Consider the following 57,671-nt stretch of genomic DNA (forward strand, 5'->3'; position numbering starts at 1 on the left):
TCAGCAGCTGCGAGAAGCCTAAAAAGCATGCAAGCAACAAAGAGCCCACATTGTCGCGGGCTCTTCTTTTATTTCATTTGACTGCTAAGTCGTACTACTCATGAAAATCGAGTCCCGATCTGACTTCTTTCACATACCCTGCCCGAATGACGAAATCTCCGAAGTGTTCGCCTTCCTCACGTTCCTTCGCATACCGATTTAAAATGGGCCGTAGTTCATTCAGTATTTCTGCTTCTCCGATGTTTTCACGATACAGCTTGTTCAATCGATTGCCGGAGAAACCGCCGCCCAAATACATGTTGTATTTACCGACAGCCTTCCCAATAAAAGAGATTTCTGCAAGTGCAGGTCTTGCGCATCCATTTGGGCACCCTGTCATGCGAATGACGATCTCCTCATCGCGCAAACCCGCCTCATCCAAGATCAGCTCGATCTCATCCAGCAGTGTAGGCAAATAACGCTCTGCCTCAGCCATCGCGAGTCCGCAAGTCGGCAACGAAACACAAGCCATGGAGTTTCTCCGGAGTGCAGAATAGGAAGCTCCATCGGTGAGCCCGTATGCTTGAATGATCTGTTCAATTTCTGGCTTCCTTTCACTGGTGACATTCCCGATGAGGAGATTTTGATTAGGCGTCAGGCGGAAGTCCCCTGTATGCACCTTGGCAATCTCTCGCAGGCCGGACTTCAGGAGATAGTTGTCCTCGTCTTTTACACGGCCATTCTGAATGAAAAGGGTAAAATGCCAGTTATCGTCGCTCCCTTTTACCCAACCGTAGCGATCGCCATTATGCTCGAAGTGATAAGGTCGTACCTGCTCCAACTTCCAGCCCAGTCGCTGCTCCAGTTCATGGATAAACCACTCGATACCGCGGTCGTCGATCGTATATTTGAAACGAGCATGCTTCCGCACCGCACGATCTCCATAGTCTCTCTGGATCATGACCGTTTTCTCGGCGACTTCCAGTACCTGTTCCGGTGTAACGAAGCCGATCACCCGTGCCACCTGCGGATACGTCTTCGGATCACCGTGGGTCATTCCCATTCCGCCCCCGACCGCTACGTTGAAGCCCAGCAGTCGCCCTTCCTCATGAATGGCGATAAAGCCCAAATCCTGCGAAAAAACGTCAACATCGTTGGCAGGTGGTACGGCGATGCCGATTTTAAACTTGCGCGGCAAATAGACAGGCCCATAGATCGGTTCTTGCTCTACCCCATCTCGACTGTCGACGACCTTTTCTTCATCTAGCCAGATTTCATGATAGGCGCGGGTCCGGGGGTCCAGATGATTGCTTATTTTTTTGGCCCATTCGTACACCTCTTGATGAACTTCCGACTGGTACGGGTTCGGGTTGCACATGACGTTGCGGTTGACGTCCCCACAAGCAGCTAGTGTACTAAGCAAGGCTTCGTTTACTTCTTGAATCACCTGCTTCATGTTCCACTTAATCACGCCATGCAATTGAAAAGACTGACGAGTCGTCAGGCGAATCGTTCCATTCGCAAACTGCTGGGCGATATCGTCCATCATCAGCCATTGCTCTGGTGTGACAACGCCGCCAGCGGCACGCACGCGCACCATGAATTGATAGGCCGGCTCCAGCTTCTGTTTACTACGTTCGTTGCGAAGATCCCGATCATCCTGCATGTAGCTGCCATGAAATTTCATCAGGCGGTTATCATCCTCAGGGATAGACCCCGAAATCCTGTCTTCCAGCGTTTCCGCCAGACTTCCCCGCAAATAATCGCTTTTGCGTTTAATGTCCTCTACATCGCTGTGAGGAGCACTATTTGGCGAAAGCAAATGGTTTTCTGACATGGTTCCTATCTCCCCTCTCATTCTTTCTCGAAAATCAGTAGACATCTCGCTGATAGCGTTTTTCCTGCTGCATCCGTTTCAAGTACGCAACGGCCTCCTCTGAATCAAGTCCACCCTCTTGTTGGAGAATGGTGACCAGAGCTGCGTGAACGTCATGCGCCATCCTTTTCTCATCTCCGCATACGTATACGTGCGCTCCATCCTGTAGCCATTGGTAAAGCTCCCTACTCTTCTCAAGCATCCGGTGCTGAACATACACTTTTTCGCTCGTATCCCGAGAGAACGCGACATCCATATGCGTCAGTACGCCCTGTTTGAGCCAACGCTGCCATTCGAGCTGATAGAGGAAATCTGTGGAGAAATGCTGGTCGCCAAAGAAAAGCCATGTCTTGCCCGTCGCCCCAAGCTCCTCCCGTTCTCCCAAAAACGCTCGGAATGGAGCGACACCCGTTCCGGGACCAATCATGATCAGCGGGGTGTCCGGGTTGGCTGGAAGCTTAAAGTTGGGGTTATGCTGCACAAATACTGGCAGCGTATCTCCCGCCTCTAAACGATCCGCGATATAGCTCGAACAAACACCGTACCGATCTCGACCATGAGCCTGATAGTGAACATTGCGAATGGTCAGATGAACCTCGTCTGGGTAGGACTTCAAACTGCTTGAGATCGAATAGAGACGAGGCGGCAGCTTTCTAAGGATGGAGACAAATTCTTTGGAAGACACGCCCTTCAAATCGTAGTCCTCCACCAGGTCCAGCAAATCCCGATTTCGAACATAATCGCGAAGCTTTTGCTCCTGTCCTTCCGCAAGCAGTTCCCGCAACCCGTTTCCTGATGATAGCTTTCCGGCTTGTTCCAAGAGAGGCTTAGTGAGAACCGTGATTTCAAAATGACTGGACAAGGCTTCTTCCAACGTGCGCTCTTCCCCGCTTTTATGAATGGGAACGAGTTCTTCCGGCTTCCAGCCCATCGCGTCTATCAACTCTCGGACAAGGTCAGGATGATTTCTAGGATAGATCCCCAAACAGTCACCCGGTTCATACTCGAGACTGGAACCCTCAAGGGAGATTTCCAGATGGCGAGTTTCCTTATCTGATCCCCGTCCGTTCAGATTCAAGTTCTCCAAGACCACCGCCTGAAAGGGATTCGACCGTGAATATTCGGTCTGTGACCCTGACCCGATCACTGCACTGCCCGCGATTGCGCTTGCAGCAGCAACTTGATTCGCTGTAGTTTCACTGAGGGAAGCCAGAACCTGATTCATCCATTCGGACGCATGCTCGTCGTAATCCACATCGCAATCGACCCGGGGAGTAAGACGCTTACCGCCTAGCTCTTCCAACCGCTTGTCGAACTCCTTGCCAGTTTGGCAGAACCATTCATAAGAGGTATCGCCCAATGCCAGCACGGAAAAACGCAGGCCCTCCAATTGCGGTGCTCTTTTGCTGTGTAAGAATTCATGAAAGGAAATGGCGTTGTCCGGTGGTTCACCATCCCCGTGCGTGCTTACCACAACAAGCAGGTTTTCAACCTTTTTCAACGCATTCGTCTTGAAGTCGCTCATAGCTGAAAGGGTTACGTGGAAGCCGTGCTCCTGAAGCTTTCCGGTCAGCACCTTGGCAAGCTTTTGGCTGTTCCCGGACTGAGACCCGAAAAGCACTGTCACCTCTTTGGAAATGACTGCTCCATTCGCAGCTGAAGTGGCTTGAAAGCCAGCGGCCAGCGGTGCTTCCACTTTGTGAAGAGCTGCAAGATATCCGCTCAGCCAAACCTTTTGCACCTCCGAAAGCGTGGGCAGCAACTGATTTAGGAGCTCTACTTGTTCCTGACTAAAAGGACTGTCTGTCACCTTAAGTACCAACGCTATGCACCTCACACGAGAAAAAATTAATTCCGAGTAATCTTATATGATTATTTACTTTAAGCTACCACAGTGAGTAGAACCCGAGCAATCGGAATTCGTTATTGTCACCATAAGTTTTACTAATCGTTGGAAAACAACAAAGAACCCCGATCCTACGATAAGGAATCGGGGTATTTTTCACTCAAATTCTTGCTATTCAACTTGTTGCGTACATGAAAAGTTACCTTTGTCCCTGTACCTTGCGTACTTTCGATATGAAGCCCTGTTCCGAAGTGCCGTTTTAACCGCTGATCGGTATTGATCAATCCAACTCCTGACCTGCTATCTGCTTTTCTTTCTAACAGTCGTTGTATTTGATCTTCGTCCATTCCGATCCCATCGTCTTCAACGGTTATTTCCACATGCGTTTCCTGAACAGAAATCCGAATCGTAATTTCCCCCCCACGAATGCGGTTCATCACACCATGTTTGATCGCATTTTCAACGAGAGGCTGGATCGTAAGAAAGGGGATTTTTACATCCTCACAGTCATCTATCTCCCAAACAACTTGCAGTCTTTCTTCAAACCGAACCTTTTCAATATACAAGTAAGAGCGCACCAGACCTAGCTCCGTTTCGATCGGAACAAGCCCGTCCATATCTTCAAATTTGAATTTATTCCTCAAAAAATTGCTAAACTCGTAAAGCAAATCGCGCATCTTATCCAAATTAATGTCACTTAAAGCTGTTACTGCGCTCAACGCATTAAATAAAAAATGAGGCTGGATTTGCGCTTGCAGCCATGCAGCTTCTAATCGCAGTTGTTCCCGGACGGATTGTTTAATCGTAGTGAGCGCTTCGATCCGCGATTTTATTTCCATTCCCTCGATTGGTTTGGTCACGTAATCGTTTGCTCCCGCTAAAAAACCACTTTGAATATCTTTAGGTTGGCTTCTTGCGGTAAGGAGCAAAACAGGGAGCTCCGTGAGTGTAAACCGCTCGCGGATCATTCTTGTCAGCTCATAACCGGACATCTGCGGCATCATAATATCGGAGATGACCAGATCCCATTCCCCTGTGTCCAATATAGCTAATGCTTCCTTCCCACTGGTCACCATTGTTACCTCATATTCGTCTGGAGGTAGTATGGCTTCCAGCACCTGAAGGTTAACAGGGTCATCATCCACAATTAACAGGCGCGGACGATCGCGATTTACTTCCAATAAAGTTGTTGGTTTCGTAGCCCAAGAGCTCTCCGCTTTTTCCTGAATCGGCATAGGTTGTACGACTGACGGTTCGAATGACCGAGAAACAGCTACCTCTTCCTCTGCTTCCATATGTGCCAGCTGTAACGAAAAGGTAAATGTCGAGCCTTCTCCTAAAACGGAGGACACATCCAACGTACCTCCATGGAGCTCAACCAGCTGCTTGCTTATACTCAGACCTAACCCAAAGCCACCTTCAATCATGGTCTCGCTCGTGCTGGCTTGCTCATACGGGTGGAACAGGCGCTTTTTCATGTCCTCGTCCATTCCGATTCCTGTATCATGAATCTCAATAAAAGCTCTTCCGTCCTTGGCAAACGCTTGAATGGAAACGATCCCTTCATTCGTATATTTCACAGCATTGTGAAGTAAATTGAAAACGATTTGAATCATCCGGTTCTCATCCGCATGTACAGGCGGAAAATCTTCAGGGATTTCATTTGCGATTTTTACAGACTTCACTTCTGCGTTAAATTGCAGCATATCAAGTACCCCAGTCACGATGGGCTGAATCCATATGGCTTTTTTCTGTAAGCGCGGGTTGCCTTCCTGTAAACTCATCACATCAATCAAATCATTTAATATCAAGGTCAGCCGTCTTCCTACAGATAAAACCGTTTCAAGCTCTTTGATACTCCTTTCCTGCAACAAATGTCGCTCCCGATTTAAAACAGATTGTGACATGTTCAGAATGCTATGGAGTGGATTTTTAAATTCATGTGAAGTGTTCGCCAGAAATTGATCCTTATGGTCATTCATTCTTTGCAAGGTTGCAGCAATTTCTTTTGTATTGGCATGCATGATGAAATAACCCTTAAACCATACCGTGGCTAAGCACCCCATCGAAATAATCAGATCAAATGGATAGTAGACAAGACTCATACCGCTTTCCCGCCAGATTAACGACCAAATAAAATGGTGAAGCAACGCAAGAAATGAAAAAGGCAGTAAAAGATTGCCCTTGATGTCTTTGATCAATTTCCTAAGGATGGTTATCAACGTGATCACTGCAGCAATACCGGCCACCAGAAAATAAACTGGAAATAACATCGTCACCTGATCAGGGTCTAAAAACAACGTAATGCCAGCAGTCCCAAGATTGATCACCCTGTATACAGGATACATCCTGCTCCAATAAGGAAGTTCGCGATGATTCATACACTCCAACAAAGCATAGGCCCCAATAACGAGGGCGAAATTCGTTAATCGAAAATCCCACTCAATGCCGATGTAAAATAATTGGTGGAACAGCTTCTCATCATTGCTTAACACGCTAGTAAGCGCTATACATAATGTCAGCAAAGAAAAATACAGCAGATTCTTTTTCTTATCTCCCAGTAAAAACAAAATAAACGCATAAGCAGAATGTAGGAGAAATATCATGGCTGCCAGAAGCTGTGTAGAAACGGAGACTTTTATTTCCTTTGCAATGGCTTCTTCTGAACCAAATTTAATGGATCGAACAATGCCGCTGCTTCGACCATCCACATAATTTGCCGCCTGAATGACGATGTCAATTACGCCGTTTTCGTCTGCCGTAAAGGTTGAAGAATAAGGCAGATTTTTCGCAATATATTCATCCTCCGACTCCCCCACCTGCCCGGATTTTGCAAGCAAACGACCGTTTACGTATAATTCCGATGCCGTGCGCACGCTGGGTACACGAATGCTATAATTCAGGTCCTTTTCTGGATTTACATACAGCCGCAAGCGATATGAAGCAAATCCATAGGGAGTTGACTTGTCTGTATGCAAAGCTTCATTCCATCTTCCTGGAACCTGAATAAGCGATGGCCCCTTCTCGTTTACACCTTGTTGCCGTCTGCCATCCATCAGCCATTGATAGGGGTAAAACTCCCACTCCCCATCTAGTAAGAGAGTGTCGCCACCTTCTGCATTCCAATCACGCAAATCGAATTGCCCATTCTTAATGTCCGCTTGTTGATCACGAAACGATTCCATCCACAAAATCCGCGCACCGGATAGGATGATGAGTAATAACCCGAGTAATAGTAGGATATGGCTCTTTTTTATTTGGTATTTGGGTGAATGATTTGCCAAGAAGTATTCCTCTCCTAGTCAGTTTCTTCTCTGACATTCAAATAGAACCTTTCCATAATTTAGCATACGGATTATGACAGAGAAATACAGTTTCCATAGAAAAAGCTACGTTTATCTGAAAGACAACGTAGCTTCTCAATAGAAGTTATCACTCTATGTAGTGGCTATCAGGAATTCTTCTCCGCTTGGCAACGAAAGACCATCGCTGCGGCCGGTAAAGTAGCGCTGGTTAAGTTCTGCCGAGGATACATGCTGGACTTTTCGGAAACCAGCTTCGCTGGCCAGTGACAGCATCTCCGGCGGTGTGAAAAAGCTGATGAAAGGCGTGCCGCTTGACCGCGCTCCCTTTTCTGCCTCTTCAACTTCGGGACGTTTCTTTGTTTCTGTAAAGGTAAAGGGGAGCAAAAACGTCATAGCTAGCGTGGAGCCTGGAGCAAGCGTCGCTACTTGGCGCAGCGTAGCCATAATCGCATCCTTTGTAAGGTACTGGGTGACGCCAGTGGATGCTACCACCGCTGGTCGGCTAGCATCAAAGCCAGAGTCCTTTAGTTGCTCCCACCAGGACGAGCCTGCCTCGAAGTCAACGGGTACGAGTCGTAACCACTCGGGGATGCCAAAGCCCAGCTCGTTCAAGCGTTGCTTCTTCCAACCCTGCGTGTCTGGCTGATCTACCTCGAAAATCCGCATCTGAGAGGCGGTTTCCGGTCGGCGCTGAGCAAAGCTGTCGAGGCCAGCGCCAAGGATAACGTACTGGGTGACCCCTTGTCCAAGCTGTTCGGTGACCAAATCCTCAATAAAGCGAGCACGAGCCACGATAGATGCTCGAAATCCGCTGGTGCTCTTTGGGTCCATGTCGGGACGTTGGCGCCAGTCGCCTTCCGGGGCCACCAGTCGCAGACCGATCTCGTCTTCTAGCACATGCGGTGGAGAATCGATCTGTGCGTGCAATGCCCGCCACAACGCGACCCGCACCGCCGTGTGGTCTGGCACCGTAGTTTGCTTATCATGCATGACTGCTCTCTCTCCTATCGATTCGTTTCCTTCTCGTTTTCGATACAAAATGACTTCATTTTTAATATGCTCCCATTTAATAGGACAATCCTGACAAATAGCAATTCAATACTTCCAGACCACTCTCCTCCCTAGACTTAGCTTCACCTAGTCTCAGTTGCATCGATGAAAGGTATTGTCCGCACCATCACCTTCACAGGAATGCAAAAAGGCCATTCCCCCGGCCGTTTGGCCGATGGGGAATAACCTTCTTAGATAAAAACCTATTCTTCACAACCAACTGTACCTGCAGGAGGAATTGCAATTTGTTGTGTAGCAGCAATTAATAGCTGTTGTGTTTGTAACACTTTTACAGTAAGGTCTAGGACAATTTTTTCAGTCAGGCTATTAAACGTTCCCTCAGGTGTTGCTATAACCGGTGAAAAATCAAGTTCATAGAAGTTAGCAGCTACCAACTCACCAAATGGTTGTTCGTTGTATTTCACAAGATTTTGGAAGAAATTTTTATCCAAACGTGGAACTTGGCCATCCGTCTCATTAAGGAAAAATGCTTTACTCGCCTCAGAGATACCAATAATTGGCCTTGTTAAAAATGTTGTGATGTCAGCAAATCCTGTAAAAGGAACATCCGCAATTGTATCTAGAAGTGCTCCAGTACATGCAGCAGAAGCATATTCAATATTTTTGCGAATGAATCCTCCTACAAATAACTTGGCTCTTGTAACATTGAAAAAGTCTGTAGTACCAATACGCGTAAATGCGACAGGAACAAGTTTAACCTGATTCAGAAATACATTTTTTACCACTCTCTTAATCTCAGTTGCTGGTGGGTTAAGTGGAATATTTGCTTCTACAACGATCTGAAGTGTTGGCTCTACAAGTACAACTGGAACTTTAATGGTTGGTACAGCTGCTTGAGAAATGATCGTGGTTGGTTCGACGGTTAATGGAATTTGTTCTGTCGAAACCACTGGACATGCGGGGGTCACTTGCTCTGGTTTGATGACGCTCATAATTGGAAATCAACTCCAATTTCAAATTTGAGTGTTTTAAACTCACTATCACTATATTCCGCATTCCTTTTTTAGTAAGGGCAATTCTCTTAGATAACATAACCATTTTACATGAGTAGGTGTTTGATTACGTTATCACTTAAATTTTAGCATCATCATAATTTATTCTAACTGATTGAACTTGTAGTATGTGAACAACTAATTCTAATGCTATTTTTTGACGTAATTGGTGATAATTCATTACTGACTCTTTTTGAATTGTAGTACCATTTGTTTTGTCAGCGACAGAATACTCGATATTTTGATGTATATATCCCTCCAGGAATAAATTCCCCTCGGGCCTTTCTTGTTTTTTCCTCTAATCATGGATGAAATTGAGTAGGAACTAATCTGCACTCTTTAAGGATTACCTCATTTGAGATTCCTTTAATACCCAGCATCTCTTCTTCAAACATAATATCCTCATCTAGAGGTATTTTGATCTATACCGCCAAAAATGGGGGTTGGTAAAAAGCGAGCTCTTTTGGCGCATGCCGCAAATCCTCTTCTTCTTTAAGTACGGCTAAGCTCTCCTCACCTCTGGTTTATGTAAGACAGCCGTTTTTTGATATTTTTGCAGGTTCAGCTTCTCAACGATTGTTTTCGACACGATGGATCTTCCCCTTTGATTTCATCGTACGACTCGGAGCCAAGCCTGCCTTACTTTATTCCTGTAAGCAATTCTCTCGCAGAATTCCTCTTAATGTGTAATTTTCTGGTAAAACGCCCCGAAATTACTCGATTAATCTTTTTTTACGAGTCATACTTCCATTCATTATTCGACATTTTTCGATTATTTCTTATCACGAAATAACTTTATATAAATACAAATTCATTTAGTTCTTTTAAAATTTTTTTCTCATTTACAACACTTTTGTCGAGCTTGCGTGCTGCATAAAAAACCTTACTGAGATCCCACCAAGGGCTTATTACTCGTTCCCTAATCAACCCCCTCCGTATTTGGAATTAAATCTCTAGATCCATTCCATAAATTATCGATGGTATATTTTTTCAGCAAACTAATGTTTTATTCAGAATTTTAAGATATATCGAAAAATGTTGAAAATGTTGCGTTGAGTTTTATCGAAATATTTGCTTTAATCATTTTGGAATAACTGGGTATATTTTCCTCTACCCATTACTCTTTGTGCTCCACATTGTCAGCTTTATCACTCATCTAAAACTATTAAAAATTGGGGGAACCGGAAATGAACAAAGACATGTTTGATTTGGATGTACAAGTAAACGCAGTAGGCTCTAATGGCGCTGAACCTAACACAGTAAGAACTACATTGTGTTGGGTTACCAGAGTAACTTGCAAAAGCACTTGCACTTGCGTATGTACGGCTATGTGTACACCAGGTTGCCCATTCTCCGACGAGAAATAGGATAACGTCCAACTAAAAACCAATGTGGAGCACAAATCTTCTGGGGCAGTAGCCCCAGCTATATGGATAGTAAATGCGTGGTGCAAGACGTTTCTACCACCAGCATTTACTATCCTTTCCCCATTTACAAAAGGAGGGATCTAAGGTGGAACGTCAGTCAAAAGTGAAAAAACACGCAAAGAAAGAATCCCGATCCTTTTTTCGAACGATGGATTTTTTCATGCTTCGAACGCCATTGTTGCCTATACATATGTTTTTAGAGTTATGTCATTCCGATTGGAAACTGGAAAATCTCGATCCAAGAAAACAAGCCATCATTCGAGAGTGCCTTGCCGTTGCCAGTCCTTCGTTGCTTGAATCGCTAAGCAAACTGGAGCAGTCTGACCGTGAGCAGCTTGAGCAAGTTTCAAGGAGCTTGCTCCGATATGGAATCCGAATGAGTACGCGTTCGACGCCATTTGGACTATTTTCCGGAATAGCCTACGGATATTTTGATTCAAACACCAATCTCCTTGTAAACAAAATGGAGCAGCATACAAAACGGAGCCGCCCCGACATGGAATGGCTCCTGAAAATCATTCAATCTCTGGAAGAGAATCTAGATGTGGTCAAGCAGCTTCGCATCCAGGCAAACACAATGTCTGAGGTCGTGGGTAATCGGTTGTCACTACCGTATATTACGCGATACGGTCAGAATCACAATGGCTACCAAATAGAAAATTCCTCGATTGCGATGAATGATTTGATTGCTCTCGTTTTACAAAATGCAAGAGAACCGATCCTGTTTATGGAATTATTGCAAATCATTAAACAATCGTACCCCGATACGGAAGACAGCCGAATTGAATCCTTTTTGTTTCAGCTGATCAAGAATGAGTTTCTGTTCACAAGCCTTCGCCCGCGTCTCACTCATTCATCGCCGTTTGATCATCTGCTGGCGGTATTGGATCGAGTTGAAGGTATAGATGAACTGTACCAGCAACTGCTGTCGATCAGGCAGGAAATCATCGCTTATGACCAGCTGAAAATTGGCGAAGGAGAAACACATTTGCTCTCCATGCTCTCCAAAATGAAATCGGTAGAGTCATCGTCGTCACAGTTGCAGGTAGATTTATCATTGTCAACTGAGCAGGTGACGCTTCCGAAATCGATTGCCAAGGATCTGAGCAAAGCAGCAGAACTGCTGTGGAGACTATCACCCACTCATGTTGGATGGCCCCATTTGGCGGAATATAAGGACTCTTTTATTGAACGATACGGTTTTGAACGAGAAGTTCCCTTACTTGATTTACTAGATGAAAACAGGGGGTTAGGTGCTCCTGCCACCTATGAAAATCCCATGAGCAAAAGAAACTATACCCCCTCTAGCCATGACAAGATAAATGAGAAAATACTATTACAATTGTTGTCCCACTCGCTTTTGACAGGATGCAAGGAAATAGAATTGACAGACGATCTGATCGAAAAGCTGGAGCCGGTATCACCTAAATGGGAGCATGTCCCGCTTTCGATGGAATTGTATGCCTCCCTGTTTGCCCCTTCACCAGAAGCCATGGATAACGGTGATTTCACTATTCATATTGGTGGGAATACCGGATCTACGCTGGCCGGAAAATCTTTTGGACGATTCACTGACATGCTTGGAGAGTCGTTCGAAGAAAAACTGGAGCAGATCAATCAGGAACACCAGAAGGCATACCCGGACAGTATATTTGCTGAAGTTGTTTACTTTCCACGGCACGGAAGAATCACCAATGTCGTTCTCTCAAAGAGCAAACGGAAATACGAGATTTTGATCGGAGCCCCCTCTACCGAACATCACTCCTTAAACATTCCCTTGTCTGATTTGGTTGTAGGGGCTACATCGGATTCCTTTTATTTAAAGTCTCGATCAATGAATAAGGAAGTCATTCCTGTTACCGGCCATATGCTTAACTACGTAGGCTCCGTTCCCAATGTATATCGTTTTCTGTGCGAATTAGGGATGGCAAAGCAGCGAAATTGGATGCCTTTCAGCTGGGGCAGCTTTCGTCACGCTCCTGTCCTGCCTCGTCTGCGTTACGGAAAGATTATACTGGTACCAGCTACATGGAATGTAGATCCAGCATTATTGTCTGTTTCCAAAAAAGACAGAAAAGAAGACTGGATGGAAGCCGTTCAAATCTGGAAACGTCAATACCAAGTTCCAGATTACGTGTATATCACCGACCATGACAACAAAATGCTGCTCGATCTAAAAAGTGAAAGACATCTCACTGAGTTGATCCGGGAGCTTCAAAAGCTGAAATCTGGTGAGGCTCTCGTTCTGACAGAAGTAGGTGCTGAACTAAAGGACTGTGTAGTTGAAGGGGAAGACGGTGCCTTTCATATGGAGTGTGTCTTCCCACTTGTAAAAAATACTCCCGTCGAAGCATCTGTAACCGAATCGGTTTCTGTGGTCACAGGGGTACAGCCCCGTCGCGCATTTATTTCTGATCAAGAACGATTGAAAATGCCAGGTAGTGATTGGCTATTCTACAAGCTTTACTGTGACGAAACCAGGATGGATGAGTTCATTGCCTTTCCACTTCAGATTTTATGCGAAGCGATGCTCACAAAAGGGGCTTGTCAAAAGGTATTCTTCATGAGGTACACCGATCCGAAGCCTCATATCCGTCTGCGTTTTCAAGCGACATCCATCGAAGGGCTGCAATCTATTTTCTCAGAAATGTATCCATGGACATATGAAATGCAAAAGCAAGGCTATCTGTCCAAAACAACTATCGATACTTATGACCCTGAAATTGAACGATATGGTGGACCTCAATTGATTCCCCTGGCAGAAGAGCTATTTTTCATGGACAGTATGGTTGTGGCTCAATGGCTACAACTGCATCGTACAAAGCAGATGAATATACCATTGGAGAAGGTTGCAGTAATCAGCATCATCGACCTTTTGCATCAATTCTTGCATACGATCGACGAAAAGCTAAATTTCCTGAACAGAATCGTTTCGTATAAAGCCTACCTCGATGATTTCCGCACAGACAGAGAGTTCTACCTGAAAGCGGGACGCTATACGAATGATTGGCAAGAGCTGAAGCTGTTAGAGGGTGGTTCCGTTCTCCACCAGCTTTTCCAAGTCAGATCAGAGGCGATCAACAACTTTTCCACGGTCATGCATTCACTGAAAGCCCAATCGGAGCTGTATAATTCGCAGGAGCAAATCATAGGCAGCATCATCCATCTGCATATAAATAGGCTGCTTGGAGTAGATCGGGAACAGGAAAGGAAAGTGATGACCTTGGCCCGCCATACTCTGCACAACTTGCGATATTTCCTGTTGCAAGAGGAAAGTCACACAAAGGAGACTGCGCATGCTTTCTAATACAAAGAGCTGGCAACCAATTCATAACGTTACGCTGATTAACAATATTGAGTACGTCGTAAAGCAGGTAGCCCGTAAGCTTCAATTTCCTCACGAGGTCCTGGGCGAACCTGTTCCCGGTACAGACTCGCTTGCCTCTGGTGCATTGGGCATCGTCCTCTTTTATGCGGAATTGGATCGACTGTACCCCGATGAGCAATGGGATGTCGTCGCACATAACTATTTGGTACATGTACAAGCCGTGATTAACGCAGATATGTTTGATTCGTTTTCCCTGTGGAGTGGTTTATCCGCAGCACCTGTGGTCGCCTCCATTCTTGCCCGTGATCGAGGGAGATACCAAAATTTCATCGAAAAACTGCATATTCTCATACAGCCTGCGATTGATGAGTTCATTGACCAAGCTCGAGGGCGAATCGGGAACAATTTATTCATGTCTGATTACGATATAATAGAAGGATTAGCTGGTATCGGTCGATATCTTCTTTTCTTTAAAGAGCAGCCGGCATGTAAAGAAAACCTTAACAAAGTATTGTCATATATTATACAATTAACTAAAAATATCCAATTAGCTGACGAGAGTGTTCCAGGCTGGCATATCAGGAGCGAGAATCAGTTTTTGGAATTTGAAAAAAAGAGATACCCAAATGGCAACTTTAATCTCGGAATTTCCCACGGGATTGCTGGTCCGTTTGCCTTGCTCTCTCTTGCTTTATTAGAAGGAGTAGAGGTGGAGGGACAACGAGATGCCCTTCGCAAGCTATGTTCCTATTATGAGAAGTGGAAAACGGAAGACGAGCATGGGCCAATTTGGCCGGAGAGAATCAGTTTTGAAGAAGAAATATGCGGACAGATGCAGAACCATTTTGCCTATAATCCATCATGGTGCTACGGGGAACCAAGCATAGCACGAGTATTGTGGCTGGCTGGTGATGCATTGAGCGACACTGAGATCCAGTCTTTGGCTCAACAAACTTATCTCTCACTTGTCCAGCGACCAGTGGAATCGCTCGGTTTCGAATCCCCGACGTTTTGTCATGGCTATGCTGGTACACTTTGGATGCTACAACGAATGATGATGGACACGGGCCCTGATGCTTTTGAAGCATACCGCGATAAACTGGTAAACCAGATTCTGAGCGATTTCAACGATAATCATACTTACGGATTTCAAGACGTTGAGCATGGACAATTTCGGGACCTGCCAGGATTGTTGGTCGGTGCAGCAGGAGTAGCACTTGTCTTACTAAGCTGCCTGAGTATGGATGAACCCGAATGGGACTGCATTTTTTTGCTTAAATAGCTGAGGCAGGGGAGACTACATGTACGGACCAACAGAGGATTTGTTTACCCTAAAAACTGTCATCCAGTCTTTTCGAAACTGGCCGAAAATTTTTCGCCTTTTCTGGACTGTACAAAAAGGATATTTTATAACCATTGTCATTCTGAATATACTCCAAGGGCTGTTTCCTGTTGGTATGCTGTATGTTACCCAGGAACTTGTTAACGCTGTTTCTAGTGGAGTAAGCCAAGAAGGGGATACTGTCTTAATCAGCTTCCTTTTCTTCATTTCCTTCATTTTAGTAAAACAACTCGTTACCCTCATTCAGAATTATGTCGAAGGATTGTTTCAATCCCTGCTATCAAATCGCCTCCGTGAAATGGTGTTGGAAAAAGCAAATTCGATGGGGTTAGCTGATTTTGAAAATGCAGACGTGCAAGATCAGCTAAAACGTGCACAACAAGAAACTAGCTACCGTCCCTATCAGATTTTTGAGCTGGTTCTTAGTATTGTATCCAGTGTTATTTCCCTAGTATCTACTTCGCTGTTTCTCATCTTTTGGAAGTGGTGGGTTGTTTTCATTCTGGTTTTGTTTCCTCTTATCTCCTTCTATTCCTATTTGCGATTAAGTCAACAGGAGTTCTATATTCGTTGGAGCAGAGCTGAAAGAGAAAGAAGAGGCTGGTACATCAGTCACTTATTAACCCACGATCGAGCATTTAAGGAAGTACAAATTTATAAACTTGGCTCCTATCTCATCACACAATTTCGAGATATGATCACGCAGTTTTTTTATGAAGACAAAAAGATCGCCACAACTCGTTTGAAGACCTCACTTGTTTTCGAAAGCTTGACGATTGCGATGATTGGTTTTATGAGCTTTATCGCTATAAAAGCAGCTTTTCTAAAAGAGATTCTGCTAGGTAATTTGGTTAGTTATATTCAGGGGATTACATTAACCCAAACGACATCGCAGTCGTTGATGCATTCCCTGATCGGACTGTCTCAGCACAATATGTTTGTGGAACAGTTGTTCCTCTTTTTGGAAAGGGATTCATCTGATCCTGTCAAACTACAGAAAGTGGCTATCACTACTCCTCAAGAAAACGCCCCTTTTATTCTTGAAAGTATCGAGTTCGTCAATGTTTCATTTACATACCCGGAAACAGGACGACCCGTTCTTCAAAACCTCTCTTTCAGAATAAGAAAAGGAGAGTCGCTAGCGATTGTAGGGGAGAATGGGTCCGGCAAAACGACATTAGTCAAACTGCTTACCTTGTTATATAAGGATTATGAAGGACAAATACTGATAAATGGAACCGACTTGAACGCTTTTGATTTGGAGCAGATTCGAGCAAAAATCGGGGTCGTCTTTCAAGATTTTATGCAATATGAGATGCCTATTCGTAATAATGTCGGGTTCGGTGATCTTTCTCTTCTTCGCCATGATGAAAAGCTCTATCACGCACTTGAAAAATCAGGCATGCGAAGTTTGGCAGAAGGTCTTGAACAAGGCTTGGATACTCAATTGGGAAAATGGTTCACAGAAGGTCTTCAGTTATCGGGTGGACAGTGGCAACGTATTGCCATTGCTAGAGCTTTCTTCCGAAATGCAGACCTCTATATTCTCGACGAACCAAGTGCAGCACTGGACCCTGTGGCAGAAAAAGAAGTATTTGATGCATTTAACCTGTTGACCAAGGAGCGAATGGGAATTTTTATTTCTCACCGTTACTCATCCGCTCAGTATGCTGATCGAATCATGGTGCTGGATCAAGGGAGAATCGTTGAATTTGGCACCCACTCCGAATTGATCCGTTTACAACAAAAGTATGCGAGCTTGTATAATCTGCAAGCCTCACCCTTTGTTTCCCAAAGTTGACACACACTTTGCTAAAAAGGAGCGGACGACTTTGACTTTTCTTACGGCGCTAATGAGCAGCCTTGCTCACATTGGAGCGATTCATATCGCACTCATCATCTTGATTGTGATTGGGATATGGAAATGGGTTAGCAAGAAGAAGAAGAATGATGATTCTGGGGAAAGTTAACGTAAGCTTGAGAAGCTTTTCTCCATCTGATATTCGCTTGATCTTTAAAAAGAACACATGGTAAAGCTCCAAACCTAGATCATTTTTATTCCTTGTTAGAAGCCGATGGTGTAGGATAAATTGCACGATAGGCTGACGGTTCGGTGCCGAGGCACTGTGAAACGTCAGCCTTTTTGAATTTATTTTGCCTCCTCAGGCATTGTTCGAATCATAAACTATAAGCTTCTTAAATAGTCTTTCGTCCCTGTTAATTCTGACCATCTGGCTGAGAGAAACTTCGCATAGTTTAAAGGCGCGATTCCATAAGTCCCTAAAGAATGACCATCATTAATCTCTACCAGCTTCATATTCCCATCTCGATCAATTCCAAAATCTAAACCATACGCAGCTGGTGCATCAATATAATCCTTAACCGCACTTTTTATAATAGGTAGATCTAATTTTGAATCCCAAACACCCTTGTACTGCCTAATATCTAGTATTTCTCCATATCGAATAAAGCAACGCCATTCCGTCACAAAATCAACGATTTCCGAACACCAAATCTTCGTATCCTCATCCTGTTCAATCAATCCGATAAAATCTTTATATTCTTTTACCACTTTTCCAGCAAATTTTTTTGTTATGTCTTTCGGTTTTACAAAAACATTCCAATCCTGTTTATTTTCAAAAAGCTGTTGGATCGTTGAAGTCCATATTTTCCTGCCAAAATAACTAGATAAAGAATCTGGGTAATCTATCTCTCCTTGGCTTCTTTCTATCCCCAATATTTCAAGACGTTTTCTCACGTTGCCAATACCGCCAACTACTATGTCTTCTGGATTCTTTTCTTTTATTTCATGAATATCATGGAACTTAATGATCTCCCATCCTAATGAAGTGAAACCTTCAAAAGCAATAAATGCATTTACATTGTAGAATTCTCCACTTTTGTTTGCCTGAATATACGCTCTCATTCATATCGCTCCTTCCTTTCTATATTCGATCATTATTTCCTTACCCCCTAAGCCTCTTTCACGCTCTCACCATACTACTCTATCGTTTCATAACGACTATTCTCCATCGCCTGCTTGAGCCATCCATCGATTCGATCCTTAGGCAGCAGGATGTTTCCTCCATAAGCATTATTCGTATGAAAGTCCCAATCTCCATATACGACCATATGGTACTGACTATCTATTCGTTTTACGAGTCCCCATACGCCGATATTCCCCTGCGAACCAGCACTGATAAATAGCCAGTTCTCATAGTTGAATATGTAAGGATCTCCGAACATCTCAAAACCTTCTAAATAACCTGTGCTCCCATCTTTTTCCGGAAACCTCTCGTTGTAATCCTTAATCATCGATACATCTAAAATCTTTACGCACAGCCAAGCTGTAAACTCATTCCGCTCAATGACACGTTCAATGGAACACTGTACAAAAGAAGATTGTTCAATCTCTTCCGGATGAGACTCCCAGCCATTAAAACTGGAGAGTACCGGCGTGTACATGATCCAAAAGGGTTCTCCCATCCTCATATGGAAAGGATGGGAGACCTTCACCGTTCTAACCTGACCTCGCTCAGGCGGGCGATTAGAACGCAGCCAATGTCGCTCATCCAACAGGGGAACTTCGTTTTCAAAATCTGACCATTCCATAATGTCATTTTCGAAGCCAGCAATATCAAACAGCTCACTTTCCATCCTAATGCGCTCTGATACGCCTTTGCATACTCCGCACGCTAAGGCAACGAGCTCTTGTTCCATTTACTTCATCCCCATCCTTTCATCTTACCAATCCTGTCTCTATGAAATAGCGCTGCTTCATGCTAAACGAGACTCGTCTATCAGATCTTTTAACTGTTCATCAGTCCCCGTGTTTTCGATGGGTGTATATACCCTCATCACGAGGTCACCACTTTCAGGTACGGCAAAAGAATGGTAACGAAAACTCAACAGACCAGCTTTCGGATGATGGATCACTTTTTCCCCTTTCGAAGTCCCGGATACATCATGTCTTCGCCACCACACTCTAAACTCCTCACTCTGTTCACACAATTTGTCAACGAATTCCCGATACCACGAATCATTCATGTACAAGGCGTATCGGCTTCTAAAATGTGCCAACAGCATCGTAGCGACGTTTTCCCAATTCACAATGCGAGCCTCGGTATCCTTCATCATGAAGACTCTCCAAAGTATATTTCTCTCGATCTCTGCTATCTGATTAAAGTCTCCGCAAAGCGTACTTGTCGTTTTGTTCCACGCCGTTACGTTCCAGTGTCTATCGATGACATAGGCAGGGTAGCTTCCCATCCTGTCGAGAATTTGTTGCAAGGCTGGGGAATTTGATTCGTCTACTGTGACGTATGGAACTACAGAACTATTTGCCAATACAAACAAATGATTGCGCTCGTCATGGCTGAGTTGGAGCGTCCGCACCAAGCTCTCCAGCACTTGTTCCGACACCTGAATATCCCTTCCCTGCTCCAGTGCCGTGTACCATGGCAAAGAAATCCCTGACAGAGTCGCCACTTCTTCCCGTCTAAGACCAGGCGTACGACGACGTGCAGTTTCAACAGGTAATCCCGCCTCTTGCGGGGAAAGACGTGAACGGCGGGTCCGGAGAAAGTCAGCTAGCTCCCTTCGTCTTCTTTCATCATTCATACGATCATACACCTCTATATCCTACTAGGATTTATACTACTTTTCCGAATCGTACTGTAAATACAGAGCTGTTTGTCATTTTATGAAGCTGATTATAATCGACTCATCACCTACAGAGAAGGAGGACGATCTTATGGGAAATCTGGAACTTTGCAGTAGTTTGAAAGGCAAGCGTGTTATCCTGCTCGGAGGAACTTCTGGAATGGGATTTGCGACAGCGGAAGCCGCTGCGCGGGAAGGGGCCTATGTTGTTGTAGTATCCAGTCGAAAAGAGAGAGTGGACGATGCTGTCTCGCGTCTCCCCCAAGGTACGGAAGGATATGTGGTTGATCTATCCAATGAGGAGCAGATTCGCGTATTTTTCAGCCGTATTGGTGAATTCGATCACTTGGTTTTCACCGCTGGAGAGCCATTTCAGCCCGAAAATCTCAACACGGTTGACATGGAAAAGGCACGCCAATTCTTTACCATCAGGTACTGGGGTGCAGTTATGGCAGCGAAATATGGCTCAGAGAAAATCAGGCATAATGGTTCCATGATTTTTGTTTCCGGCACCGCTTCAGTTCGTCCTCCAAAGGGATTGACGATCGCAGCCAGCATTTGTGGTGCTATCGAGTCTCTGACAAGGGCGCTAGCCGTCGAACTGAGTCCGCTTCGTGTCAACGCTATCCGTTTCGGATTCATGCGTACTGAGTTATGGGACAGTATTCCTGAAGAAGAACGAAACACCATGTACGAGACTGTCGGGAAATCCCTCCCCGTTGGCCGAGTGGGCGAACCCGAGGATGCGGCCGAAGCGTTTCTCTATTTAATGCGTGAGAAATACTCCACCGGTCAGGTCATCGTCGTAGATGGTGGTTCTACGCTGGTATGACAACGAATCCAATCAGCTTTCATCGGGAAATGCCCTCATAATCGAGGGCATTTTCCATGTCGGTCATCCCACTTTTCCCGGGTCCAATTATTCGCTTCTCAAAATGTGCTCGATTCGCTTTTCCGGCACGACCCAAATCGCGGCAACGAGTACGTAAAAGAAGCCGGATACCCATGGACCCACATACGCGGTCAATATCGCGAGCAAATAGAGAACGGGAGATATTTTCACCTTCCAGTCTCTGCCCATTGACTTTACGAATGCAGAATCTCCAGAATGCTGTCTAATGATTGCGAGCTGAAGCATTCTGTAAGAAATCGCTGCAAGCAGAAGAATAATCCCGTACAATGCCATCGGAGTGGGCGCAAACTGGCTTTCCCCCATCCACGCGGTCGTGAAAGGAATAAGGGATAGCCAGAAGAGTAATTTCAAATTCAGCCACATAAGCCTCCCGTTCATTGTGCGAACCATGTGCAGCAGATGATGATGGTTGTTCCAGTAGATGCCGACATAAACGAAACTGAAGATATAACTAAGAACTTTTGGGCCTAGTTCGATTAACGAATGCCAGTCGTGGCCTTCTGGTACTTTGAATTCTAGTACCATAATTGTAATGATAATTGCCAGCACGCCATCGCTAAACGCTTCCATACGGTTTGCTCTCATTTGGTGACCACCTATTTCCCGCTTCAAGCGTTGAATTGATCGAATAGATATCCATAGTTTATTCTAGCTTTTCTTCCTACTGTCAAGCACATATTCTGGGAACCAGAACATTTACATATTATGTATCTCTTTTGCCAAAATATATCTATTGATGTAAGATTGTAGAATAAACGTATAAGTGAGAAATTTGTCGATGGAGGTAATAGAATGTCATTTTCTGGCACATTTACAAATTGGCTTAAAAACACACAAGCATCCTTACGAGACCAGGTAAAGAAGTTTCAGAATCGTGACTTCATGGATGCAGTTGTTGCCGGATGTGCATTGGTTGCGGCCGCTGATGGACACATTGAATCCTCTGAAAAGCAAAAGATGGCCTCTTATATCAATCGAAGTGAAGAATTGAAAGTTTTTGATATGAACGATGTAATTAGCCGCTTCAACCATTTCGTCAGTGGATTTGAATTTGACCACGGCGTCGGGAAGATGGAAGCACTCAAGGCAATCGGCAAAATAAAAAATAATCCGGAAGCAGCACGAGTTCTTATCAGCGTCTGTTGCGCAATCGGTGCCGCTGACGGTGACTTTGATGAAAAAGAGAAAATAGTCGTTCGGGAAATCTGCCAGACCGTTAATTTGAATCCAGGCGATTTCCAGTTGTAACAAGCGAGATTGCCTCGGGCCAAGGGGCAGTCTTGTTTTTTATCAATGGCGAGTTGGGATGAAGAGGGGAGCCGTTTCTTTTATGAGGCATTTTGATTACTTGCTCGAGGACGAAAAAGAAGAATTATTCAGTGTGCACCCCCTTCCGATCAATCGAAACACCGAGAAGGAAGTGCTAGCCCACGCGTTGGGAGCTACACTCTACATGCCCGCCATACGAACCACCATCTCTCATGATGTCATGACGCAAAAGCACGAGGGCTTGGTCTCCATGGTCATCTGCCTGGAAGACGCTATCGGCGATCATGAGGTTACTGAGGCAGAGCAATCGCTGATTCGGCAGGTCCGTGATATTTCCAGCCGTCTACGAAACGGCTTGATCCAGCAGGACGATATACCGATCATGTTCGTGCGTGTCCGGGATGTCCACCAAATGAACCGGCTTGTGGAAGAACTGCAAGAAGATTTGATCAGCCTGACTGGGTTTGTGTTCCCGAAGTTTACAAGCCGCAACGCTGAGGAGTATCTGGAAGCGCTGCAATCGTGCAACCGATACGTTCCTTTCCCTGTGTACGGCATGCCGATTCTGGAGTCCGCCGACATTATTTACAGAGAATCCCGAACAGCCGAGCTGCTGTCGATCAAAAAAATTTTGGACAAATACCGGCACCTCGTCCTGAACGTGCGCATGGGAGCAACTGATTTTTCCAGCCTGTTCGGATTGCGCCGTGGACCGGATGTGTCTATTTATGAGATTTCCACGATTCGCGATTGCATTGGCGACATTGTAAACATGTTCACACGACAGGGCAGTGAATACGTCGTATCTGGTCCAGTCTGGGAGTATTTCGGCAACGGTGAAAGGTTGCTAAAACCACAGCTCCGCCAGTCTCCGTTTGAACAAAAGCTGGGCGGCGCATCAGGGCGCAGACTTCGCCAGCAATTGTTGAATCAGTGGCAAGATGGGCTGATCAAAGAAGTCTTGCTGGACAAGGAAAACGGCCTGACCGGCAAAACGATCATCCACCCAAGCCATATCAAAATTGTCCACTCACTTGCCGTGATTACACGTGAAGAGTACGAGGACGCCAGGGCAATCCTGCAAAGCCAAACAAACGGAGTAACGAAAAGTCACTACGCTAACAAAATGAACGAAATCAAGCCACATACGAGCTGGGCGAAGAAAATAATGATTAAATCACAAGTGTACGGGGTGTTCCATGAGCATAACAACTTTATCAACCTGCTCGCTCGAACAGCAAATATCCAGTTTCAATATTCTCGGTGATTTAAATATCACCATCCACGTTCGACAAAATCCGTACCAGCTTCCATTGGAAGCGCTATTCCAAATGGCTGCCCGAATCAATAAGAAACGAAGCTTCCTGTTTGTCAGCAAGGTTCTGGGAAAGCATTTGCCCGTGCGGCCGTCAGCCTCTGTGCTAAGTGGTATGGCATTGGCGGCACGTCTCCTTGAAGAGTTTTATTCCCAAGAAGTCAGTGATCTTCCGGCGATCGTACAAGGTATCATTCAGCAGGAGAAGAGCGAAGAGATCCTTCACACACTGCTGCAACATCCCCTCGAATTACCCGAGCCCTTGTTGTTCATCGGATTTGCCGAGACTGCCACTGCGCTTGGACACAGCATGTTCAGTGCTTTTGGCAGTAAGGCAGAATACATCCATACAACAAGAGAGCTGATCAAAGAGGTTCCGTCCACGATTGATTTTGAAGAAGAACATTCTCACGCAGTAGCCCATCACTTTTATCCATTGGATAAAAACTTGCTACATTCTGCGTGTCCGATCGTATTAGTAGATGATGAGATTACGACAGGCAAAACAGCGCTTAACATCATTCGCGAGATTCAGCAGCATTTTCCGAGAAAGCAATACATCGTTGCTTCCTTATTGGATTGGCGCTCGCCTGACGATCACCGCAAGTTTCTGGAGCTTGAAGCCGAGCTGGGTATCGAGATCACAGCCATCTCGCTGATTAAGGGAGAGATTGAGGTGAACGGCGTTCTTGGCGAACAGCAGGCTGAGCAGACAAAGCCTGCCTTTGTCCAGACAGAAGCTGAGCCGACTGTCATCACGCTGGAGACCTCCGCGCTAACCAAACTGTCCTTTTCTTCCATCGATCAGACAGGCTTTGTGAATACCTTGCCGTATTTGCAACAAACTGGACGCTTTGGAATGACTTCCGGGCAGCAGCGTCAATTGCATGACACGCTTCGCGAGCTGGGCCAGTTTTTGCAGCAATATCGTAAGGGTACGACCTTGTGTATGGGAACAGGCGAGTTTATGTACGTGCCGATGATGATTGCCGCTTCCATGGGCGATGGGGTTTGGTATCAATCAACGACGAGAAGCCCGATTCATCCGGCAACAAAGGAAACCTATGCCGTTCAAAATGCATTTGCGTACGAAAGTCCGGATGATCCTACTGTTCGCAACTTTATGTACAATATCCCGGAGCAGCGGTATGACGAGCTGTTCCTGTTCCTTGAACGCGGGACAAGCGTGGAGCGGCTGAATAGTCTTTATGCGACCTTGGCCCAACTGCCGATTCCAAACAAGTATCTCGTAATGTTTCGCTAACTGCAGAGAGGGGTAAACCGAATGGAGCAAGGCTCATTATACACAGCAGAACTCATGCAGCCGATTAAAATGGGGAGCTACCCTGCAGAGGATGTTACATTCCTGTTGAAAGAAATCAGCGGATTGATGGAAGAAACCAACACGGAGGATCGGGAAGAATTGATTCAGGCGGGAACACATTACTCCGAGATGCTGCCTGTTGAGTATCAGCCCTCCGCCGAGTACATCTCATTGTTTCATCAGGCCTTGCAGACGACAGCACGAAAAGTGGCGCTGGCGTCAGGAGTAGTGGCTGAATCCATCCTTGCACGCAAAGGCAAGGAGATTGTGCTTGCCTCGCTTGCAAGAGCAGGAACGCCGATCGGTGTTTTGATCCGCCGCTATTTGAGACAAATTCACCAGCTGGATACGCCGCACTACAGCATCTCGATCATTCGCGGAAAAGGTATTGACGAGAATGCACTGCGCTATATTCTCGAGCATCATCCAGGCAAAGGAATTCAGTTCGTAGATGGTTGGACAGGCAAGGGCGCTATTACATCGGTCTTGCACGAGTCGATCTCCCGCTTTAACCAGAAATTCCATACGCGGCTTGATGCCGATTTGGCTGTTCTCGCGGACCCAGGGTATTGCGTGCAGACGTTTGGCACTCGCGAAGATTTTTTGATCCCGAGCGCTTGCCTGAACTCGACCGTGTCCGGTTTGATCAGTCGTACCGTACACCGTGACGACCTCATTGCAGCTGGTGAATTTCACGGAGCCAAATTTTATCGGGAATGGGCGGACGAAGATGTTTCCAACCTGTTCGTCAATACGATTTCGGCGCATTTTGCGGATATTGCCAACGAGGCAAAGGCAAAAGCAGCTGAACTGATCAGCCACGAGGACGACTACGTGCCGACCTGGAAGGGCATGCACGATATTGGGCGGATTCAGCAAGAGCTGCAAATTGATGATGTGAATCTAATTAAACCGGGAGTTGGCGAAACGACACGCGTGCTTTTGCGCAGAGTTCCATGGAAAATTCTTGTCGATTCAGTCGAAAACCCTAACCTTGCTCATATCATCATGCTCGCCAAGGATCGTGGTGTATTCGTGGAGGAACGTTCCGATATGAGCTATTCCTGCTGTGGTATTATCCGAACGATGGGAGGGGAAAACCAATGATTTTTGCAAGTGACCTGGACCAGACCCTCCTATACGGGAAACGATTTCTCACGGACGAAATGCAGTCGTTTCAGGTAGTCGAAGTGCTTGAAGGCGAACCAATCTCGCACATGTCTGACCGGGCAATCCAACTTCTTCATGAAGTTCATCTAAAGTCTCTGTTTATACCCGTAACAACAAGAACGATTGAACAGTATCAGCGAATTTTGATTTTCCAGAATGAGCTTTTACCTCGCTATGCAATTACCAGCAACGGCGGCAATGTAATCCGTGACGGACGAATAGACGAGCAGTGGAGTCGTCAGGTACATAGCCGAATGGTCAACGAATGCGCGCCGTTTCCCGACATGCTGGCCGGTTTCGCCCAGATCAGCAATGACAGTTGGGTGATTCGGGAGAGAATGGCAGAGGATCTGTTCTTCTACAGCATCATTGATCGAGAAAAAATGCCTGTCGACGAGCTACGCGACTTCGAGCGCTGGGTGGCGCAACAAAACTGGAGCATGTCCATTCAGGGCCGAAAGCTCTACCTCGTGCCCCAGGCGGTCAACAAGCGCGATGCGACCTTGTACGTGTGCGAGCTGGAGCAGGATGAGCAGCTGATCGCAGCTGGCGATTCGCTACTAGACCTGCCTCTGCTGGAAGCAGCGCAACTGGCGATCGTTCCACCGCATGGGGAGATTTATCAGAGTCGTAATCACGGCGGCGCTGTGGGCAACTTCCACTTTACGCAGGCGTCGGGAATCAGCGCTGCAGAAGAGATTTTGCAAACCGTTCTGTCATGGTATCACCAACTGGTCAAAGCAACATAAAACAAGTCGTGAACTTGCCTCGCTTTGATCCTGAAAAATGAAAAAAACGCTAACGCTCAAAAAAGACACAAAATGGATGAAATTTGTTGTTTTTTGCAAAAAAATGTAGATTTTATTGGATAGCAATGGAATAATCGAATTGTAATCTGCAAAATACTGGGGTATAGCCCGGACAGAGTAGGAGGGTGACATGTCAGTTATCAGTTTGCAAAAAGGGCAAAAAATTGACCTGACCAAAGGAAATGCCGGCTTGAGCAAAGTGCTGGTTGGACTTGGCTGGGACCCGGTAAAAAAATCCGGCGGACTACTTGGTGGACTGTTTGGTGGTGGACAAGCCAACATCGATTGCGATGCGTCCGTAATCATGCTGAACGAAAATGGAAAATTTACAAAAGAAACAAATCTCGTCTATTTCGGAAATAAGCGAAGCGGTTGCGGAAGCGTCAATCACTCGGGGGACAATCTTACCGGTGAAGGGGAAGGCGACGATGAGCAGATATCTGTCGAGCTTTCACGTGTCCCTTCCGATGTTCACAAGCTGATTTTCGTGGTCAATATCTACGATTGTGTCAGTCGTCGTCAGGATTTCGGAATGATTGGCAACGCATATATCCGCATCATGAATCCATCTTCTCGTCAGGAACTGTGCAAATTCAATCTGACGGAGAATTACTCAGGGAAAACCTCACTGATCGTGGGTGAACTGTATCGCCACTCAGGTGAATGGAAGTTTGCTGCTATTGGTGAAGGAACAACCGATACGTCGATTTCCCAGCTGGTCAGACGCTACACGTAGCACCTATCAGGTTATGCTTATTACAATAAAGAATTCAAATTTTAGGAGGAATAACAAATGGCAGTATCTTTGCAAAAAGGACAAAAGGTTGATTTGACAAAAACGAACCCTGGCTTGACCCAAATCAAGGTAGGTCTTGGCTGGGATACCAACAAGTATGATGGCGGCGGCGAATTCGACCTGGATGTGTCCGTATTCCTGCTGAACGACCAAGGCAAAGTGGAAGACGACAAACATTTCGTATTTTTCAACAATCCATCCAGCCCTGACGGCTCCGTTGTTCACTCCGGTGACAACCGCACTGGTGATGGCGACGGTGATGACGAAGTAATCGAAATCGACTTGTCCAAAGTTTCCGCGAATATCCAAAAGGTTGCTTTCACCATCACGATTTACGATGCGGCTACCCGCAACCAAAACTTTGGTCAAGTATCCAATGCGTATGCGCGTGTACTGAGCGCAAGCAGTGGCGAAGAACTCATTCGCTACGACCTTGGAGAAGATTTCTCCATTGAAACCGCTGTTGTAGTTGGCGAACTGTATCGTCATGGCAGTGAGTGGAAATTCAGCGCAATCGGCTCAGGCTACAAAGACGGTCTTGCTGGTCTGGCGCGTGATTTTGGCGTTAACATCGGCTAATTAACCAGTACGAAACGTGGAAAGGATGAACTTGCCATGTCAGTAATCAGCTTATCTAAAGGTCAAAAAATTGATCTGACGAAAGGCAATCCGAATCTGACCAAACTGGTCGTTGGACTCGGTTGGGATACAAACAAATATAATGGTGGATTTGATTTTGACCTCGACGCAGCGGCGTTTTTGCTCCACGCAGACGGCAAAGCAACCAACATTCAGCACTTTGTTTTCTATAACAACCTACAAGGCGGCAACGGTTCCGTTATTCATACTGGTGATAATCTGACGGGTGAAGGCGATGGCGATGATGAGCAAATCAAGATCGACCTGACCAAAGTACCGTCCGAGATTGAAAAAATCGCCATTACGATTACGATTCACGATGCAGAAGCGAGACGCCAAAATTTTGGACAAGTCTCCAACGCATTTGTTCGTGTCGTTGATGAAAATACGAACCAAGAAGTTCTTCGTTACGACTTGGGCGAGGATTTCTCCGTTGAAACTGCTATCGTCGTATGCGAATTGTATCGCTATCAGGGCGAGTGGAAGTTTGCTGCGGTGGGCAGTGGTTTTTCCGGCGGCCTCCAAGCGCTTTGCAATAACTTCGGATTACAAGCAGGTTAATTCGTACCAGCCAAAGGATGCTAGTTTGATAGTAGGGACTAGCATCCTTCCTTCATTTTTTGGACAAGACGCAACCAAGGCAACGCCACGGACTTGGCGGAACCGAGTTTTCTAAAATAGGTGATAGTGATGACGATGATGGTTGTTAAGGGACAAAAGGTTGATGTAACGAAGCAGTTTCCAGGGCTGACCAAGGTGATTGTTGGTCTTGGCTGGCATACCGGCAGCGAACTTGATCTGGATGCATCGGCATTTCAGTTGGGCGCAACCGGGAAAGTGAATCGTGAGGAGGATTTCATATTCTACGGAAATCCTAAATCAACGAACGGAGCTGTCTCCCTGCGGGACGGCGCTGGAGATAAACAGCAATTCGAACTGGAACTTTCCGCAATTCCGCTTGACGTAGAAAAGATCGCCTTTACGATTACCATTTACGACGCCATTTCACGTGGCCAAACGTTTCGACAGGTTTCCGATCTTTATTTGCGAATCTTGCATCCTGTCACATTCGCTGAAATGATCCGATTTCCATTAGTTGATTTTTCTACAGAAAACTCGATCGTGACAGGTGAATTATATCGCTACAATGGCGAATGGAAGTTTAATGCGATTGGAAGCGGCTTTAACGGTGGACTTACTGCCTTATGCGGTAATTTCGGCGTAGAGGTGGCACAGGAGCAATCCTCTTCACCACAACCGTCTCCAACCATTCCGCCGCCTCCAAAGGTTGAGCAACCACCGGCACCGCCGATCAATCTATCCAAGGTTGAGCTGACGAAAAAAGGTGAAACGATCAGCTTGCGAAAATCAAGCGGGGCGTTGGGGCAAATCAGTGTGAACCTAAACTGGAATAGAAAAGTCAAGAAATCAAGCGGTTTTTTGGGCTTTAATAAATCCGATGGCATCGACCTTGATCTTGGATGTTTGTATGAGATGTCAGACGGGAATAAAGGTTGTATCCAAGCGCTGGGCCGGCATTTTGGTGAATATCTCCGTTTCCCGTTTATCGAGCTGGACGGAGATGACCGTACAGGATCCAGAACTGATGGGGAAAATCTCCGCATTAACGGCAATCATGTGAGGGAGTTTAATCGTGTCCTGATCTATGCCTATATCTATGAAGGTGTAGCGAAATGGGCCGAAACGGATGGCGTTGTCACGATCAAACAAGCCGACAACCCGGAAATTGTGGTCCGCATGGACGTGCACGACCCTCGGAATATTATGTGTGCCATTGCCATGATCGAGAGAAAAGGAGATACCTTTGAGATCAAGCGTCTCGTTGAATATTTCAACGGACATAAACCGATGGATCGCTACTACGGTTGGAACATGCGTTGGTCCGCAGGCAGCAAATAACCTAGGAGGACGAAGAAATGGAGTTTTTGAATGGGCTGATTGAAACCTATTCAAGTTTTTTTTCATGGGAGGTTTTGCAGGGGGTACTGACCAATCCTGCTAACTGGACAATTATTCTTTCATTGGTCATTCTGGAAGGATTACTTTCAGCTGACAATGCACTGGTATTAGCAGTAATGGTAAATCATTTGCCAGAAAAGCAAAAGAAACGCGCATTGTTTTACGGCTTGCTCGGTGCCTATTTATTCCGTTTCCTGGCAATCGGTTTAGGTGTTTTCCTGGTCAAGATGACAGCGATCAAAGTAATGGGTGCACTCTACCTGCTCAAAATTGCGGCAGACCACTTCTTTGGCCATAATGAAAAAGCGCAAAAAGCAATCGATTTGCTGCTATATCTGGGAATGGCAGCATGCTTGTACTTTATCCCAATCCCGGTTGTACAAATTCTCGGTGGATTGCTCATCGTCTGGTTGCTCTACCGCTTATTCAAGTCCGGTGGGGAAGAAGAAAACGAGGCCGAGAACAAAGGAAAAGGCTTCTGGAAAACTGTACTTGCCGTTGAGATGATGGATATTGCCTTCTCCATCGACTCCGTTTTAGCTGCATTTGGTGTCAGCAACCAAGTATGGGTTCTGTTCCTAGGCGGAATTCTCGGTGTCCTGATGATGCGGGGGGTTGCTCAAATCTTCCTGAAACTGATCGAGCGAATTCCGGAATTCGAAACAACCGCATTCGTACTTATTGCGCTCATCTCCGTGAAAATGTTCTTGGGCGCAGCAGGCATCCACATCGAGTCATACCTCTTCTTCGGCGTTCTGGTTCTCACCTTCCTTGGTACCTTCATCGTGCATAAGATGAAAAAAGGAAAACATGGGGAACAAGAAGACTCGAAGGAAAACGTTGCGTAAATAGCATGAGGTAAAGAAAAGCGAGGTCGAACAGACACTCGCTTTTCTTTTCGAATAAAGGAGGACAAGAGATGATATCGTTTGTAAAAGATGTACAGGTGGTACTGGAAAAGAAAAAATTGCAACAGGTGAAGGCGCGCGTGGCCTTGGTGCTTGATATAACCGGTTCTATGCGTCCTTACTATAAAAACGGAACGGTACAAAAGGTAGTGGAACGGATTTTGGCAGTAGCTAGCCAATTTGATGATGACCAGGCACTTGATATTTGGGTCTATGATCATCGGTTTTCCCGACTTCCATCGGTGACCGAGAAGGATTTTGAGAACTATGTGAATCGCACAATTTTGGAGAATAATACTATCGAAAAATTCGGCCGAAATGACGAGCCATTAGTCATGCGTGATATTCTCGCCAAATATACGATGGAAGAACCGAGTCATCTGCCTACCTACATCACCTTCATTAACGATGGCGGTGTGAAAAAGGGAACGAATGACACAGGGGATTCTGTGCAAAAGCTGATTATCGAGTCGTCCACAAAGCCATTGTTTTGGCAATTTGTAGGTATTGGTGACGCAGACTTCGGTGTGTTGAAAAAGCTGGATACGATCGAAGGGCGCTACATCGATAATGCCAACTTTTTTCAAATCGAAAACATCGACACGATTTCAAATGCTGCCCTATACGATTTGCTGCTAAACGAGTTCCCCCTTTGGCTGGATGAAGCAAAACAAAAAGGGGTTTTGGCCTAAATGAGAAAACGGATTTGGTTCAATCGAACGTTCGCTACGGCTTATCCAATCGTCGAAATGATTCGCAATAACCCGGATAACTTCACTTTCGAGATTTATGTGACTCACCCGAAACGTCATAGTGTGATGCTACAAATCGCCGACTATGCTGAACTAGAGCCCACGCTGGATGTGCCAGAATACATCGACTATTGCCTGTCGTTTTGTAAAAAGCACCGGATCGACGTATTTCTCCCCAACTATCGATTGGTGGAAATCTCCAAGCATATCAAAGAGTTTGAGCGGCAGGGCACGCAGGTTATGATTGCTCAGGAACATCAGTTGCTGGAGGATATTTCAGATAAGGGGAAGCTGTTTCAACTTTTTCAGGACGTACCGGAAGTACCGTTACCCGCGTATGCGATTGTGAATACAGCTGAACAATTCCAAATAGCATATGAACAACTGAAACAAGACGGAAACAAGGTTTGCTTCAAGCCTGCCCGGGGCGAAGGTGGAGCAGGCTTTTATATTGTGGAGGAGCAGCTTGATCCGATTGACCGACTGTTTCGATCAACCCACCAGCAAATCACGATAGAAGAAGTAGTCCGCACACTGTCCACACGAGAAACGTTTGAGGAAATAATGGTCATGGAGTATTTGGACTCGTATGAGTACAGCATCGATTGCCTCGCCTATGAAGGACAGTTGCTGGCAGCGGTGCCCCGCAAGAAAGTAGAAGGGCGTATTCGCGAGCTTGAGGACAACGATGAACTGCTACGAATTGCCGAAGCCGTGCAGCAGCGGTTGCAGCTTTCCTATTTGTTTAATGTGCAAATCAAATACAAGGAAGGTATCCCCAAGCTGCTGGAAATCAATCCGCGAGCTTCCGGCGGCATGTATATCTCTTGCCGGTCCGGAGTGAATTTTCCTTACTTGGCACTGAAACTGCTTTTGACTGGAAAGGCGGACGTTCCTGTTCCAAAGCTTGATATTTTAATGACCCACGTTGAACGAGAGAGAGACTTGACGAGGATTCTGTAAAATATAAGAAAAACAAAAATTTATCATGGGAGAGACCTCTTTTTCCAAGGCTTCTCCCCTTTTGAGACTCGAAGGAATACCTTAAAACGTTGCCTAGTATATTATGAAGGTGGTAAGGTTTCGTTGAAAACAGCGAGTGAGATACTTTCGATAATCAGGAATGACAGTTTCTTAGAGAATATCTTCCATAAAGATGTTGATTGGGACGCTAAATTAGACGCTAGGGATGCTGTTGAATTTGATGTAGCCTGGATTTCTAGTTACAAAACAGTTGATGAAATTGCCCCCTCTGAAAATACCGTGATTAGAGAAATTAGGGAATTTGTGTTCAAGCAAACTTTTCGGATAACCCAGAATTCGGAAGTGGCAGGTTATGCATCGGACGACTTTGGCCTCATTTCCAAGGCGTTTGAAAACAAGATCAATATTGAGTTTATCAATAAACTATGGGAGTCCTACCTGCAAGGGGAATTCCCGAATTCCAGTATATGTGAATGAATTTTCATACGTTGTGATTATGAGAGTAGTCGAAAAAGACCGGAGAAGCATATAAAATATGCACTCCGGTCTTTTTGGATTAGGAAAGAGAGAGTTCCCTTTACTTTTTAGTTGCTGCTTCAATATCTTTGTACGCCCAATGGGTTGGAGGTACGTCCGGCCAGCTTTGTCCAGTTACCGGACTTAACTGTTGATGGTTCAGCAAACGATTGATAATAGTGACTGTTTCTGCTCGAGTCAATGTCTTTTGGGGATGGAATGTACCATCTGGATAGCCAGCCAAGTAACCATCTTTACTTACTGCCGCAATAATCTGCGTTGCCCAGTGATCTGCTGGTACATCGTAGAAGTTGTTCGGCATACCGTCTCCATTTAATCCCAAATACTTATATACAATGGTCGCCATTTCCGCGCGCGTGATTCCGCCTCCCGGATTGAACGTACCATTCGCATAACCGTTCATCAGACCTGCTTCATTTGCTCTTCTAATCGCATCTGCTGCCCAATGCTGGTCGGCTACGTCCATAAACATTCCGCTTGCGGATGTAGTCTTGACCATTCCTGTGTTTACCAGAATCATGGCCATTTCTGCACGAGTCACTTGGCGATTTGGATCGAAGTTTCCGGTTGGATAGCCGTTCATGTAGCCTGTTTGGTCGTTTTTCTCTTTTGCTGGCTCACTTGGCTTCGGTTCTATATAACCGGAGCTGCCTCCAGTAAAGAACGGATTTTGAACTTGATGAGTGTTTTTCCGATCTTTTTTCCGTTCTTTATCCCGGTCTCTGTCTCGTTTATCGACAGATTCTAAATCTCTTCTTGCTTTTTTAAGCTCAGCCAGTGCTTCGTCTACCTCTTCTTGGGTTGCGTCAGGATCTTCTAATACGTCTTTTGCACGCTTCAATGCTTTCTCGAGCTTTCTCCAACTTGAAGATGTATAGTCATCTTCATCCAAATCTTCATCGTCGATTTCATCTACTTTTGCTTGTAGCTTTGATTTGTCGACTGTAGGTGTAGGCTCATCTGGTTTTTTCAAACCGTCTCTGGCCTTTGTCAATGCCGAGAGTGCTTTGTCTACTTCTTCTTGGGTTGCATTTCGATCAGCCAGAACCGCATTCGCTTTTTCTAATGCTTTTTGCAGTTCTTCCCAGCTCTCGCTTGTGTAGTCTTCACCCACTAGATCTTCGGATTGGATTTTATCCGCTTTGGCTTGCAGCTTCGTTTTGTCCACTGAAGGTGTTGGCGTTGGCACGCTTGGTTTTTTCAAACCGTCTCTCGCCTTTGTCAATGCCGAGAGCGCTTCGTCTACTTCTTGTTGGGTTGCATTTGGATCAGCCAGCACTGCATTTGCTTTTTCCAATGCCTGTTTCAGTTCTGCCCAGCTCGCGCTTGTGTACTCTTCTTCCTTCAAGTTCTCAGCCTTGATTTCATCTGCTTTGGCTTGCAGCTTCGTTTTGTCGACGGTAGGCGTAGGCTCGTCTTGCTTTTTCAAACCGTCTCTCGCCTTTGTCAGTGCCGTCAGTGCTTCGTCTACTTCTTGTTGAGTTGCGTTTGGATCAGCCAGAACCGCTTCTGCTTTTTGCAAAGCTTTTTGCAGTTCTTCCCAGCTTTCGGTTGTGTAATCGTCTGCCTTTAGATTCTCGGTTTTGATTTCGCCCGCTTTTGCTTGCAGCTTCGATTTATCAACGACAGGTTGGGTTGGTGTTGTATCTACAGTAATAGACTTTGTCGCCTTGGCTGTCTTGCCGTCGACTGTCGTCGCTGTTACCTCAACGGTGTATTCACCATCTTTTAAATCTTGGGTAGGTGTAAACGTCCAGTTGCCTTCTGCATCAGCTGTTACTGTTGGAGTATCTACTACATTGCCATCTTTGTCTTTAATCTCAACGGTCACCTTAGATCCTGGTGTTGACGTTCCTTTGAACTCCGGCTTCGTTACAGTGACTCGATCGGTACTTGGTTCAGTAATCGTAATTGTCGCCCCAGGATTCTCAACATTTTTGTTAAATGGATCTACTGGAGCACCGTTTGTACCTTTTAAGTTCCCCAAGCCATCATAGGAAATGTTTACTGCTTTATTGGAAACATTCGTACCTGCTGGCAAGGTGATCACTAGCTTTGTAGCATCGTTTTCGTCAACTTTGAAAGTGAGACCACCGTTTTCTAGAGGTGTACCATCCACTGTAATGGTAAATCCAGTTAAATCGGTTAACTCTACTCGGCGATCAAACGTCAACGTTATTTTATTGCCATCGGCTACTGTTTCCTCAATTGTAGCAGCTGTTGGTACGGGGACAATTGTGGCAATCGTAAAATAATGGCCAGTAGCAAATTCAGCACTATTCAGTGTTACTTTGCCATCTGTTAATGGATGGAATGCATCGTTCTGATCGAATTGCTCATCCCCACTAACAACCAGATACAAAGGCCACTCAGAAGCGCCTTTTACTTTGTCTACTTGCAGTGTAATGTCTCTATCTTGCCAATTCGTTTTCTCTACTTTATAGGTGCGTCCAATACGTTTTAGACTTTCTGTATCTTTTGTTAATGGAGCCACGAATGTAACGTCTCCACCGTTATCGCTAAAAACAAAGAATGATTTATCTTCTGCAATCGTCGTGGTATTCTGGGCATTCGTCTCTTGGATCGCATTGCCTATTGCAAGCGTGACATTGGCACCGTCAACCTGAGATTTCGATTGCTTTTGATACAAAGCACCTACTTCATCACGACCGATCCCTGTGATGCGGTTGCCGTAGCCAGTGTTATTGCTAGCTTTCCACATCGTTGAGCCATTGCTAGCGACATAATCAATCGGAGCATTATTTTCATCTTTCAATGTCAATCCGTATTTTAAAGCAAGGTAACTGTTGACTTTGTTTCGGTCTTCATCAGTCAATTTACGGTTATAAAGGATCGTTTCAGACATCTTCCCGTAAAAGCGACTGTTATGACCTGCACCAAAATAATAAGGTTTACTTCCGCTTGTTATAGGAGATGCAAAGTTGGGATTATTGCTATTTGTCTCCTGTAATACTTTTCCGTTTAGCGAAAGTGCCCAATCATTTGGTGCACTCCAGATGTTTAACATCGCTCCATTTTTTAATTGGTAATCACCGACGTCTACGCTCAAGCTACCTTCGTCTCTACCGAAATATGAACTTATGGATTTTCCATTATTAGCTCCATAAACAACTGCAGCTGTATGTTTTCCTCCAAACTCCCATGGGAATCCGATATATCTGTCACTTGCCTGGACGGAGAATATTTCCCGATCCGTAGTAGCATTATTATTAAAATCAATAGAAGAGCGAGTGTAATACCCTTTACTTGAGTCAATTTGGATTCCGCTATTGAAATTCAGAGCGTTAGGCACATTATCATTGGAACTAGCACCACTAGGCATCCATGCTCCGCGATCTGCCAAGTCTGTTAATTGATTGATTTGTTTCCCCGAAAGCACAGCACTGCGTTCTACATCAACCCAAGAGAGTAAGCCTTCACTCACCCCGCCTGGCCCTTGCGTAGGTACGCCTGGTTTTTTCAACTCTTCTCTGGCCTTTGTCAATGCCGAGAGCGCTTCTTCTACTTCTTGTTGGGTTGCATTTGGATCAGCCAGAACCGCTTCTGCTTTTTGCAATGCCTTTTGCAGTTCTTCCCAACTTTCTGATGTGTAATCTTCTGCCTTCAGGTTTTCGTTCTTAATTTGCTCCTCTTTTGCTTGCAGCTTCGATTTATCAACGACAGGTTCGGTTGTTGGTGTTGTATCTACGGTAATAGACTTTGTTGCTTTGGCTAACTTGCCCTCGTCTGTCGTAGCTGTTACCTCAACTGTGTATTCACCGTCTTCCAAATCTCGGGTTGGTGTAAATGTCCAGTTGCCTTCTGCATCAACTGTTACCATTGGAGTATCTACTACATTGCCATCTTTGTCTTTAATCTCAACGGTCACCTTAGATCCCGCTGTTGACGTTCCTTTGAACTCTGGTTTCCCAGTGGGCACCTTGTCTCCGGACGGTTGTTCAAACGTTACTGTCGGTGGCGCTTTCCACAACAAAGCATTACTTTCACCGTAAACTGCAAAAAGAGGACTGTCGTCCGCAATCAGATTCTCCAGCCCCGCTAGATCACCCGCGTCGGCTTGTCCAAACTTGCTTCCAGCAGTCATACGATTTTGCGCGGTAATACCCGCTTTTCCGGTAAACTCACCGCTTAGCGTAAGAAGTGTACTGCCTTGCAGATTAACGTTTCGTGCTTTTGGTTGGCCCGAAACTACTATTGTATTCCCCGTAATAGTTGCATCGCCGGAAAGAGCGAATTTTCCCGCTTGGATATCAACTCCTCCGCCACTGTTGTTAGTGATTTGGCCTCCGGTCATATTGAATGTACCCGCACCAAGATAGACCGCACCTGTACTATTATTCTTATTGCCTGTAATTACTCCACCAGTCATTTGTAAGACCGCTGTAATTTGACCGAGATAGATTGCGCTTCCCGGAAAGTTTGAATAACTATTCTGTAAAACAGTGCCTTCTTCAATGATCAGTTTTGCATCATAGACGTTAATGATTCTACCTTGGGCCATTTTCCCCCCTTGGTAGTTGCCGTCCATGATAATATTTTTTAATGTAAGCTGGCCCAGATTAAGATCTAAAAGAGTGCCATCTCCAGCCGGGTCACGCTGAATCACGGCAGTCTCCCCGACTCCAGGAGCCGTGGTGATCGTAACAACCTTGTTCTTATCGAATTTTTTTGTAGTGCTGGCCAATAAGTTGATATTGTCCAGAACATATATAGTCCCCGCGCTACCAATCTTTTGATAGGCTGTATACAACGTAGCAAAAGGAAGATCTCGGGTTCCATCACCTGTGGTGTCATCGCCACTGCTAGAGACGTAATAGGTCTCTTCTTCAGCAGCATAGCTGACGGGTGTTCCTAAGCTTGCCACCATGCTGGTGAAGACAAGCGAAAAAATCAGGAAAACCATCCCTATTTTCCGTAGATTAATACCGTTACTTAGCATGCAGATCCATTCCTTTCTGAGATTTGATTTGTGTTACGCTTCCGATGCTCTCAATGTGAATCGACTTTCTCGCCTCACTTTCACTTTTTCATCTGCTATGTCATATGTCAGCGGCACATAAGTTGCAGTATTCAACTGAAAAAAAGCTGACAGGGCTTACCGCCTTTCCTCAAAGCATCGGCCAGTGGGACGCTTCCACCCATTTTGTAGCTTTGTAATTTTTTATAGCCCTTTCTTCCTCTCCCCTCGGATTCTGGATATTTTGTTGAAACTATCTATTTTTCAATAGACTTCATCCAATATGTCATCTTAACAGGGGCACCTCTACATAACCTCTACAACTTCCCTAGTCTACCTTGATATATTCTTTTTAAGAGGTGTCCTGAATATCTTGTCGAAGAGTATTCATTATGAAAAAATTGATATTCTTCGGATTTGGGAACTAACAATCTTCTTACTACTATTCATTGAGGGTAATCATTAATATGAAAACAGTCGCCTGGAAATGGACGAAAATGATCGTTGTTGCTCTACTAGTAGTAACAGCTGTTCGCTTACTCTGGATGAGTTTCCTTACTACCTTTGACTACGCTGAAAAACCAGTGGCTGTACAAGGTGTGCTTGATTTACGCGGATGGAAATTCACGGAATACCAAACATTACGGTTGGATGGGGAGTGGGAGTTCTCCCCTTCTCAGTTCATAGAGGGAAACAGCTTGAAGAAACCTGAGGGCCAGACATACCTTCAAGTACCCAATAAGTGGGATGAGGCATTTGTTCATGAGCAGGGTGTATCGGACTCCTTCCACTTCGGCACGTATCGACTACGCATCTTGCTTGATCCAGAACAGGAACAGACATTTGGTCTCAGGATCAATGAGCTTCGAACTGCCTCGACCGTCTATGCCAATGGGAAATTAGTGGCCCAGGTGGGACAACCGGCAACCAGCACCATAGAGCATCAAGCACGCAATATTCCCTATACTGTCAAACTGACACCAGAACAAGGTCAAGTAGAGTTGCTTATCCATGTTTCCAATGATGCCGGGGCAGGAGGAATTACAAAACCTATTCGCTTCGGTACGATAGAAGCTGTACAGATGCGGACGATCCTCTCCATCAGTTTGCAACTATTATTACTCGTCGTGTTTCTGATCCATAGTTTATATGCCTTGCTCCTATACTTCTTGGGTGCCACAAATAAAGGCTTGGTATATTTCTCATTGGTCATGGTTTGTGGAATATTTACTGTGCTGACAGCCGATGACAAGTTATTATTTGTCTGGTTGCAGTTGGATTATGATTGGACAGTTAAGATGACGTATCTCGTCTATGTTGGTGCAGTCGCCTTCATCCCTCCCTTGTTTCATCATCTGCTTCCTGCTTATCTAAACAGAAGGATTTTACAAGGTTTCAGTGGCTTGTGCAGCTTATACGCCATCTTCATCCTCCTTGTACCTGCTGGAACTATTTTAGCGATGAGCAGAATGCTATCTATCGTGCTGCTCCTCTCCGTCATTATTTCTGCCTACATACTCTGGAAGGCCATTCGGGACAAGGAAGACATTATATTTCTCCTGCTAGCTTGCCTGTTTGTAGGGGTGAATGTGATCTGGACGATTGCTTATACCATATTAGGCTTAGAATTTATTCACTACCCCTTCAACCTGATCTTTGCCGTACTTGCTTTTGCGGCATATTGGTTTAGACGATTTTTCCGGGCAACGACTGAGACGAAACATCTTGCTGAGAAATTGAGGCAAGAGGATAAGCGCAAGGATGAATTTTTGGTGAATACTTCTCATGAACTGAGAAATCCATTACATGGCATCATCAATATCACACAAGCGATTATCGAGGATACAAACACACCTCTTCATGAAGAACACAAAAAGCGTCTGGATATTCTCCTGCATGTCAGCAGACGTCTGACGCTCATGCTAGATGATTTGCTGGATGTAACCCGATTAAAGGAGAACAGCATTCGCCTGCATGAGAAAAAATTAAACCTACAGTCTATCTTCGCTGGTGTTTTCGATATGGCGAAACTGATGCTGGACGGAAAACCGATTGCTTTACAAGTGGAAATAGACGATTCGTTTCCTTCTATTCAGGGAGATGAAAACCGGCTGATTCAAATTCTTTTTAATTTGGTGCATAACGCCATTAAATTTACAGATGAGGGAACTATCACGATTCGCGCGAAAACGTCTAACGGATTTGCGCATATCCAAGTAGAGGATACTGGGGTCGGTATCGAGGAGAAGGCTCTGCAAACCATTTTTAAACCTTATGAACAAGCGGAACTGAATGCAATCAGAGCTAGTGGCGGATTCGGGCTTGGCTTACATATTTCCAAACAGTTGGTTGAGCTGCACGGCGGTACTCTATCGGTTCATTCCACTCTGGGAAAAGGCTCTGCCTTTACTTTTACCCTCCCACTAGCTACAGATTCCGTTCCAATAGCAGAAAGCAGCGCTCAGACATTCATGCAGACCTCACTAGAAATGGCCGCTGCAACGACTGATCGAATCACTACATCGACAGAAACCGTTTCTTCTCTTAATAGAAGAGCAAGAATTATCGTTGTAGATGACGACAGTATTAACCTGAACATCCTTAGCAAGATGCTTGAATCAGATCAATACGAAGTAAGCACGGCAACCAGTGCTCAGCAAGCCCTGTCCATACTGGAACGTAACCCGGTCGATCTGGTCATCTCAGACGTCATGATGCCTCACGTATCCGGCTATGAACTAACACGTATCATTCGGGAACGATTCTCTGTTTTAGAACTGCCTGTCCTGCTCTTGACCGCACGCAATCGTTCCGAGGATATTATAGCCGGCTTTCAAGCAGGGGCGAACGACTATGTTAAGAAACCTGTCGATTCTTGGGAATTAAAGGCAAGGGTAAAAGCCTTAACAGAGTTTAAAATATCCTTCGATGAACGTTTGCGTATGGAAGGAGCATGGTTACAATCACAAATCGAACCTCATTTTTTATTTAACGCATTAAATTCAATTGCCGCCTTGGGACTCCAGGACTTCACGAAAATGCAGACACTGCTTGAGGAGTTTAGCAACTACTTGCGTTTAAGCTTTGACTTTCATAATTCTGAACCCGTTATTTCGCTTCACGATGAACTTGATCTTGTTCGATCTTATTTGTATATCGAGACGCAACGATTTGGCGATCGATTGCAAGTGGAATGGGATCTGGACCCTGATCTCGATTTTTACTTACCACCCTTATCCATACAACCGCTAGTCGAAAATGCCATCAAACACGGCTTAATGCAGCGCACAAGTGGGGGAACAGTCTGGATTCACATCAAAGACAAGGAGGAGTATTTCGAAGTCTCAATCCAAGACGATGGGGAAGGGATGACAGAGGAAGATCTGAATCAATTATTCAGCCAAACAAGGCATGGCAAAAAAAGAGCAAGCGTAGGTCTGCGAAATATTGAACGGCGACTAAGACAACTATATAACCAGGGATTAACGATTGATAGCTCACCTGAACAAGGTACGATCGTCACTTTTAGAATCCCCAAATAAGGAATAAGCCACTTGGTTTATTCCTTATTTTTCTGCTTCCAAAGCTGATACCATTCTGTGATAGCCGGATTAGGCTGTTCTTGCAATTCGTTCCATAACACACTCGTTAATTGATCGTATTGCTTATGAACCGAAGAGTGCCTACCCATGTCAGCAAATATTTTCATAAGGAAAAAATAGGCTTCTTCCTCGAGCGGATAACGCTGACAAATGTCCAAACATAGCGTGATGGCTTTGTTCCATTCATCATTGGCGTAATACCAATCCACCATTTTCAAAGCGGTTTGCACCCATTGCAATTGTAATCTTTGACGCTCGCTTTCTGCCCATATGTAATTATGCTCTTGCAAATAATCTCCTTTACACAGAGCCATGGCTTGTTCATACTCGTCAATCGTCTCCGCAGATAAAGATAAGTCAGAGCGGAAAAAATGCTCAAACTGATCGACATCCAAGATGATTTGCTCTAGTTTTACCTTGTACCCTTCTGATGTATTGCTGATTTGGAAATATTTACTAAATAGCGCCAAGGTTTTGCGAATATGATAGATAGCCGTATACAATTGATGATGGGCTTTTTCCGGTTCAAGCTCTGGCCAAAGTAACTCAATGATCGCCGTTTTATTAACCGTAGTTCCCCTGTGTTGAACCAAATATAAGAACAACTGCTGTACCTTGGCAGTTCGCCAACGAAGTGGGATTTCCTGGCCTCCATCTACAAACGTTACTTGTTGAAACAGAGTCATTTGTAAATTCTCCGATTTCTGAGGGGAGAAGGTCTTCTGTTCCTCCATCATCGATTGAATTCGTTTCATGGTATTTTGCAGACGTTGCTTGCCAACCGGCTTTAATACATAGTCAAGGGCGTTCAGCTCAAATGCTTTAATCGCATATCTCTCATATGCGGTGACGAAGACAATTTGTAATTGAGGTTTCACTTCTAAAAGCTGTTCGGCCAACTCGATACCGTTTAGCTTTGGTGTTTGAATATCCAAAAAGACAATATCAATCTCATTTTTTTCAATCTCTCGTTTGCCGATCATTGGATCCGTAAACTTGCCAACAATTTCAAAATCGCCGATATTTAATAACTGATGCTCCAAATAATTTAATGCCAACTCTTCATCGTCGATTAAGATCGCTTTCATACTGTTCCCCACTTTAATATTCTATCTATTCTCTAAACTATTCCCTCCCTGAACATTTGCTCAAACATTCCCGCTCCACTACTTAGGTTACTACTCAACTTACCTTTAACTCTCCTCCCCTTGTATCATTGGATTTTCATTAAGCCGTGCTTTATAAGACTCGCCCCATACTTTCATTGACATAATGACTGGTTCGAGAGTGCTTCCGAATTCAGTAAGGGAGTATTCCACTCTTGGAGGAACCTCTTTATATATTTCGCGATGAATGATGCCATCCCGTTCAAGCTCTCTTAATTGCAATGTGAGCATAAACTGCGTGATTCCCGGATTGAGGCGCCTGAATTCATTGAATCTTTTCGTTCCGTTCAGGAGCTGATAGAGAATGATCCCCTTCCACTTTCCACTAATAACATCCAGCGTTGTTTCAACCGGACATGCTTGCATATCTGGACTCACTCCATATTTCTTTCTTCGGTCTCCCATCAGCTTATCCCCCAATGGTTTGATTTTTAATACTATACCATAAAAATATGCGTACTTACTTAAAGTAATTGGATCGTTTTACAATGCAACTGTACAACATTTCCTATTTGAGAGGATGGATACCCATGAATACTCACCAAAAGATGAAAGCTGTCGGTGCTTACCGCTACCTCCCTATATCTAATCCGGAAAGCCTTATTGATTTGCACGTCGATAAACCGGAACCTACAGGCCGTGATTTGCTTGTACGTGTAAAAGCAATCTCCGTCAACCCTGCAGATGTAGGCGTTCGCGAAAGTCATAACTATGAAGCCGATTCACCGAAAATTCTTGGTTGGGATGCCGCTGGAATCGTAGAACAAGTTGGTCCTGACTGCCAATTGTTTAAACCTGGGGAAAAGATCTATTATGCGGGCAGCGTGTCCCGACCAGGCAGTAATAGCGAATTTCACTTAGTTGATGAACGAATTGTGGGAAATATGCCGCGAAGTTTGGATTTCGCTGCCGCTGCCGCATTACCACTTACCTCGATAACTGCATGGGAGGGTCTTTTTGATCGTTTAGGAATTAGCCTAAATAATACAGGTGAAAACAAAAGCATACTGATTATCGGTGCAGCCGGAGGGGTTGGCTCGATTGCTATTCAACTTGCAAAATTAGCAGGTTTGACCGTAATCGGTACTGCTTCACGTCCAGAGTCAATTCAATGGGCTAAAGGTCTCGGCGCGGATTTTATCATAAACCACAACAACCCTTTTCTCCCTCAGCTCAAGGAAGTTGGTATTGACGCCGTCGATTATATCCTTTGCTTGAATGATACGGTTCAACATCTTCAAAATATGGCGGAAGTCATTGTCCCCCAAGGTAAAATTTGCGCTATCGTTCCTGCAAATAAAACTACCTGGGCAGGGAGCTTGAAAATGGACTTGCTGTTTTCTAAAAGTGTAACGTTTGTATGGGAGTTCATGTTTACACGGTCCTTGTTTCAAACCAATGACATGATCAAACAACACGAATTGTTGAATGAACTGGCGGACTTAATCGATGATGGGAAGATAAAAACTACGCTGACTGCACGACTGGAGCCAATCAATGCAGCAAACCTACGTCTCGCGCATGAGAAGTTGGAATCTGGGCGAACCATTGGGAAAATCGTTTTAGAAAACTTTTGATAGTATGAAAGCGAAGTAGGTATGTTTGGTTCCAAATAAATCCTCCCCAGGCTCTGTAAAAGCCACCCAAAAAATACGAAAGGAGCATGCCTCGGCAGCTCCTTTTGTTGTTGTTCCTTCCCTGTAGAACTTCAAATCTCTATTTTTGTCTCCAGAAACTCAAGGTACTTTGGGTCATCTTCCATAAAGATCGCAATCCCGGCACCCATGTAAGCCCGGGTCAGCTCGTCTGCTGCTTTTTCAAGGTTTTCCTGTTCGTAATACAATTGCCCTAACCGAAGATGAATGTAAGGATTTCCCAGCCCCTCCGGACACTGAACAGCATTAAAGAAACACTTGAATGCCTTATCGTAATTCTTCATTTGAAAATGGACATCCCCAATAGCCACATATATCCACGTTGCGGCCTCCCATTCTCGATGATTTTCCGGGAGTAATCGGAGGGCCGCGACGTACTTATTCTTGCCCTCCTCAAGATTGCCTGCTTTCACCAAATCATCGCCTTGTTTACACAGCACGGTAATTTCGGTATGGGTTGAATCTGAAAGTTGCACTGTCGTCTCTCCTATCCTATGTGATTTGAAGCCGCCGTAAATATTTGTCTCTTCACCAGGAACTCACTATTGTTTTTTGAGTTTCATCAAAAATAATTGCGCCCGGTATTTCCGCCAAATAGTCTATCGCCCAAATGATATGATTCGTGAATTCCCGTCCTTCATCAGGCGAGAATACGAAACGAATGCGTTCGGCACAGTCTTTGATTTCAGGCGGACAATCCTTGGTGACGCTCGCAATGTAATTTACATCTTCATCTACACTACGGCCAGTTTCAAAATGAGCTGTAAAATTCCAGCCCGGCCAACGGAGAATCAAGTATTTCTCTCTCGTAAACGGATTTGCTGATACTCCAATTTCCAGTCCGTTCTTTCTTTCAAAATCAAAATAGTCGCTTAACTCAGAAGCAAGACGCTCATGGGAGTAAGGATGGGACGACTTCGCAAGGTAGGCATGTATTACGGACATAAAATCTCCCCAATCGTACTGGATTTTCAACCGCCAATCCAATTCTGAAATTCTTGAGCAAGTTCATTTCGGTTCAATCGGGCAATCCAATCACATTCCAGTGCATTTGTGTCATCCGATACAGTAAAGACTAATACTCCCGATTCGCTCATATCGGAGAAAAAACCTTCCTTTTTCAATGCATCAAGCGCAGCCACGCAACACTCATAAACCTTCTCTTTATATTCCCTGTGTCTTTCCGCCGACTGCATACTCATCACTTCGTTATATAATTGATTGGAAATATCCTCAAAGAATTCAGCACCTTCAAATTCATGATCCCATTCCCCTGGACTCCAGCGATAATAAATCGCATCATCAGGGTCTCCGGCAATCATTTTGTTCAAGTGATCGGTTGAGTTTACCGCCGGACATACGGTAATTGCATCCGAGTCGGAATACAAGGCGTAACCGCAAAAGCTTTGTCCTGCATATTTGTTTCTTACTTGCTCGAATGCAGCCTTCGCAGCCGCCTCGATTTTTACTTGCAGCACTTGAAAATCCATGTTCTCTCCTTTGTCCTACTTTAGTCGAGCCTGCAACGACAGGATTGGAGGAGACTTCCCACCCTCCGGCTTCGAGGCAATTCTCGCGGTTAAGGCCAAAAATTTCGCCGTTACTGTGGTATGGTTCAGCTTAACGGTGCCAGCTCATCTGCGATCATTTTTGCCTTTTCCGCAAGCTCTCTCATATCATCCACCGGAACAAGCTCGGCTAATTCGTAAGCCAGCGGATCACGGGAAAACTTGTACAACTCATCCCGAAGCAGGTTCCTTTTTTCTTCGGAGGCATCTATATAAAGTTTGCGCGACTGCCTATCCTCATCCAAATCACGCAAATCGACATAGCCTGATTTTTGAGACTCCAACACAATGGCTGAAAGATCGATTAAAGCTGAGCAGGCAATATCAAGTTCTGCTCGAAACGTGCCATTAGCATTTTTGATATCAAATCCAATACTTCCACCGCTTTTCAAGTCTCCCTCGGAAAGCAGAACATCCAGACCCAAGTCCTTTAAAATCTGATCGAGCGTCACATTCGTTGAGTCCAGTTGTTCCAAATAGTCTATTAATGCCAGCGAATCATCGGAACCGCCAATTAAATCTCCCCACCATTTGCTTATGTACATGTTCTTCTCCCACTTTCTTTTCAGCATGGTAATGATCCAAATAAGATCGTTTCACTCAAAAGCACACTTATCAATGCCGCTTTCACCGAGCCACCGTCAGGCTATCCCCGCCGCCTTTAGCAGACGAATGATCAGCTCCTTGCGCTGTCCCTCCGCCTTGCGAACCATTGCAGCCAACTTCTCCACCTTGCCCCAGATCGGGTACAGTACCCGCTCAGCCTCGTCATCCGACAGCGTCTCGATTTGCTGTACGAATAACGACAGTTTGTCTTCGCTTTCCAGCTCCGACTGAATCTTCAGCTTTAGCGAATCGTGGGAGCGCAGCAGGCAGGCGATCAAGGTGGGAGTCGAGCGTTCCGTTATGCCATAGGTTTCGGCAAAAACGACTGTGAACTTGTCATGCACCAGCTGATGCTCATCATCCACTAGGTCCATGTAGGCTTCAACAAGCGGAAAATACCGCTCGGACGAAAGCCCCAGCCCGAACACAGCATAGCTGCCCGGCATTACGCTTTTTTCGCTTTCCGTATCCTCGTACCATTCAAACTCTTTCATCGCCTCACGAGCATATTCCTCCAATAAAGGATGTAGCTCGGGATAAGCTAGAGCATTCGCAAAAAAACGGTGTGTGTCCGATTTGGCTAGCCCCTTGATGGGCAAATACTCCTTCACGCTGGATTTCAACTTGATCTTGTAGCTTTTCGGGAAGTCCTTTCGGAGCAGGGAGAGAATAAACGAAATCGCCCGTTCGTACGCCCCGGCTTCTTCCTTGCGAATAACGATTGTGAAGAGAGAAAAAACATCGTTCGCTTTGCATTCGACCAATTCATGGCGCAAATGGACGTCTTCTTGCGAGAAGCTATCGCTGCCATCCTTCAGCATACGCGCGGCTTTCCCGCTGCCAAGCTGCTTCGCCAGCTCCAAAAAAGTCTGACCCTTGAGTTTGTTGAAGTCCGGCTCGTATCGAATAATCATTACCGCTCCGTACAACAAAAGGTCGATAGGCTGATTCGGCTCATCCTTGTCCTCAAAAACAGCATCTGGCTTGATTACATACTCATTGGTTCTGTATTCGGAACGGGTGACATCATAGTAACGCGGCAAAAATACATTCTCGACCCAGTCGGTCAAAGCCCTAATGATATCTCTTCGATGCTCCGCGAGAGCCTCAACCTGCTCTTTATTCAACTCCTGAATCCGGTCAAATAAAGCTATCGTCTTTGCGGCTTGCGGTTCGGGGAACAAATGCGGATCAAGCAGATGACGCGCAAAAAAGAAGGTTTCCAGCCTGTTTGTCGGGTTAGAGCCCTTTTCCAGCTTTTCCTCGATATAGGACTGAATTCGCTCTAGAAGCTGCCGCTTTTTCTCTTCATAGACAGTTTCCAGCACCGTTAATTCCACAAGCCCGTCCGTCGTTGCGAAGGTTGCTTGGAAGGTAAAACGGTAGTTGATCAACGGAGACGTTTCCAGCTTGTCCAGCCTCTCCCTAACGATTTCCACCAGCAGGGGCTGAACCTCATGCAATATCTGCTCCCGGGTAAAGGGTGAAGCTTTCATCGATTTTTTGCCTGCGGCACTCCCCACAGATTTCGAAGTTTCAACCATAGTCCTGCCCGGTCGATAATCTAGCATGACAAAGTTAAAGATGCCTACTTGCAGCGTGGTGCGTAAGACTACTTCCTCTGCGTTCTTTCGAGTTTCCTGTTCGTCAAACCATTTATGTATCGCCGTTTTCATCTCTTCCAGTGCTTCTTTTTGTAATTCGTTCATTGTCTCCCGCCTTTTTCGCTGTTCGATCTTAGCTAAATATAATCATACTATGAGAATGGGAAACTTTGTTTAAACTGTATACCTCCTCCTGAGATCGGCTAAAGTTCAATCCTACATAACTTTGCCCAGTTTCACCAATAAACTTCTCAATTTGTACTTTGATTCGCAAAAGTTTCGGGTAGTCAGATACATTATTGAATTTTGAGAGTAATGCATGAGGTTAACTCATCTGCTGCTTCATTAATTTTAGTTCCTACCGTGTTGAATCTCCTACCACTTCTCATTCAAAGCTTTCAAATCTTCTACGAAGAACCTAAGTAGATTAGGTCGTCTTCTCACTGCAAGCGGGTGATAGGTGAAGCTTACGGGTGTACTCTGAAACTCATACCAGCTTCCTCGCTGTCCCATAGACAGGTCATCTGAATGTATTGCTGCCTGCTTATTGCTATTGCAGTTATTACACCACTAGTGTTCTGTATTTTATGAGAGCAAGAAAAACTTTCTATAAATAAATGCCACTCTTTTTAGTTGATTACATTTGTGTAACCTTTAGAATGAATAATCCGTTATAATTATTGAAAGGCAAAAAATGTACAAAGTGGAGGAAGTGTAATTACATGGTAAAAAAGTGGGGTATACTTGGTTTGGCTTTATTGATTAGTATCTATGCAATTTATCTTCAAATAGACAAGAAAGAGCTTGAGTCAAGACTGGAAATTATTTCTGGATATAATTTACATCTTCTTTTTAGTTCTTATAATGACTTGGCCACGACGATTAATTCAGATAAACAAAAACCAGAGATTATTAACGATACTAAAAATAAACTTGATAGAATATTACAGTACTCATCAAATATTGACTCTGCTTTAGGTCGCGGCGACTTGAAAACAATCGCATATAAGTTTAAAGAGATATTTTCGCATCCTGACAAGATTTACACCTCAGGTAATAAAACAGAGGAGTTAGTTGAAATTACGGGTCTATTACAAGAATTAAATGAAATTATTAATGACACCTATTATGACAAGACTAATGATGAAGGTGGTAAAGCCGAATTGTACATAAAAGATTTTGACAAAATGGATGCATACATCGAAAAACTAACCAACTATACTGAGCAGTTCACACAAAAATAGTCTCTATATGAAAATGAAATACAAAAAAACGAGCCTTAGAAGCTATTCTAGAGGCTCGTTTTTGCTCTGATTGTTTTGTTGTTCTAAAGAGAGTGGAATTTTGTAGGCTTCTCCATATGCGGCGCAATTTTAAGAAAGAAATTTGGGTAGTTTTTAAACGAGGTTCAACTTTTTTCTTAACTGCTATTTTTCTATTCTCCCTTGATCCAATGCAATGAAATAGTCTGTAAGTCCCCGGACGATTTTCTTAGCAAGTTTTTTTAGTTCTTTGGAATCATCTAACCAATCTTCGTCAATTTGTGCAATTTCGATTAGCGTTTTTGCTCCAGCCACGTTAGTATCTCGCAGGATTGCAAGGTCCTCTTTGTATGCTAACTCATCCATACTTCTACCAATTTTTCTCGCTAAAGTTTTAGAAGCTTTTCCATCTGGATGATAAAATGTCCCGACTCGTCCATACTCAGTATTAACGTGAATACTAATCAATACATCAACACTTCTATTAGCGTGGAAATTGTTATTAATCCAATCTACTCGGTAGTTGATATCCTCATCCGCATCGTCTCCACCAAAATCCCTATCCACTTCACGCGTCATATAAACGCGTGCGTCTTCTGCTTCAAGTAGCTCTTGAAGGATTTTGCTAAATTCCAGAGTAACATCTTTTTCTTGTCGACCTTCATATTCCTTGCCTGGAAAGTCGCCACCATGTCCTGCATCAATAAGGATTTTCTTACGCTTCAATTCTTTAGACATTGTGATTCCACCTTTTTAATTTGATAAGGCATTCTTTCTAGAATTTCCTTTCAATATATAAGGTGAAAAAAATGATTGATAATACAACCTTTCATTCCCTCTTTTTTTATTTATTAGAATCATAATGGTTCCCGATCAATCAACCTGTTACTCTCACTCGCCAGTCTATAAGATTTGACAGCTTTAATCATTCGGAAGACTATCTCTTGATGTATGTCTTCACGTAAATCTATATCCGTGAATTTCAACGACTTCCGGATCTTTGGCTCAAATCTTTCTATGATCTCTACCATTGCACTCTCATCATTATTTTGCGCTCGCTTTACCAGCGTTAATAGGCTCATGTATTCCGTCTCCCTCTAGCTGTTTTCTGAGCTTCAGTAATGCTCGTTTCTTTGTTTTAGATACGGCTTGCTGGCTAACGCCTAACAGACTTGCAGCTCCCGCTTCTTTGAGATTCCTCAAATATAGAAGTTTAAGTATCTCCTGTTCCTTTTCTGTGAGGGTTTGAACAGCATCCAAAACTCGTTTGTCAGCTAATACATCTTCCCACTCAGATGTGTCCTCCCGTTCACTTTTGTAAGTGTCGCTAATAAGGTTGTCTACAACCATTTCAATCTCGTCTGTAGGCTGGCATATGTTGCCTATCTTTTGATTACGAACAGCCAACTCGATAGCTGTAAAATGAATGAGTGACGAAATAAATTTGGTCAATTGGACCTCAGCGTAAAACGCCTGAAGTCTACTATCCAATTCATCACTCCTCTGCTTGTCACCCGGTGAAGCAAGCACTCGTTGGTATAGTAGTTGATTGTCTGCTTGAGCTAGAAATGCATCCAGCAACTTCTGATTAGCTACGTCTGTAAGTTTGATCACGAAATGCCTCCTTCTAAAAGGGATCGTACGTTCCTATTTTTGATAAAAAAAATAGACATGCCATAATCACACTGACACGTCCCAAACCACACTATCCATTTTACTAAACAATACAGTTTATTTGCTTAATAAGCCTGTAGTGTAAACTTTTGTAATTAATTGTTCGGCAGATTTCCTTCCCTGGACACTTCCCACACCTTATTGCAGAATATATTCAATCCCGTTTAGAATCTGAATTTGTGCTTCCTCGCTGATGCCAACGTAATTACCCGCAATAGCCAGACCGCCCGTGATAATAAGCAACACAGATTTCTTTTGCTTGCACAAAAAATTATTCATGAATCTACACTCCTTTCAGCTTTCCAATTTTATTTAGACGATTGCCGTTTACACACACATCTTGAGTTACCTCGATCCACTCCACCTTCTCACCCGCAGCATTGGCTATTGTACGGACTGGCAGCATAGAAACGCCCTCCTGCAAAAAGCCCGTTACCGTGAGCAATACCTCGTTCAACTTAATTGCAACCGGAATCTGTTTGGGCTTATCCACTATACCCACCTGCTTCATGGTTGGAATCTGTACCTGCAGGTATTGCAACAGGCGCTGTGTTGCATCAATCTGCGCCGCTGTGGGTTGCTGTGTCTTGAAATCACCTACTAGGCAAATACCTAGCGCATGACGGTTGCCGTTGCCATCATGGTAGGAGATTGCCTCTGGATCGTTGCACCAGTAAATCACCCCATCCTTTTGAATCACAAAATGATAGGCATTGCCCGACCATCCGTTAGTACCTACTTGATAGCGTGCGAACTCCTCTGGCGATCCGCTTTTTGTAGCTGAATGATGCATAGCTGCCGATCGGATGTTAGTCAGCTTACGCAGCCCATACCGTAGTGTTTTGTGGCGTGGTAAAGAGGCGCGCCCGAACGTCAATCACACGAGCGCCTGGTATTGTTATATTCATTTTTATTTTTGCTCCTTTCTTGATACTACGAAGACGAAGTAGGCACGTTTGGTTCTAAAACGCGATAATGTGAATAAACGGCTCTCTAAGGCCCCTTGATAATAAGGGGCCTTTTTGAGTACAACGGTATGTGCTGGCGAGACAAATTCTCCTCAAGCTCTGTAAAAGCTTGCCTTTACTTATGATAAGGCTCACCTTAACGGATCTATCGGCGAAAAGTAAGAAGGAGCTGCCACAGAACATCTCATTCCAGCAAAAGTAGTTTTAGCTGTGTGTCTATGAATAGCGTTTTCGCATTGGCTGCTGTTCATTCGGACTCATTACCGCCAGTGTTTACTACTCCTCTAGGCTCCACCAACATGATGTGGCATTCCTTTTCGGCGAAAGGCTTATGATCGGCTCCCCCCGGGACAATAAACATCTCACCCTTGGAAATTTTCACTTGTCCATCACGAAAAGCAATGAACATCTCTCCTTCGAGCACAATAAATACCTTATCCGTACCTTGATGCCCGTGCCACATAAAATCCCCAGCAATCTTAATGAGCTTAAAATGATAGTCATTTATTTCAGCAACGACTTTCGGAGACCAGAGATCGTTGAATGTAGATAGCTTCTCATTCAGATTAATAGCTTGGTAATGCATGTGAATCCCTCCTCATTTTTCTCGACTTTTTAGAGCTTACGCAAGGCACTTGTTATATTTTGTAAAGCGTATTCGATAGCTAATGGGCCACCAGTAATAGCGGACGCATCCATTAAATGAACATTTCCTTTCTTAACGGCATTGAGATTATTCCATACATTGCTTTGTTTTAAGTCATTCATTAATTTTTCCTTTTTGGTAATGTCACCGATAAGGAAAATATGGTCTGCTTCAACAGTTGATATTCCTTCAAACGTAGTAAATTTATTAGTCGTACCTTTAAATATATGGTCTGGTGTAAGTCCCAGTCCCTTCTCTTTATCAAACGCAAGTATATAGACCGGATTTCCTTCACCTAGGACATTAAACGTTTTTCCATCCCACGACAATATAAGGGCTACTGACTCTCCTTCAATCGACTTTAATGCTTCGCGCCCAGTTGTAATTTCTTTCATCATTTTATCAATGACTTTTTCCGCTTCATCTTCTTTTCCAATAATCTCGGCTACTGTACGGAGTCCATATTGCCAATCGTCATAGATGTCCTTGGATTTTAACGTAATAACTGGCGCAATCTTTCCTAGTGAATCATACATTTTTTCATGATGCTCAGTTGCTAAAATAATGTCAGGCTCTATCGATAGGATTTTTTCAATATTAGGTGATAATTTTTCTCCTAATTCATCAGCTGAATCCAGCTTTCCTTTTAAATAGGTTAAAGAAGATAGATACTCTTTTTCAGTAGAAGCAGCAGGCGGCTCACCTAATGCAACTAGTATTTCAGGATAAAAATACCATAATGAAGCAATATTCTCTGGTTGTTTCTCAATAACAATTTCTTTACCTAAGGCATCCTTAAATGTTCTTGGCCATTTAGTTGTATTTACCTTACCTGCTGTTGTAGATGCGCCTTCTGTCGTTGATCCTTTATGTTCAGCAGGTGTTTCATTACAACCTCCCAGTATGCCTGCTACTAATAGGATGGAGATTAGCAGGCCTTTCATCTTTTGCATACGAAAATTCCTCCAACATCATGTTATCTTTCGTTTGCCATTAGTATAGAAAAGGAATTTTTAGATGAGAATGGATGCCTGTTGAAATTAGCATGGATTATTGATGAACTTCTCTCGATATTCAGTAGGAGAGATACCAAGTTGTTTCTTGAACACTCTACTAAAATAAAACGGGTCAGCAATTCCAACCGTTTGCGCAATTTGTTGTACAGACGCTTCACTTGTAAATAGCATTTCTTGCGCCATCTTTATACGATGTTTTAATATGTATTCCGCTGGTCCCATACCTGCATGTCTTCTAAATACATAAGACAGTCGATTTCGATTCACGTTATATTGTTCTGCAAGCGATGCTATTGTAAGGCTTTGATCATAGTATTCATGAATATAATGAGATATCCGTTCGAACAAAGTTTGTGATTCACAGCTATTCTGCCTATTCGCAACACATAATAATGCTTCATTCAGTACATCACGAAACAGCATTTCGGTCTGAAACATCGAAATGCCACCAGGCTGATTATACACATGCCAAAGGCGCATAATTAATTCAATCAGACGAGGAGATTGACCCGTTGATAATTCAAAATGCTGATGGGAAAAGCTTGTCTCTTCTAGTTCTGAGTTATGTATCCGGTATAAAACAAGGATATATTCCCAGTTTGTGTTACCGAACATTTTTTGAGCTAGTTTCATTCTTGCACCGCCATGCACAACTTTTCCTGGCGAAAAGATATAAGGCGTTCCATTAAATTGAAATTGTACCTTCCCTGTAAGTGGAAACACAAATCCAGGAAAAAAATCTGTATATTCAGCGTAAGGTACACCTGGATTTTTCGCATATCGATATACTCCTTCTACTTGAAAAGGAATGTGTGCCAAATGCTCCGCTAACTGATTAACGTCGATTTTCACGTTGCATACCTCATTTCAATAGTCGTTTGCCAGTAATACGTAAGATCGATCGTTGTACATCCTGTGCAGCTTCTTGATCAGAAGCAGATGAGGGCTCTTGTTTATTTTATCATTATTAATAACGATTATCATTTTCAGTATATGAGGGCAATAAAAATGCCGCACCCGCTAATGTTCAAACAGCGGGTAACGGCAGGTGTTAAGATAACTTTCTGCTCACGGAACTTTGGACCAAAAGAAGACATCCTATTGGACGCTTTGGCTAGTTTTTTTCCTCCGACAAATATTGTTCAAGCCGTTCAAAAGTTCCTCCACCGCCCCCGGTCCTTTACATAATCTTGTAAGCCCAAATTTGATATTATGATGTTCACCCCAATATTTAGACCAACAATCTAACTATGCTATTATCCCCTTTAAGTAGGGAGTAAGAAGCAAGACCCTTTACTGTTAACTTGGAGGGGATTTTTCAATGGGCGACATTAGAAAAACATATTCGGGGTACCGCCAACAAAATGCCGATTTTGTACGCTAAGCCCTGGATGACAGAAAAAACGCCGGTATCCTGTACGCTAAGGATTACTGGCATTATCAATTGGGGGTTTCTTTTTGGGCTACAGTAGAGATACGTGAAAAATGGGTAACTCTTTAAAGGTACGCGTCCAGCAAGATGACCTACTCAAAGATGGTCATACAAACGGCGGTAAGGGTTTCCAGATAGAAAGTTCACTCTTTTGGGGAATTAGAAATCGAATAAATACTTACAGTTTCAAAATACAAATTCTTCATCTCATCCTCTTGTATCTCAGGGTCCATTTCTTTAAACCAGTCTTTTTCCATGTCTTCTTCACTTAAAACGTTGCCTCTCCAAAAACTCAATCCTAATTCAGGGAATTTATACACAAACCCACCATGTGCACTATTTCTATCATACGGAGAGAGAATGTCAATCATCTTTACAAGTTGACTTGCCCTGGTGTTAAATACATCAATATCCCTGAATAAACAATTAAAATGTCTTTTCAAATCATTTACAACTTCAATATAAATTAGCCTTCCTTCTGAATCATATTCACATCGAAAGTTCCTATGAAATGATATTCTAGGATTAAGACATTTTTCCTTATATGACTGAATGTGTTGTTGCACTTCTTCTTCGCGCATACCTAGTTTAATTGCACCGACAGAACACCCTTCATTTATTACTAAATTATTCAAGCTATTCACCTGCCTAACTTCTAGTATTACTTCTTGCTAAACAATCCCCCCAATCTTCCAAGTAAATTTAAGTCTAGCTATGAAGAGATTGAGGGGATGTAGTTACGGTTTAGGTTTAATCCGAACTATCTTTAATTAACTCCAAAATATTCGTACACTAAGACGGCCGCTGCTACTAAGTAATCGTTATATTTGTGCGCCAAACTATTAAATTTATTCTCTGGGTCCTTTACTTCTTTAAGAGCGTCAACTTCGAATCTCATTAAACCTTTATAATCTTCATTTGACAAATACTCAAGTTCTTGCTCTTTAAATCTTTGGGCAGCATGGCTGTTGCCCCAGCTTGGAGTTTCTTGGTGGTCATCATACATCATTCTAATGGCAGGAAAGTTGCCAGTATTGCTTATTCCAGAATCTTTTAATGCTTTTGCCGAAACAACATGATGCCTTTGACCACCTAATGGTTGCATCTCACTATATAAACCAGCATCAAAATTGTATCTCTGCCATTCATATTTATTACTTCCACTTGAATTGGCATAATACCAAACAGTATTATCTTCCGTTACAGTGATGCTATATTCAAAGTAATCTGAAACAGCATCTTTACTTTGAATCCATCTATATACATTACCTGTTCCAATACTTTTTACGTTAAATAAGGTGTTTTTATCAAATGTCCATTCTCCATTTTTGTTGTTGTACTTAGTTAATTTTCCACTTATAGAATCAATTGGATCTTTCCCGACATTTAGAATGTCAATTGAGAATGCTGAATCACTCGTAGAATAACGCAGATACCATATGTTGGCAATCATGTTTGTTTCTTTAAAGCGTTTAATCAGGAGATTTTCTTCGAAATTAAGTTTTTCTGGTTCGGGTTTCCTCAAGCCTAATTCCTCAACTATTTCATCCAACTTTTCTTCACTAATGTCAAGACCACGTAATGCCACTGGTTTTTCTAATTCTTGAAGATTAAACTCCTCAGACACAAACGCGTTTTTCTTACTATCGCTTTCTAATAATTGTTCGAAGCCTTGCTCTCTAATGAAATCCTCAATATCTGAGTGGTTACCAATATCCTCTAATTTAATATTTTCCAAAAATGTTGAAGAGTTTTCTTGTGCCAAAGCTGTGGGAAAACTACCAAAAACCAACAGTAAGCATAACAATCCAAACGATATTACTCTTTTAAAATTCATTTTAATTCATTCCTTTCGATAAAGTATGAATTAGCATCTCATTCTTATTCTTTTTTCATCATTTTTAATTGAATTGCTAGAATGTATTTATCCAATTGCTGGCTTAATTCCACGACTTCATCATCCAACAAATTATTCTTCTCTAAATACAATTGCATCAGTTGTTCGCGCAATTGTTCCACATATTTTTTTAAGTGACCGATATCTTGATAAGTTCCTCCTTCCCGATCTTTTGGTGGCGTGGTACATTTACTTATAGGAGCTGTAACTGCTCCTCCTGTGGGCGTTCCTTTATCCTGGCAAAGGGGTGGGACGCCCTTTTTATAGGCAATAGCTCCTATGGTTATCAACTCCCATTTTCTTACAATAAAGTACATTTATAACTATATACTAGCATTCAGGAAGTGGGCGGTTGATAAAATTTGAATAGTAA

51 protein-coding genes and 2 pseudogenes (1 of these 53 cut by a window edge) are annotated in these 57,671 nt (G+C 44.1%); 22 read left to right on the forward strand and 31 right to left on the reverse strand.

The window, feature by feature from the left end:
• Positions 1–22 carry the final stretch of an SMI1/KNR4 family protein gene (locus HPY31_RS07245; RefSeq protein WP_172139687.1) on the forward strand. 1,358 nt of this gene lie to the left of the window's left edge, so only the last 22 of its 1,380 coding nucleotides appear in the window; its start codon lies beyond the left edge, outside the window; its stop codon occupies positions 20–22.
• A 72-nt stretch (positions 23–94) separates the two neighbouring features.
• Here HPY31_RS07245 and cysI read toward each other — a convergent pair whose 3' ends face one another.
• The 7 genes and pseudogenes from cysI to HPY31_RS29285 form a co-directional block, all read right to left on the reverse strand.
• On the reverse strand, positions 95–1,816 hold the full coding sequence (gene cysI, locus HPY31_RS07250; RefSeq protein WP_172139699.1) for an assimilatory sulfite reductase (NADPH) hemoprotein subunit: 1,722 nt from the start codon (positions 1,814–1,816) through the stop codon (positions 95–97).
• Between the two features lie 34 nt (positions 1,817–1,850).
• Positions 1,851–3,677 carry an assimilatory sulfite reductase (NADPH) flavoprotein subunit gene (locus tag HPY31_RS07255; protein ID WP_172139701.1) on the reverse strand — a complete coding sequence of 609 codons (1,827 nt, stop codon included), beginning with the start codon at positions 3,675–3,677 and terminating at the stop codon, positions 1,851–1,853.
• 155 nt (positions 3,678–3,832) lie between these two features.
• The gene (locus HPY31_RS07260) at positions 3,833–6,985 is read right to left on the reverse strand and encodes a hybrid sensor histidine kinase/response regulator (RefSeq protein WP_172139703.1); all 3,153 of its coding nucleotides are present in this window, start codon (positions 6,983–6,985) and stop codon (positions 3,833–3,835) included.
• 153 nt (positions 6,986–7,138) lie between these two features.
• On the reverse strand, positions 7,139–7,996 hold the full coding sequence (locus HPY31_RS07265) for a class I SAM-dependent methyltransferase (protein WP_172139705.1): 858 nt from the start codon (positions 7,994–7,996) through the stop codon (positions 7,139–7,141).
• A gap of 263 nt (positions 7,997–8,259) precedes the next feature.
• Complete coding sequence (locus HPY31_RS07270) at positions 8,260–9,009, reverse strand: CsxC family protein (protein ID WP_016739439.1); 750 nt, start codon at positions 9,007–9,009, stop codon at positions 8,260–8,262.
• Positions 9,010–9,148: 139 nt separating this feature from the next.
• Positions 9,149–9,334: pseudogene (locus HPY31_RS29280) on the reverse strand (DUF7852 domain-containing protein); the annotation flags it as partial.
• A 37-nt stretch (positions 9,335–9,371) separates the two neighbouring features.
• Positions 9,372–9,491 carry a DUF7852 domain-containing protein gene (locus tag HPY31_RS29285; RefSeq protein WP_483297061.1) on the reverse strand — a complete coding sequence of 40 codons (120 nt, stop codon included), beginning with the start codon at positions 9,489–9,491 and terminating at the stop codon, positions 9,372–9,374.
• Between the two features lie 777 nt (positions 9,492–10,268).
• Here HPY31_RS29285 and HPY31_RS28610 point away from each other — a divergent pair.
• The 4 genes from HPY31_RS28610 to HPY31_RS07285 all read left to right on the forward strand — a co-directional run bounded on the left by HPY31_RS28610 (position 10,269) and on the right by HPY31_RS07285 (position 16,967).
• The gene (locus HPY31_RS28610) at positions 10,269–10,436 is read left to right on the forward strand and encodes an FDLD family class I lanthipeptide (protein WP_235442575.1); all 168 of its coding nucleotides are present in this window, start codon (positions 10,269–10,271) and stop codon (positions 10,434–10,436) included.
• Positions 10,437–10,581: 145 nt separating this feature from the next.
• Entirely contained in the window at positions 10,582–13,803 is a 3,222-nt protein-coding gene (locus tag HPY31_RS07275) for a lantibiotic dehydratase (RefSeq protein ID WP_172139717.1), read from the forward strand.
• Positions 13,793–15,106 (forward strand): lanthionine synthetase C family protein, encoded by a 1,314-nt coding sequence (locus HPY31_RS07280; RefSeq protein WP_172139719.1) that lies wholly within the window; start codon positions 13,793–13,795, stop codon positions 15,104–15,106. The genes HPY31_RS07275 and HPY31_RS07280 overlap by 11 nt, the downstream gene beginning before the upstream one ends.
• 19 nt (positions 15,107–15,125) lie before the next feature.
• Positions 15,126–16,967 (forward strand): ABC transporter ATP-binding protein, encoded by a 1,842-nt coding sequence (locus tag HPY31_RS07285; protein WP_172139721.1) that lies wholly within the window; start codon positions 15,126–15,128, stop codon positions 16,965–16,967.
• 384 nt (positions 16,968–17,351) lie between these two features.
• Here HPY31_RS07285 and HPY31_RS07295 read toward each other — a convergent pair whose 3' ends face one another.
• The 3 genes from HPY31_RS07295 to HPY31_RS07305 all read right to left on the reverse strand — a co-directional run bounded on the left by HPY31_RS07295 (position 17,352) and on the right by HPY31_RS07305 (position 19,786).
• Complete coding sequence (locus tag HPY31_RS07295) at positions 17,352–18,092, reverse strand: ATP-grasp domain-containing protein (protein WP_172139725.1); 741 nt, start codon at positions 18,090–18,092, stop codon at positions 17,352–17,354.
• Between the two features lie 74 nt (positions 18,093–18,166).
• Complete coding sequence (locus HPY31_RS07300; protein WP_172139730.1) at positions 18,167–18,886, reverse strand: hypothetical protein; 720 nt, start codon at positions 18,884–18,886, stop codon at positions 18,167–18,169.
• A 57-nt stretch (positions 18,887–18,943) separates the two neighbouring features.
• Complete coding sequence (locus HPY31_RS07305; RefSeq protein ID WP_172139732.1) at positions 18,944–19,786, reverse strand: helix-turn-helix transcriptional regulator; 843 nt, start codon at positions 19,784–19,786, stop codon at positions 18,944–18,946.
• A gap of 133 nt (positions 19,787–19,919) precedes the next feature.
• Here HPY31_RS07305 and HPY31_RS07310 point away from each other — a divergent pair, with 133 nt between their 5' ends.
• The gene (locus HPY31_RS07310) at positions 19,920–20,660 is read left to right on the forward strand and encodes an SDR family oxidoreductase (protein WP_172139734.1); all 741 of its coding nucleotides are present in this window, start codon (positions 19,920–19,922) and stop codon (positions 20,658–20,660) included.
• A gap of 87 nt (positions 20,661–20,747) precedes the next feature.
• On the opposite strand, the gene HPY31_RS07315 is transcribed toward HPY31_RS07310, so the two are convergent.
• A complete protein-coding gene (locus HPY31_RS07315; RefSeq protein ID WP_172139736.1) occupies positions 20,748–21,326 on the reverse strand; it encodes a TMEM175 family protein in 579 nt (192 codons plus the stop codon).
• A gap of 207 nt (positions 21,327–21,533) precedes the next feature.
• Here HPY31_RS07315 and HPY31_RS07320 point away from each other — a divergent pair, with 207 nt between their 5' ends.
• The 13 genes from HPY31_RS07320 (at position 21,534) to HPY31_RS07380 (ending at position 33,164) form a co-directional block, all read left to right on the forward strand.
• The gene (locus tag HPY31_RS07320; RefSeq protein WP_172139738.1) at positions 21,534–21,989 is read left to right on the forward strand and encodes a tellurite resistance TerB family protein; all 456 of its coding nucleotides are present in this window, start codon (positions 21,534–21,536) and stop codon (positions 21,987–21,989) included.
• An 82-nt stretch (positions 21,990–22,071) separates the two neighbouring features.
• Positions 22,072–23,277: an HpcH/HpaI aldolase/citrate lyase family protein gene (locus HPY31_RS07325; RefSeq protein WP_172139740.1), complete on the forward strand. Its 1,206-nt coding sequence runs from the start codon at positions 22,072–22,074 to the stop codon at positions 23,275–23,277.
• Positions 23,210–24,589, forward strand: coding sequence for a phosphoribosyltransferase family protein (locus HPY31_RS07330; protein WP_253901707.1), 1,380 nt, complete (start codon positions 23,210–23,212; stop codon positions 24,587–24,589). Before HPY31_RS07325 ends, HPY31_RS07330 begins: the two co-directional genes overlap by 68 nt.
• Positions 24,590–24,610: 21 nt before the next feature.
• A complete protein-coding gene (locus HPY31_RS07335) occupies positions 24,611–25,756 on the forward strand; it encodes a cysteine protease StiP family protein (protein ID WP_172139742.1) in 1,146 nt (381 codons plus the stop codon).
• On the forward strand, positions 25,753–26,568 hold the full coding sequence (locus HPY31_RS07340) for an HAD family hydrolase (protein ID WP_172139744.1): 816 nt from the start codon (positions 25,753–25,755) through the stop codon (positions 26,566–26,568). The genes HPY31_RS07335 and HPY31_RS07340 overlap by 4 nt, the downstream gene beginning before the upstream one ends.
• A 190-nt stretch (positions 26,569–26,758) precedes the next feature.
• Entirely contained in the window at positions 26,759–27,364 is a 606-nt protein-coding gene (locus HPY31_RS07345; RefSeq protein WP_015894027.1) for a TerD family protein, read from the forward strand.
• Between the two features lie 57 nt (positions 27,365–27,421).
• Positions 27,422–28,003, forward strand: a complete 582-nt coding sequence (locus HPY31_RS07350; RefSeq protein ID WP_016739422.1) for a TerD family protein — start codon at positions 27,422–27,424, stop codon at positions 28,001–28,003.
• A gap of 36 nt (positions 28,004–28,039) precedes the next feature.
• A complete protein-coding gene (locus HPY31_RS07355) occupies positions 28,040–28,624 on the forward strand; it encodes a TerD family protein (protein WP_016739421.1) in 585 nt (194 codons plus the stop codon).
• Between the two features lie 129 nt (positions 28,625–28,753).
• Positions 28,754–29,983, forward strand: coding sequence for a TerD family protein (locus HPY31_RS07360; RefSeq protein WP_172139903.1), 1,230 nt, complete (start codon positions 28,754–28,756; stop codon positions 29,981–29,983).
• A 17-nt stretch (positions 29,984–30,000) separates the two neighbouring features.
• A complete protein-coding gene (locus HPY31_RS07365) occupies positions 30,001–30,891 on the forward strand; it encodes a TerC family protein (protein ID WP_172139746.1) in 891 nt (296 codons plus the stop codon).
• A 71-nt stretch (positions 30,892–30,962) separates the two neighbouring features.
• Positions 30,963–31,643, forward strand: coding sequence for a vWA domain-containing protein (locus tag HPY31_RS07370; protein WP_172139748.1), 681 nt, complete (start codon positions 30,963–30,965; stop codon positions 31,641–31,643).
• Positions 31,644–32,666 (forward strand): ATP-grasp domain-containing protein, encoded by a 1,023-nt coding sequence (locus HPY31_RS07375; RefSeq protein WP_172139750.1) that lies wholly within the window; start codon positions 31,644–31,646, stop codon positions 32,664–32,666.
• A 123-nt stretch (positions 32,667–32,789) separates the two neighbouring features.
• The gene (locus HPY31_RS07380) at positions 32,790–33,164 is read left to right on the forward strand and encodes a hypothetical protein (protein ID WP_172139752.1); all 375 of its coding nucleotides are present in this window, start codon (positions 32,790–32,792) and stop codon (positions 33,162–33,164) included.
• A 100-nt stretch (positions 33,165–33,264) separates the two neighbouring features.
• Here the strand turns inward: HPY31_RS07380 and HPY31_RS07385 are convergent, their stop codons facing one another.
• Positions 33,265–38,112, reverse strand: coding sequence for a DUF8202 domain-containing protein (locus HPY31_RS07385; RefSeq protein ID WP_216675500.1), 4,848 nt, complete (start codon positions 38,110–38,112; stop codon positions 33,265–33,267).
• A 557-nt stretch (positions 38,113–38,669) separates the two neighbouring features.
• Here HPY31_RS07385 and HPY31_RS07390 point away from each other — a divergent pair.
• Positions 38,670–41,744, forward strand: a complete 3,075-nt coding sequence (locus HPY31_RS07390) for a hybrid sensor histidine kinase/response regulator (RefSeq protein WP_172139756.1) — start codon at positions 38,670–38,672, stop codon at positions 41,742–41,744.
• Positions 41,745–41,761: 17 nt separating this feature from the next.
• Here HPY31_RS07390 and HPY31_RS07395 read toward each other — a convergent pair whose 3' ends face one another.
• Positions 41,762–42,892, reverse strand: a complete 1,131-nt coding sequence (locus tag HPY31_RS07395) for a response regulator (protein WP_172139758.1) — start codon at positions 42,890–42,892, stop codon at positions 41,762–41,764.
• A gap of 105 nt (positions 42,893–42,997) precedes the next feature.
• Positions 42,998–43,375: a winged helix-turn-helix transcriptional regulator gene (locus HPY31_RS07400; RefSeq protein WP_172139760.1), complete on the reverse strand. Its 378-nt coding sequence runs from the start codon at positions 43,373–43,375 to the stop codon at positions 42,998–43,000.
• Between the two features lie 125 nt (positions 43,376–43,500).
• On the opposite strand from HPY31_RS07400, the gene HPY31_RS07405 reads away from it, so the two are divergent.
• Positions 43,501–44,547 carry a zinc-binding alcohol dehydrogenase family protein gene (locus HPY31_RS07405; protein WP_172139762.1) on the forward strand — a complete coding sequence of 349 codons (1,047 nt, stop codon included), beginning with the start codon at positions 43,501–43,503 and terminating at the stop codon, positions 44,545–44,547.
• A 131-nt stretch (positions 44,548–44,678) separates the two neighbouring features.
• On the opposite strand, the gene HPY31_RS07410 is transcribed toward HPY31_RS07405, so the two are convergent.
• The 6 genes and pseudogenes from HPY31_RS07410 to HPY31_RS28795 form a co-directional block, all read right to left on the reverse strand.
• A complete protein-coding gene (locus tag HPY31_RS07410) occupies positions 44,679–45,101 on the reverse strand; it encodes a tetratricopeptide repeat protein (RefSeq protein WP_172139764.1) in 423 nt (140 codons plus the stop codon).
• Between the two features lie 52 nt (positions 45,102–45,153).
• The gene (locus HPY31_RS07415) at positions 45,154–45,600 is read right to left on the reverse strand and encodes a hypothetical protein (protein WP_253901708.1); all 447 of its coding nucleotides are present in this window, start codon (positions 45,598–45,600) and stop codon (positions 45,154–45,156) included.
• A complete protein-coding gene (locus tag HPY31_RS07420; protein WP_172139766.1) occupies positions 45,597–46,115 on the reverse strand; it encodes a DUF4303 domain-containing protein in 519 nt (172 codons plus the stop codon). Before HPY31_RS07420 ends, HPY31_RS07415 begins: the two co-directional genes overlap by 4 nt.
• Positions 46,116–46,240: 125 nt before the next feature.
• Entirely contained in the window at positions 46,241–46,738 is a 498-nt protein-coding gene (locus HPY31_RS07425) for an imm68 putative immunity domain-containing protein (RefSeq protein ID WP_172139768.1), read from the reverse strand.
• 96 nt (positions 46,739–46,834) lie between these two features.
• Positions 46,835–48,508: a DUF6138 family protein gene (locus HPY31_RS07430; RefSeq protein ID WP_172139770.1), complete on the reverse strand. Its 1,674-nt coding sequence runs from the start codon at positions 48,506–48,508 to the stop codon at positions 46,835–46,837.
• A gap of 270 nt (positions 48,509–48,778) precedes the next feature.
• Positions 48,779–48,907: pseudogene (locus HPY31_RS28795) on the reverse strand (uracil-DNA glycosylase); the annotation flags it as partial.
• A 218-nt stretch (positions 48,908–49,125) separates the two neighbouring features.
• Between HPY31_RS28795 and HPY31_RS07435 the strand changes: the two are divergent.
• Positions 49,126–49,647: a hypothetical protein gene (locus tag HPY31_RS07435; RefSeq protein ID WP_172139772.1), complete on the forward strand. Its 522-nt coding sequence runs from the start codon at positions 49,126–49,128 to the stop codon at positions 49,645–49,647.
• A gap of 183 nt (positions 49,648–49,830) precedes the next feature.
• Here HPY31_RS07435 and HPY31_RS07440 read toward each other — a convergent pair whose 3' ends face one another.
• The 11 genes from HPY31_RS07440 to HPY31_RS07490 all read right to left on the reverse strand — a co-directional run bounded on the left by HPY31_RS07440 (position 49,831) and on the right by HPY31_RS07490 (position 57,615).
• A complete protein-coding gene (locus HPY31_RS07440; RefSeq protein ID WP_172139774.1) occupies positions 49,831–50,403 on the reverse strand; it encodes an N-acetylmuramoyl-L-alanine amidase family protein in 573 nt (190 codons plus the stop codon).
• 119 nt (positions 50,404–50,522) lie between these two features.
• Positions 50,523–50,747, reverse strand: a complete 225-nt coding sequence (locus HPY31_RS07445; RefSeq protein ID WP_172139776.1) for a helix-turn-helix domain-containing protein — start codon at positions 50,745–50,747, stop codon at positions 50,523–50,525.
• On the reverse strand, positions 50,710–51,279 hold the full coding sequence (locus HPY31_RS07450; RefSeq protein ID WP_172139778.1) for a sigma-70 family RNA polymerase sigma factor: 570 nt from the start codon (positions 51,277–51,279) through the stop codon (positions 50,710–50,712). Before HPY31_RS07450 ends, HPY31_RS07445 begins: the two co-directional genes overlap by 38 nt.
• Positions 51,280–51,477: 198 nt before the next feature.
• Positions 51,478–51,618 (reverse strand): hypothetical protein, encoded by a 141-nt coding sequence (locus HPY31_RS07455; protein WP_172139780.1) that lies wholly within the window; start codon positions 51,616–51,618, stop codon positions 51,478–51,480.
• Between the two features lie 4 nt (positions 51,619–51,622).
• Complete coding sequence (locus tag HPY31_RS07460; protein ID WP_253901709.1) at positions 51,623–52,216, reverse strand: peptidoglycan recognition protein family protein; 594 nt, start codon at positions 52,214–52,216, stop codon at positions 51,623–51,625.
• 338 nt (positions 52,217–52,554) lie between these two features.
• Positions 52,555–52,893: a cupin domain-containing protein gene (locus HPY31_RS07465; protein ID WP_172139782.1), complete on the reverse strand. Its 339-nt coding sequence runs from the start codon at positions 52,891–52,893 to the stop codon at positions 52,555–52,557.
• A 29-nt stretch (positions 52,894–52,922) separates the two neighbouring features.
• Positions 52,923–53,906 carry an ABC transporter substrate-binding protein gene (locus HPY31_RS07470; RefSeq protein ID WP_172139784.1) on the reverse strand — a complete coding sequence of 328 codons (984 nt, stop codon included), beginning with the start codon at positions 53,904–53,906 and terminating at the stop codon, positions 52,923–52,925.
• Positions 53,907–53,993: 87 nt separating this feature from the next.
• Complete coding sequence (locus HPY31_RS07475; protein ID WP_172139786.1) at positions 53,994–54,821, reverse strand: helix-turn-helix transcriptional regulator; 828 nt, start codon at positions 54,819–54,821, stop codon at positions 53,994–53,996.
• A gap of 723 nt (positions 54,822–55,544) precedes the next feature.
• Positions 55,545–56,036, reverse strand: coding sequence for a hypothetical protein (locus HPY31_RS07480; RefSeq protein WP_172139788.1), 492 nt, complete (start codon positions 56,034–56,036; stop codon positions 55,545–55,547).
• A 131-nt stretch (positions 56,037–56,167) separates the two neighbouring features.
• Positions 56,168–57,238, reverse strand: a complete 1,071-nt coding sequence (locus HPY31_RS07485) for a hypothetical protein (protein ID WP_172139790.1) — start codon at positions 57,236–57,238, stop codon at positions 56,168–56,170.
• Positions 57,239–57,282: 44 nt separating this feature from the next.
• A complete protein-coding gene (locus HPY31_RS07490; RefSeq protein WP_253901710.1) occupies positions 57,283–57,615 on the reverse strand; it encodes an aspartyl-phosphate phosphatase Spo0E family protein in 333 nt (110 codons plus the stop codon).
• Positions 57,616–57,671: the final 56 nt, after the last annotated feature.

The organism is Brevibacillus sp. HB1.3 (assembly GCF_013186635.1).
In the GTDB taxonomy this organism is placed as follows: Bacteria; Bacillota; Bacilli; order Brevibacillales; family Brevibacillaceae; genus Brevibacillus; species Brevibacillus brevis_D.

Bases quoted from the DNA above. Each gene is read 5' to 3' on its own strand.
- cysI (WP_172139699.1), bottom strand. From the start codon at position 1,816: ATGTCAGAAAACCATTTGCTTTCGCCAAATAGTGCTCCTCACAGCGAT.
- HPY31_RS07265 (WP_172139705.1), bottom strand. From the start codon at position 7,996: ATGCATGATAAGCAAACTACGGTGCCAGACCACACGGCGGTGCGGGTC.
- HPY31_RS07270 (WP_016739439.1), bottom strand. From the start codon at position 9,009: ATGAGCGTCATCAAACCAGAGCAAGTGACCCCCGCATGTCCAGTGGTT.
- HPY31_RS28610 (WP_235442575.1), top strand. From the start codon at position 10,269: ATGTTTGATTTGGATGTACAAGTAAACGCAGTAGGCTCTAATGGCGCT.
- HPY31_RS07280 (WP_172139719.1), top strand. From the start codon at position 13,793: ATGCTTTCTAATACAAAGAGCTGGCAACCAATTCATAACGTTACGCTG.
- HPY31_RS07285 (WP_172139721.1), top strand. From the start codon at position 15,126: ATGTACGGACCAACAGAGGATTTGTTTACCCTAAAAACTGTCATCCAG.
- HPY31_RS07295 (WP_172139725.1), bottom strand. From the start codon at position 18,092: ATGAGAGCGTATATTCAGGCAAACAAAAGTGGAGAATTCTACAATGTA.
- HPY31_RS07300 (WP_172139730.1), bottom strand. From the start codon at position 18,886: ATGGAACAAGAGCTCGTTGCCTTAGCGTGCGGAGTATGCAAAGGCGTA.
- HPY31_RS07305 (WP_172139732.1), bottom strand. From the start codon at position 19,786: ATGAATGATGAAAGAAGACGAAGGGAGCTAGCTGACTTTCTCCGGACC.
- HPY31_RS07310 (WP_172139734.1), top strand. From the start codon at position 19,920: ATGGGAAATCTGGAACTTTGCAGTAGTTTGAAAGGCAAGCGTGTTATC.
- HPY31_RS07315 (WP_172139736.1), bottom strand. From the start codon at position 21,326: ATGAGAGCAAACCGTATGGAAGCGTTTAGCGATGGCGTGCTGGCAATT.
- HPY31_RS07320 (WP_172139738.1), top strand. From the start codon at position 21,534: ATGTCATTTTCTGGCACATTTACAAATTGGCTTAAAAACACACAAGCA.
- HPY31_RS07325 (WP_172139740.1), top strand. From the start codon at position 22,072: ATGAGGCATTTTGATTACTTGCTCGAGGACGAAAAAGAAGAATTATTC.
- HPY31_RS07330 (WP_253901707.1), top strand. From the start codon at position 23,210: ATGAGCATAACAACTTTATCAACCTGCTCGCTCGAACAGCAAATATCC.
- HPY31_RS07335 (WP_172139742.1), top strand. From the start codon at position 24,611: ATGGAGCAAGGCTCATTATACACAGCAGAACTCATGCAGCCGATTAAA.
- HPY31_RS07340 (WP_172139744.1), top strand. From the start codon at position 25,753: ATGATTTTTGCAAGTGACCTGGACCAGACCCTCCTATACGGGAAACGA.
- HPY31_RS07345 (WP_015894027.1), top strand. From the start codon at position 26,759: ATGTCAGTTATCAGTTTGCAAAAAGGGCAAAAAATTGACCTGACCAAA.
- HPY31_RS07350 (WP_016739422.1), top strand. From the start codon at position 27,422: ATGGCAGTATCTTTGCAAAAAGGACAAAAGGTTGATTTGACAAAAACG.
- HPY31_RS07355 (WP_016739421.1), top strand. From the start codon at position 28,040: ATGTCAGTAATCAGCTTATCTAAAGGTCAAAAAATTGATCTGACGAAA.
- HPY31_RS07360 (WP_172139903.1), top strand. From the start codon at position 28,754: ATGACGATGATGGTTGTTAAGGGACAAAAGGTTGATGTAACGAAGCAG.
- HPY31_RS07365 (WP_172139746.1), top strand. From the start codon at position 30,001: ATGGAGTTTTTGAATGGGCTGATTGAAACCTATTCAAGTTTTTTTTCA.
- HPY31_RS07370 (WP_172139748.1), top strand. From the start codon at position 30,963: ATGATATCGTTTGTAAAAGATGTACAGGTGGTACTGGAAAAGAAAAAA.
- HPY31_RS07375 (WP_172139750.1), top strand. From the start codon at position 31,644: ATGAGAAAACGGATTTGGTTCAATCGAACGTTCGCTACGGCTTATCCA.
- HPY31_RS07385 (WP_216675500.1), bottom strand. From the start codon at position 38,112: ATGGTGGCAAGCTTAGGAACACCCGTCAGCTATGCTGCTGAAGAAGAG.
- HPY31_RS07390 (WP_172139756.1), top strand. From the start codon at position 38,670: ATGAAAACAGTCGCCTGGAAATGGACGAAAATGATCGTTGTTGCTCTA.
- HPY31_RS07395 (WP_172139758.1), bottom strand. From the start codon at position 42,892: ATGAAAGCGATCTTAATCGACGATGAAGAGTTGGCATTAAATTATTTG.
- HPY31_RS07400 (WP_172139760.1), bottom strand. From the start codon at position 43,375: ATGGGAGACCGAAGAAAGAAATATGGAGTGAGTCCAGATATGCAAGCA.
- HPY31_RS07405 (WP_172139762.1), top strand. From the start codon at position 43,501: ATGAATACTCACCAAAAGATGAAAGCTGTCGGTGCTTACCGCTACCTC.
- HPY31_RS07420 (WP_172139766.1), bottom strand. From the start codon at position 46,115: ATGGATTTTCAAGTGCTGCAAGTAAAAATCGAGGCGGCTGCGAAGGCT.
- HPY31_RS07425 (WP_172139768.1), bottom strand. From the start codon at position 46,738: ATGTACATAAGCAAATGGTGGGGAGATTTAATTGGCGGTTCCGATGAT.
- HPY31_RS07430 (WP_172139770.1), bottom strand. From the start codon at position 48,508: ATGAACGAATTACAAAAAGAAGCACTGGAAGAGATGAAAACGGCGATA.
- HPY31_RS07435 (WP_172139772.1), top strand. From the start codon at position 49,126: ATGGTAAAAAAGTGGGGTATACTTGGTTTGGCTTTATTGATTAGTATC.
- HPY31_RS07440 (WP_172139774.1), bottom strand. From the start codon at position 50,403: ATGTCTAAAGAATTGAAGCGTAAGAAAATCCTTATTGATGCAGGACAT.
- HPY31_RS07445 (WP_172139776.1), bottom strand. From the start codon at position 50,747: ATGAGCCTATTAACGCTGGTAAAGCGAGCGCAAAATAATGATGAGAGT.
- HPY31_RS07455 (WP_172139780.1), bottom strand. From the start codon at position 51,618: ATGAATAATTTTTTGTGCAAGCAAAAGAAATCTGTGTTGCTTATTATC.
- HPY31_RS07465 (WP_172139782.1), bottom strand. From the start codon at position 52,893: ATGCATTACCAAGCTATTAATCTGAATGAGAAGCTATCTACATTCAAC.
- HPY31_RS07470 (WP_172139784.1), bottom strand. From the start codon at position 53,906: ATGCAAAAGATGAAAGGCCTGCTAATCTCCATCCTATTAGTAGCAGGC.
- HPY31_RS07485 (WP_172139790.1), bottom strand. From the start codon at position 57,238: ATGAATTTTAAAAGAGTAATATCGTTTGGATTGTTATGCTTACTGTTG.
- HPY31_RS07490 (WP_253901710.1), bottom strand. From the start codon at position 57,615: ATGTACTTTATTGTAAGAAAATGGGAGTTGATAACCATAGGAGCTATT.